We start from the raw sequence: 42250 nt of genomic DNA on the forward strand, positions 1-42250 counted from the left end.
AGCTGGTTCTCGGGGATGTCGGGGGTGTGTTCGTCGTAAGCGATCTCCAGCGGCAGGGCGAGGCCGGGGCGCCGACGGAGCTGAGCGGCGGCACGGAGTCGGCCGCGCAGCATCATCGCGGTGTCTTCTCGGCCGCTGTAGCCGGAAAGCGGGCCCGTGCGCAGGGCCCGCTCGGCGGCGCGGGAGAAGAGTGTCGCGATCGCCGGGAACAGTTCCTTCCGCACCGAGGCGTCAACGGGGTCCGGCTGCCAGCGCAGCCGTCTGTCCTGAGCGTGGGCCAGCAGGTACAGCAGCCGGTCGATCGTGATCTTCGGGGTGATGCGCAGCATGACGGTGCCGTCGTCTTGGCCGAGTCTGACGGCGCCGACGGTTCGTTTGGCCTGGACTTCCCAGCGGGCGCCGCCCCGGCGGTCCCGAGCGGGACGGATGTCGACCAGTTTCCGGGCTTCCTTCGTACTGAGAGTGTTGACCTGGGCGTCGGTGAGCGGTCGGACATGCCAGCCCGCGCCTTCCCTGACGTCGACGGGCTGAAGGGTACGTCTTCGTGTCGGCAGCCCGGCGCCCACTGGGCGGGGCGGGTGCGAGGAGGACACAAATGGCACCGTGCGTGCGCGACTTGACGCGTCGGAAGGGCGACGCGGATCCGGTACTGGCGGGCTCCCGGAGGCGACCGGAAGCGTCGTGGGCGATGGCACGCCCGGCCGGACGACCACCGTCTCCGCGACCACCGGAGCGGCCTGCGCATCGTCCCCCGCAGCAGTCACTCGTCGGCTCCCGGCGCCGCCGGGGCGCCGTTCGGCGTCGCGGCCTGCACTGTGCTGTCCGTGTCCGTGTCACCTGTCCCTGTGGACAGACCCGTCGCCTCCCGAAGCACGTCCAGACCGTACTCGGCCTCCACGTCGACGTCGTCACCCCAGTGGAGTTCCGCGAGGAGCGGGAGGATCTGGTGCTTCCAGACCCTCTCCAGTCCCTTGGGGTGGCTGTGTACGGCGGGCCGCATGAAGTAGGAGGGGCCGATCCGGAAGTCCCGGTCGTCCAGCCGGACCTGTTCGATACGGGCGTTGAGGGCGTCGAGCAGGACGGCGGCGTCGGGCAGGAGTTGCTTCTGCTTCAGCCACTCCGCCAGGAAGGAACTGACCGGCTTCCGGGCCGGGTGGAGTTCCATGAAGGAGAAGCGCCGACGCATTGCCGCGTCCATGAGGGCAATGGAGCGGTCGGTGGTGTTCATCGTGCCGATGATGACGAGATTGGGGGGCAGCCGGAAACGGTGCCCCTCGTCCGAGCCGTAGAGCAGGTGCACGAACTCCTTGCGGTATTCGAGCAAGAAGTACAGCTCGCCGAAGACTTTAGCGAGATGTCCACGGTTGATCTCGTCGATGACCAGGACGAACGTCTCACCCCTGCTGTCCTCGGCGTTCTCGGCGAGCGTCTTGAGCGGGCCGGGTACCAGGTCGAACACGATGCCCGAACCGGCGTCGGACAGGCCCCGGCCGTCAGCCGACCCGCCCGGAGAACGGCCGTGCCCGGTGCGCGAACCGGCTGCCTCTTTCTTGCCCTCCTTTCCTTCCTTCGCCGCGAGAGGAACGGCGCGCGGCCGGAAGCCCTCGAAGAAGTCCTCGTAGGAATAGGCCGGGTGGAACTGCACCAACCGGATGTTGGCCTCCCGCCCGCCGGTGAGGTGGCGGGCCAGAGCGAGGGCGGTGTACGTCTTGCCGGTGCCGGGCGGGCCGTGGAGGATCAACTGAGGCCGGTCGCGCAGCAGTTCCACGCACTCCTGGAGCCATTCGGGATCCGGCATGGTCAGCTTGTCGGCCAGCTCCTGTGTGGCGTCCGGGAGTTCGGCGTCGGCGACCGCGCCGCTCGGGGTTCGGCTGGGGTCCTCGTCGAGGAGGACTTCCAGGTCCGCGGTGAATTCGGAGATTTCCAACAGGCCGGCGTTCGGGTTACCCAGGGGGCCGGTGAGGTGCCGGGGCAGGTCGTCGAGGGTGAGTGGCTTCTTGTCGTCGAGGTTGGCCCACTCCACGGGGCGTTGCAGTACCGTCCCGTCACCGGTGGCCGTCTGCGTCACCTCGCCTTCCCCGACCTCGCCGAGGTAGATGCGGTCGCCGTCGGTCGTGATGACGATGTCGTTCGGCCGCATCCGCGAAAGGAACGCCTGGAAGGAGGCGGTGGTCTCGCTCCGGCGAGCCTGGCTCAGATCGGTGTAGTACGTGTCGACGATCTCACGGATCTCCTCCGGACCCGTCTCCGGTCCGAGGGTGGGTATGCGGTCGGCGGAGAGGGTACAAACGCCCTTGTCCCGCCAGAGGGAGCGGATCAGGGGCACCCCGGCGAGGTCCATGCCACGGATCAGCCAGGCACGGCGGGGCGGTTCGGGCTTCGTGGGTGCGGTGCCCTGTTCGGCCACCAGCTCGGTCAGCTGCTCGGTCGGCAGCCTGCGGTCGAGCTTCGCGCGCACGGCCCGGGCACCGGAGGCCGTGATGTCGTAGACACGGCTCTCCTCCAGCAGGATGCGCCACTCGTCGTACTCGCCCTCCGTCAGCTCAAGCTGCTCGGGCACCTCTCCGTCCTGCCCCAGAGCGAGATGCCAGCCGCGCATACGACCGGCCTGGATCCAGGACCGCAGCGGCTCCTCTTCCAGACCGATGGTCGCCGCGAGGTCGGCGGTCGCGACCCACTGACTGGAGTCGGGCAGCATTTCCAGCACATCCGCCGCCTGGTTGAAGGCCGCACGCTCGGTGCTCCAGTACTCGTACCGCTGGAAGGCACGCGCCAGCAGGGCGTGCCTGTCGCCCTCGTACGCGGTGAACGCCTGGCGCCCCGGGCCGGTCAGTCGCCACTTCCGGCCCGTCTTGCGGAGCCAGCCCGCCTTCACGAGGTTGATGCTGTCGTACCGCAACTTCGTCCGAGCGTTGGTGGCGAGGTCCGGGAACTCCTCGTCCCACTCCGCCTTGAGCGTGGGATCGTCCTCCTGCACCCGCTCCCACACCTCGGCGAACGACAACCCGTGCCCGGCCGGCAGCCGGTGCAGGACCCGCATGGCGGCGTGCACCGACCGCGCGCTCAACTCCGTGACAGCACTCATCACATCCCCCTCCCCGTGGGCCACGACGGACCACCCACGCGGCTCCCCGAACAGATCGACTCCAGCGCCTCCAACATAACCGCCACCACTGACAACGCCCGTCCGATGTCAATGCCGCCCCACAGGAGCGGTGCACTTCCGGACATCACCGTCGCGGGTTGGCCGGTTCCCGTCACGGCTCCTCGGCGGGCACCCGGCAGCACCTGCTTCCCGATCGCCGGGCACCACACATGCCACCCCGGCGCGAGCAGATCGACCAACCCGAGCCCCCGCCCGGCCTCGGCAGCACGCCGGGGTCCGGGTCGTGCACGTTCAGTGCGATGCCGTACGACGTCACGCACACCTCGACAACGAGCGGGACGTGGTCCCCGCAGGCCCTCACCGAGTTGCCGACCAGCTCGGACAGGACGAGCTGCGCGGAGTCGACGGCGCCGGGAGCGAGGCCCTGAGTGAGGAGTTCGGTGCGGGTCAACTCCCTTACAGCGCGCAGGTTCGAGGGTGAGGCGGAGATGTGGGCGGCGAAGCCCTGGGGGCGGGGTCGGGGGGAGAAACCGGGGGTTGTGGGGTGGGGTGGGGGGTTGAGGTGGGGTCCATGGCGTCGTCTCCCTGCAGGGCGGTTGGGACTGGTCCAGGCTCCACCCGATGCACTTCGTCCTCCCCGAGGTAGAAATATTTCCCTCCGAAAGAGAGAAGTTCTCGCGATGGTGTGCGACCACCGCATCAGCCTCGTCAGACTTCCCCCGTGCCCAACTCGCCACTTGTACCGACCGTTCGGCGCCGCCGCTTGGGTGCCAGCCTGCGGCGCTTTCGCAGCGAAGCAGGAATGACACTTGACAGCGCCGCAGGAGCCATGGGCTGGAGGGCTCCCATGCTCTCGAAGATCGAGTGCGCGACTCAGGCGATCAAGCCGGCCGAGGTGGAAGCCCTATTGCCGGTGTGCGGAGTGCAGGACGCCCAGGTGAAGGATGCGCTGAAGGCCCTGGCGCAGGATGCGGGGAAGAAGGGCTGGTGGCAGACATACAGCGCGATCGTCTCCCCCGCCTACGCCGACTGCATCTCCCTTGAGACCGACGCCGAAGCGATCTGTGCATGGTCGCCCCTGGTGGTCCCCGGGCTGCTCCAGACCACCGCCTAAGCGCGCGAGACCATCTCCGGGGTGACCAGCCGCACGCCGGAAGAAGTCACCGCGCTGGCTGAGGTACGCATGGCCAGGCAGTCCGTCCTCTCCCGTCCGGGCGGGGCTCTGGAGCTGTGGGCCATCATCCACGAGGCGGCACTCCACCAACGCTTCGCTGTGCGGCCCGCCACGATGCGTAAACAGCTCCGACGACTCCTCGACGTCTCGGAAATGCCCAACGCCACCGTTCAGTTGATGCCGCTGAACTCGACCGCGCACCCCGGCGTCGTGGGGGGGCACCCTCACTACGTTCCCCCGACCGATGCCGCCAGTGGTACTTCTAGAAAACCTCAGCGGCGCCGCGTACGTTGAGGGCGACGATGCGGCGCCCTTCGCCAAAGCCTTCGAGCGCATTCGCGCGACGGCACTTGCGGTGGAGGATTCGCTCGCGAGAATCACCGAGTTGGAGGAGCGGCACCGGAAGTGACCTACCGTAAAGCCGAGTTGTACGCCTACGACATCAGCACCGCGATATGGCGGAAGGCGTCCGCCAGCAGCGCGGAGCACGTCTGCGTCGAGGTAGCCCAACTCCCCGGCGGCGCAAGGGCCGTCCGGGACTCCGAGAACCCCGGCCGCGAGCCCCTGCGTTTCACCGCCTCGGAGTGGGCCGCCTTCCAGGACGGGATCATCGCCGGCGAGCTGTGACTGGCGTCGGATCACAGCACCGCCTCAGCTCTCAGCCCCAGAAGCCCAACTGCCCGTCCGGGTCCTCCCCTTCCGGCGCGCTCGGCTCCGGCGCTTCGGGCTGCGGCGACTGCTCACCCACAGCCTCCTCGTCTGCCTTGACGGGCAGCCTCGTCAGCGGACTCCTGCCAGGCTCGTGGCGCTGCCCCAGACCCGGCACCGGGGTCTGCTCGGGGTGCGCGTACCGCACGCCCGACTCGGCTGCCTTCGCCATCGCCCGATAGACCGTCAGGATCTCCTCCCTGGTCCGCGCGAACAGCTCCGGCTTCTTGTTGCGGAACGCCCGGAAACTGTCCAGCACGAGCGCGGCCTCCGCCTCGGACACCCCGTACAGGTGGAAGTACGCGGCGTCCAGCTCCGCCCGCATGAGGAAGCGGCGCTCGTCGTCCCAGACGAACGGGGGTCCCTCGTCGCCGAGATGGCGGGCGAAGGGGGCCAGGTCGTGGGAGGTGTAGGTGAGTTCGAGGACTCGCGGGCGGATCCAGTTGGCCAGGAGTTCACCTGCGAGCCAGGGGGTGGGAGCGCCGTACTTCGCCGGGCCGAGGATCGGGAGTTGCTCCAGATAGGCATACGTCAGGTGCGCCCCCGAGATCTTCTGCCGGGCGGCGAAGTCGAGAACGAACGCACACAGGTTGGCCAGCAGCCCCTCCAACGGCAGTGCCCGGTCGACGGGCAGCAGCAGCGGGGCCGTATGCCCCACCGCCGTCCTCGGCCCCACCGAAGCGATCACCGTCCGCTCGTCCGACGCCCGGCACACATCACGCCAGCCCATCAGCCAGTCGTACGGCCACTCTGTCTGCGGCAACGACGGGTGCTCGGCCGCCAGGCGGGCGTCGACGAGTTCCTCCCTGACCCAGTAGCGGGGTAGCGGCACGGCGTACGGGTCACGATGTGCGGGGGTGTCGAGGCGGGGCAGGGTGCCCTTGTTGATCTGGGCCTGCGTCGCGTTCTCGTACGTCGCGAAGCGGGCGTCGTAGTGGTGGAGAAACTTGCCCTCGTAGAGCGGGAGAGCACGCGCGTCCCCGCTGACGAACGTCGTCCCCGCCCGCGTCCGTTCCTCGCTGTCCAAGGTCTCAGCTGTCAGAAACAGATCCGAATCGCCAGACATGTGGAACATCGTCTTGAACCGCAACCCCCACTCATTCCGCTCACCCCCCATCCCCTTGCTCTCCCACAACACCGGCACCCGCTCGTGAATCCCCCGCAGCACCGCCAGATGCTCCGGGCTGTCACACACCGGCGAGGTCCGTGTGTTGGGGTTGATCGCCCGGAAGCCGTCCGCGTCCAGCTCGAAGGTGCGGGCGTCGAGCTGGTCGGGTCTGCGGGCCCGGAAGGCGAGCCTGGCCCGCTCCTGCTGTCGGCCCGGCCCGGAGACCGTGAACAGGCAGAAGCGGTACTGGTTGTGGACATCGGGGAACAGCTTCTCCTCGTTCTCCATATCCAGCACCGTCACCAACTCCCGCCGCTCCACCAGCTCCCCGAAGAACCGCGCCGTCGTCAGATCCGTCGCGATCCCGGTCGGCAGCACCAGCCCCGACAGCCCCTCCGGCGCCAACAGCGTCCGCGCCCGCTCCGCGAACACCGCGTACGTGTTCACATCGCCGTGCCCGGTCAACGGGAAGATCCCTGACCCCCGGAGCATCAGCGTCGTACCGGCCGCCTCACGCAGCGCGATCTGGAACTGCTCGTAGTGCTCACGATCGACGTGATCCTCACTGACCTCCAGCGCGGCGATGAGCTTCTTGCGCTCATGGGCGTTGAGGGCGTCGGCGACGGTCTCGTCGCGGGAGGCGAACCACTCCTTCTCCTGGATCTTGACGCGCTCCCAGGGCGGGTTGCCGAGGACGCAGTCGAAGCCGCCCTGCCAGCCGGTGACGGGGTTGTGGTCCTCGTCCTCGTCGTTCTCGACGCGGAACACGCGCGGGAATTCGAGGTGCCAGTGGAAGAACTGGTTACGGGAGGCGATGTTCCGCAACGCCTCCTCGCCGTCCGGAGGAAGGGCTCCCCCCTCGGCGATGTGGACAAGGGTGCTGCTGGTGAGGGCGACCGGCGCGCCCACGTACTTGGGCCAGAGAAAGGCCGCGCACCAGGCGTCCGCGACCCGCTGATGACGTCGGCGTTCCTCCGACTCCTGGACGAACTTCTTGTACCGGCGGGCCTGTTCGCGTACGGCGGCCAGGCTGCCGTCGGGCAGGTCGGCGAGTTCCTCGGCCTCCATGCGCAGGGCGACCGTACCCATGCGCAGAGGTGTGCTCCCGATGGATCCCTGCGTCCCCTGGCCTCCTGCCAGTTCCTTCTTGTTGGCGGACTTTAGCCGGGTGAGGATCTTGCTGTCGTCGCCCGCGAGCTTCTTGAACGCGCCGTCGGGAAGTCCGTCCGCGATGAGCTTCGGGGTGGTGCCGAGCAGGGCGTTGCCCGCCTTGACGCGGTCGTCGAGGTAGGCGAGGGGGCGGCCGGGTTCGAGGGATTCGAGCCAGAGGGAGACCTTGGCGATCTCCACGGCCATGGGGTTGATGTCCACGCCGTGCACGCAGTGGCGTACGACTTCGGCGAGTGCCGTCCGCACCCGCTCGGGTGCCGGTTCGGGGTCGCCTGTGTCAAGTTCCGCGTACCGGTGGGCGATGCGGCGCGCTGCCGCGACCAGGACGTGGCCGGAACCGCAGGCCGGGTCGACGAAGCGCAGGTCGAGAAGGCGGCGCGGATCTCCGGTCGCGAAACTCTCTATCACCGGGTCGAGTGCCTCGTCGAGGAGCTTCTCGATGAGGGTGACAGGTGTGTAGTAGGCGCCGGTCGTCTTGCGCTTGTTGCCCGCCAGGGTCTGGACCCAGAAGCGTTCGGGTTGGGAGCTGCGCCGGGGGCGCAGCTCCAGCAGGGACTCGTAGACGCTGCCGAGTTCGTCCGCCCCCAGGTGCCGGTAGTCGACGCGCTGCCAGCGGAGCTGCTTGTCCTGGACCCGGCACAGCAGCCGTACGGCCTCCAGGAGCGGCTCGTTGGCCAGGGCGGCGTTCCGCAGGGGCTCGGCGGCGCCGAGGCGGGTGTTGGTGGCGGGGGCGGACTCGTCGTCGGCGCGGAAGTACAGTCCGCCAAGTTCGGGCAGGGCGAGAGCGGGAGCGCCGCCGTCCGTGCCGAGGGCGTTCAGGACGCGGCACAGCGCGGGCCACAGGTCGGTGTTGCGGTCGCCCGGACGGCGGAAGGCGATGCGGCGCAGGCGGCGGGTGGAGAAGTAGTCCAGGTAGCGCTTGCGGGCATCGTTGACCGGCGGGGAGTCCGTCGGGTCGAGGAGGATGCCCCGGTCCTCGGCGACGAACAGGAAGATCAACTGGTAGACGAGGCGCAGGAGTTCGTGGTGGAACTCCTCCAACGCTTCCTGGCCGCCGCGGGCGATCGTCTTCCGCAGCTCCTCGTTGCCGACGAGGAATCCGGTGCCGAGCACGCCCAGGGCGTCGGCGACCTGGTCCCGCAGGTGGTCACGGGCGCGCAGGCCGGTCTCGACGGAGTGGGCTCGCAGCCACTCGATACGGCAGTCGGCGGGGGTGAGGGCGGGGGCCTCGGGATCGTCGGTGTCCTCGCCGAGCTTAGGCTGTGCGGGGATATCGGCGACGTCACCGGGCTCTTCTTCGTCGTCCTCCGGATTGCTCTCGGTCTCGGTCTCGGTCTCATTCTCCGCCACACCGTCGGCGGCGGTCTCCTCCGCCGGATCCGGAGACTCCGCCTCCTCGGCGTTCCGGGTACGCCGCCTCTTGCGCGGCTTGGCCACCAGCTCGAAGCGCGTGGCATGCAGCAGGGAGTACAGCAGGACGAAGTCGGCGTACTGGTCGTTGTCGAAGATCGCCTCAAGGTCGAACTCCAGGTACGCCGAGCCGACAAGCGAGGTGGAGTCCCGTACGACGCGCAGGAGTTGGCCGTTGGAGAGGACGCCCCACAGGTGGTCCGGGGAGACGTTGAGGAGTTCCTGGAGGACGGACTGGGGGGCGCGTCGATTGCCGACCTTGCGGTCGAGGGTCTTGCCCCAGGCCACGAGATGGACCGGGAGGTGGTCCTGCCAGCGGTGGCTGCTGTGCAGCCGCTCGCCCCGGGTGGGGTGTTCGACGGTGACGCCGTCGGTGTGCAGGGGGCCGTAGCCGAGTTCCGTGAAGAGGCGCAACAGCCAGGCCCTGCGGGTCAGGGTGTTGGCGGACTTCTCCCCCGGCAGCCGGGCCAGGTCGTCGCGGAAGGCCCGGTAGGCGCCGGTGAGGGCGGCCCAGGCGCGCCCGGCCGCCTCGCCGATGCGCTCGCCCCGGTACAGGCCGTAGTCGGCCGGGGCGCAGCCGGGTAGTTCACGGTCGCCGGCGGCCACCCTGGCCAGGAGGTCGGCCGTGAACAGCCGGCCCTCAATCCGTACGGCGGACGTGGTCGGCGGCAGGGGGGCGAGGGCGGAGCGGAAGTCGGTCAGGACGGGGGTCAACGGCGGGCTCCGGCGGGGAGGAAGGCGTAGACACCGAGCTCGTCGGGGGGCCCGGCGGGAGTGACGGTGATGCTACGGGCGGCGGCGGCACCGAGTTGGCGGCCCCGCTCGCCCGCGGCCTCGCGTACCCGTAGGTGCGCGTCGGTGAGCTGTTGGGCGAGCTGGTCGCCGTACTCGGTCAGATGCGCCCGCACCTCGGGCAGGCGCAGTTCACCGAGTGCGCGGCGGATGGTGTCGAGCCGGTGTTCGGGGATCACGCTGCCCTGGGGTTCGGCGGCCAGCAGTGCGGCGGTCTCCTCGTCGCTGAGCCACTCGGTGCCGCCATGGTCGTCGGGGCGCCAGCCCAGGATGCGGGTGTCCTCGGCGACGAGTTCCTTGCGCTTTCGGCTGTTCTTCAGGGGGAGGCTCAGCTTGAGGCGATAGCGGGCCAGCAGCAGGACGGTGTAGATGTCGACGGACGGGGTCCGTACCACGCTCAGGCGGCGGGCGGGCCGCTCGTCGTGTGGTATGGCCGGGTCGATGGCCGAGTCCAGCACATAGCGGGCGACGGCTCGGACCGCGGGGTCGGTGCGCACGAGTGCGTGCTCGTTCGGCGGCACCGGCAGGTCGCGGTGGAAGAGCAGCTCACGCGGGGTGGTAGAGGACGCCGTCGTCCGCCGGAGGGATTTCGCGGTACGCGTGGCCTTGACCGCGGTCCGGCGCGCAGTGCGGCCCGTGCCGGCCGCGGCGGCGGCCTGGTCCTCCGTCTCGTACACACCGAGGGCGTGCCGCAGACCGGGCGGCAGTGGGCTCGGCTGGGCGGCAAAGCCGTGGGTGTCCGGCAGGTCCCGGACCGGCGCGCGCAGTGCGGCGAGCGACTCTCGGGTGAACTCCGCGATGTCGGCGGGGACTCCGAGGACCTGTCGGAGAGCGGTCAGCTCGTCCTCGACCTCCTGGGGTCGCATGCCAGAGTGGGAGAACTTGGTGGGCACCCTCGACTCGCGCTCGGCGGCGCTGTCCCAGGCGCGGTGGAGGGTGTCACGGGCCGCGGCGATTTGCTCGTCCGCCCCGAAGTCGAACGACAGCTGGCCGGTGCCGGCGGCCTGTTCGGGGCGGCCTCGCAGCAGCAGGCTGTTGGTCAGGGCTTCGAGTACGCCTTCGCCCGCCTTCGGCACGGGCAGGGCCACCCCTGTCTGCTGGGCGATGTCACGGTGCTTGCGGATCAGGACGTCCAGGACCAGGCCGTCAATACCCGTGTCGGTCTCGTACAGGGTCACGGCCATAACCCGTTCGCTGCGCTGCCCGAAGCGGTCCACGCGACCCTCGCGCTGCTCGTGGCGCGTCGGGTTCCAGGAGAGGTCGTAGTGGAGGACCGCGCTGAAGCGCTCCTGAAGGTTGACGCCCTCGGAGAGACAGTCGGTGGCGATCAGGATCTGGCGTCCGGGACGCACGGTGAGCTGTGCGATCCGTTCCTCGCGGGCCTCGGGCGGCAGGTCGCCGGTGATGGCCTCGACATGGGCCCGGCCGCCGAGCGCGTCGTGGAGGTGGGTGCGTACGTATGCGGCCGTGGGGATGTAACGGCAGAACACGATCGGATCGTGGCCGTCGGCGATGAGGGCCTTCACCTCGTCGATCAGCAGCCGCAGTTTCGCGTCGTGCTCCGGTCCGGCCAGGGCTGCGGCGCGGAGCGCGAACTCCTTCAACTTGGGATCCGGCTTGCGGGGCCGGGGGGCCGTCTCCCCTTCCGTCTTGGGTCGTGGTCCTTCGGTCACTTCCTCCGACTCGGGAGCGGGAGCGGGCTCCGCCCTGTCGAGGAGTGTTCCCGGTACCGTATCCAGCCCCTCCGCCGCCTCCGCGTCGGATCCTTCCAGGACGGTGTCACGGGCGATGCGGTCGGCTTCCTCCGGGGTGCGGGCGGACGCGACGGCGGAACGAGTGGTGAGCGTCGCCTTGCCCGCGTCCGGGGAGGAGAGGACACAGCGCAGTAGGGCGAGCACCGACCACCAGCTCATCCGCTGCCCCAGTGCCCCGTCGGGGCGGCGGACCTGCTCCCGGGCGTAGCCGATGACATCGGTGACGAACTGGGCGTACACGGGGTCGAGGCGGTAGGGGACCTCGCGCAGCAAGCGGTCGGCGGGGAAGGGGGTGTCCTCGTCGAGGAAGTGCCGGATGTCGCGGCGACGCCGCTGCACCAAGTGCCGGGCGATACGGTCCCGGTGGGCCGGAACCGTGGGGTCCAGCTCGGCCAGGGCGGGGTCGAGCAGGCCGGTGAGCTTGGCGAAGGCGTCGCGGTCGCCGCTGTGCGGGGTCGCGGTGACCAGGATCAGGTGGCGGTCGCGGTCGGCGGACAGTTCCTTCAACAGGTCGTAACGCTGCTGCCGGCCCGATCCGGCACCGATACAGGTGTGCGCCTCGTCGACGATGAGGAGATCCGGGCAGGTGCGCAGGAACGCGTCGCGGCGCTCCCGCTGTTTGATGAAGTCGGTAGAGACGACGGTGTAGGGGTAGCGGTCGAAGATCGTCTGCTCATTCTCGATGATCGACCGTTCCAGCTTCTTCGCGGTGGACGGCAGCACCAGTTCGGCGTCAAGGCTGAACTTGTCGCGCAGCTCGCGCTGCCACTGCTCGGCCAGTGCCGGGGAGCACAGGACGGCCAGGTTCGTCGCGGAGCCCTGTTCCAGCAGCTCCTTGGCGATCAGCGCGGCCTCGACCGTCTTGCCGATGCCGACGTCGTCGCCGATGAGGAGCCGTACGGTGTCCATGCGCAGGGCAGCCATCAGCGGTACGAGCTGGTACTGGCGTGGCTGGACCGCGATCCCGGACAAGCAACGGAAGGGGCCGGCGCCGCTGGACGCGGAGACCCGCAGGGCCGTGCGCAGGAGGGAGGCGGAGGCGAAGTCGCCGATATCCTCGCTGTCGACGGGAACGAGGCGCCCCGTCTCCTCGTCCCTCGCGTAGCGCAGTTCCGGAGCGGTGAAGCGCGGGTCCGCAGTCTCCTCGGGAAAGAGCAGGGTGTCGAACTCGCTGTCCCCGTCCAGGGAGCGCGCCAGCGTGAACTCCGGGGTGCTTCCCGGCAGTACCACCCAGTCCCGGCCCCGGGCGTGGACCAGTGCGCCGGGCACGTAACCGCCGCTCATCGTGGAGTCCGTCCCGGGCCGAAGACGTTGGGATACGCGCGCACGGTGCTGTGCCACTCCTCTTCGCTGTCGTCGCTCATCTCGATCACGAGCCAGCCGCGGTTGCCCAGCCAGGTCCTGGCCTTGGTGTCACGCGACTCGTCGGGGACGCCGTGGCGGGGCAGGTCGAGGAAGACCGCCACGTCGGCGTCGGGTAGACGGTAGACGAAGTCGGGCACCACCTGTGCCGCACCGAGGCCCTCACCCGTTTCGTCGGGCAGCCGGTAGCCGTATTCGGTGAGCCACTCCACGAATCCGCCGCCTTCCGCGTGCGAGGTACGCGAGGCCAGCGCGGCGGCCTGCTCGGCCGGGCTCGCCGCTTGCGGCCGGTCCTTCACCGCCTCGCACTCGGCGAGCTGGATCAGCAGTGCTACGGCCGTCTGGCGGCGGATCATGGGGTGGGAGGGCTGGTTGTGGTAGGTGAGCAGGCAGTCGTAGCAGCCGAACTCACATACCTCTTGCGCCCCCTTGGCGTGCCCCCGGTCTCGCCACTCGCCGTCCGCCTTCTCGTAGTGGATGATCTCCAGGGCCTTGGCGGCCACCTTGGCGATCACGGCCGGATCGTCGTGCAGCAGCCGCAGCACACCGGCGCCGCCTTCCCCGCCCTCGACGAACAGCATGCGCGCCCGGTCCTCCGGGTCGGGGAGGTCCTCGCTCTGCAGTTCGGCGTCCTCCAGCTGGAAGTGCGCCTCGATGCCCCGCTCCAGGGCGTAGCGGAGGGTCACGGCCGTGTAGGGATCGACCGGGACCGCCAGGCGCAGGACGGCGATGTTCTTGGTGTCGTCCGCGTACGGAACCACCTTCTCCGTCCGGGTCGTGCGCCGGAAGGTACCGAGCGCCGCCTGTTCGGCCGAGGACTCGGCACGCTCGGCGGCCTTGCTGTCACTGAGCCAGCGTCCGGTCACGGGGTCGAGCCAGAAGCCCTCGTCGCCCCGGGTACGGCGCCCGCGCCGACCCAGGTTGATGACGTAGACGGCGGCGTCTCCGTAGGCGACCTCGGCCACATCCGAGCCACCGCTCTCCGGCCGGAAACGGGCGGTGAGTTTCCCGTGGTGGAAGCGGTAGGCGGTTTTCAGGTCGAAGGGCTCCCTGAGGCGCTCCTCCTCGTCGGAAGAGATACGGCGCCGGGGCTCGGCGTACACAGTGGTCAACTGCATCAGTCTGCGCAGCACGGGCACGAGCCGGGCCCGGCAGTGCAGGCAGTCCTCGCGCTTCTCCCGGTTGTCGTGCCAGTAGCCGCACTCACCACACACCTTGGCGTCGACCGTGGCGATGCTCCCCGGGGTCTCGCCCATGGGCACTTGCACGTTGGCGACGGTGTAGCGGCGGCCCTCGTGGTAGATGAGCGCGCCGGGACCGAACTCACCGATGGCGATGAACCGCGGCCGTTGGATGTAGGCGCCGTGCTTCTGGCCGTACCGGCTCTCGCCGGGCTCTCCAGGGACATACGCGGCCAGCGGCAGCCTCGGGAACGAGTACCCGGGCAGGAAGCCCTCGGAGGCGAAGTAGCGGTATGAGTAGAAGTCGGAGCGCACTCCGTCCGTGGCGTCCGTGTCGTTGCACAGCAGGTCCAGCTGCTGTTCCGCCTGGATACGGCGGGCCCGGGCGCGGCGGCGCTCCTGCAGCGTGACGGAGGAGTCGTTGGCGCGGCGGTCCTGTTCGTCCCGCTCGTCGTGGGCGTTGCGGTAGAGACGACGCCAGCGGTCGCACGCCTCGTCGAAGGTGCGCAGGGCGCTTCGGACCTGGTCCTCGATCCATCCCTCGTACCACCAGGAGGTGGCGGCCAGGTCATCGCGCAGTGGAGCGAGGATCCGGGTGCAGCGGGTGATGGCGTTGCGCCGGTGGGCATCGCGCTCCAGCCCCTGGCGGAGCTTGCCCGCGAGAGGCAGAGGCAGCGGACCGCCCGGCTCCCGGGGCGGAGCGGCGACATCCAGGATGTCCGTCATCCGGTGCTTCAGATTCGCCCCGGTCTCGGCCAGCCACACCGCGTGGATGTGGGAGCGCAGTAGGTCCTCGTTGGTCAGGTCGATACGCGGGGGTACCACGCTGCCCGACACCATGAGCTGGGGACGCCGGAAGTAGTACTGGTCGTGGGCGCTGCCCGTGGAGCAGTACGTGGTCACCAGCGCGGGCTGGCCCGAACGTCCGGCCCGACCCGAGCGCTGGGAGTAGTTGGCCGGGGTCGGGGGGACGTTGCGCATGGTGACAGCATTGAGTTCGGCGATGTCGACGCCGAGTTCCATCGTCGGTGAGCAGAAGAGCAGCGGGAGGTCTCCGCTACGGAACCCCTTCTCGCGCGCGATCCTGAGGTCCGTCTCGACCTGCGCGGTATGTTCCCGGGCCTCGAGGTCGCGCAGTTCCCCGGCGGCATCGCGGTACAGGTCGCGGAAGAAACGGTTGACCCTGCCACCGGCTCCGGGGTCGAAGGTCTTGCGCACCGGGTCCGGTTCCGCCGTCTCGCCGTCCCCTGGCAACCAGATCAGGGAGGAGACCTTGAGCTGGTATCCAAGAGCTCCGTCCGACCGTTCCTCGACGATCTTGAGCAGTCCGGCCGTGTGCAGTATGCGCAGCAGGTCGCGGATGACCACGTCGGCGTCCGCCTCGGCCATCCTGCCGCCGGCGAGCTGCGGAAGCGCGGCGAACGCGTCGGGTCTGCGCAGGTAACGTCCGAATCCGCCGCGGGCACTGAAGTGAACCGTCTCGGGGGAGGAGGAGCGCTTCGGCCGTGGTCCGGCGTAGGCAACCCGGGCCGGGCTGCGTGGGTCGGCCTCCGGTACCACCCAGAGACCCACCAGATGTTCCCTGCTCTGGGCGACGAGCTGTTCGTGCCCCAGCTTGGTCAGGCGCGTCTCGTTGACCGCGAGGGCCCGCCGCAGTTCGTCGAGCAGGGTCCGGGCGAGTTCCTCGCGGTGCGCGGGTTCGTCGTTCTCCAGTGCCCAGTGCGTGCCCTGCCACAGCTCGGTGTCGGCGGCGATGTCGGACAGCGAGGTGTAGTCGAATCGGAGCAGGCCGGTCTGGGACAGGTTCGGCATGGTCAGCCGCCAGCCGCGCTCAAGGTCCCCGTAGACGCGGTAGGTGAGTGCCGCGCGCAGGGCCGCCTTGGTGTCCTCCAGCTGCCCGTACTTCACCCCGGCGCCACCTTGGGCGTAGGCGGAGAGAGGCAGGTCCAGCGCCTCGGTCACGGCCTGAGGCAGCATGTCGTGGCGCAGGCCGGTCTCTCCCGCCTTCTCCAGCGCCCGGTACAGGGCTCCCCGGATCTGGGTGACCTGGACGAAGTCGTTGAAGTGGCCCGCTTGGAGGCTGGCGTCCTGCCGGTTGTCGACGAACGTCAGCAACTTCTGGGCCCGCTTCTTCAGCTCGGGCTGGCCGCGCAGCGACCGTACGACGCTGGAGGCGACGAGGGACACGGCGGAGCTGCGCCCCTCTGCGGAGAAGGTGGCGAGCTTGGCGAAGTCCCGGACGCGCAGCTGCTCGTATCCGACCCGGCAGCGCGGACAGAAGCGGAAGGGGGCGCGGATCCACCAGGCGTGCAGGCCCGTTCCGGGTGTCGTCGGCCGCCCCTGCGGGGAGAGCCAGACCTCGACCGGGAGGTCGTCCTTGCGGGCCTTCACGACGGTGCGCCGACCATTATCGTCGGTCTCGATCCAGCTGGCGGGAAGGCGGTCGAGGACGTCTTCGGGATCGCTGGGCCAGGGCCTTTCCTCGTCCACGAAGAGATAACCGTCGCCCGCCTCCGCCGGGGCCTCGGGGTCCTTGCGCGCGAAGTAGCGTTCCTGTCGGCTGTCGTAGGTGACGGCCGGGTAGTCGTGTCCGCATTCGCGGCAGAAGTGCAGGGGCACCAGCGGCTGGTCCTGATGGCCGGGTACCCGGAGCTGGTACTGGCTGGTGAGGTGACGAGGGGCCGTAACCGGTTCGAGGCTGGCGTAGACGGTGTCACCCTTGGAGAGGAACTGGTGGAGGCGGAACGCGAAGAGGGGGCGCGTCGTACCGGGAACCTTGGTCCGGGCCCCCACTTCGAGCATCGTCCGGATCGCCGCCCCGCAGTCCTTCGCTGAGGGAGCTTCCGCACCGCAGGCCGCGCGCAGTTGCCGCGCGGCCTCCGGGATCTGGATGGGGGCGCGTCGGCGCAGGCGACGCGTGGTCGCGGTGTCGGAACCGGGTTCCGGTTCCAGGCCGAAGGCGTCCTCGACCCAGATGGCGAATGGGTCGGACTTGAGCTCCTGGTACGTCGTCGGCAGCGCGTCCTGCCCGGAGACCGCCTTGCGTACGGCCGCGAGAAGAGCGGCCCGGTGCCCCTCGGGCGGAAGTGGACGGCCCGGGTCCGTCGCCCGCTCAAGCGTCTCGCCGATCACGTTGTCCGGTTCGACCGTGGTGCCGAACAGCCGGGTGGCGACGTCCGCGACCTCCTGGCGGGCCTCCTCGAAGGTCTCCGCGGTGGCCATGGTCGCCGAGGTGCCGATGCACCGCATGTCCGGGGCCTCACAGGCGTCCCGGAGTCGGCGCACCAGGACGCCCACATCGGCGCCCTGACGACCGCGGTAGGTGTGGAGTTCGTCCAGGACGAGGAAACGCAGCCCCTTCGCCGCCGCGATGAGTTCCTTGCGTTCGTCGGGGCGGGTGAGCAGGTACTCCAGCATCATGTAGTTGGTCAGCAGGATGTCCGGCTTGCTCGCCAGCACCGACTGCTTGTCCTTGAGCTTCTCCTGCCCCGTGTAGCGGGCGAAGGTGACCTTGCGGTCCGCGTCCGGTACACCGTCCTCAAGGTAGCGTTTGAGTTCCTCCATCTGGCTGTTGGCCAGCGCGTTCATGGGATAGACGATGATCGCGGAAATGGTGCCCGGCCGCGGATGTTTGAGGACCTCGTTCACGATGGGCAGCAGGTAGGACAGGCTCTTACCTGACCCGGTTCCCGTCGTGAGCACATATGAGCTGTTGGACGCCGCGATCTCGACGGCCTGTTTCTGGTGGTAGTGGAGAGTGAGGGTGACGTCCTCGCGGCCGACCACGTCCTCCACCGCTTGCTTGTCCCGGAAGTACTGGGCGCACAGTGCGGCCAGTACCGGAGGCTCGCCGTCCCGCGGCTCGGTGAGTTCCGCCACCGTGCCGCCCTTGCGGAACATCGGATTGAGCGAGATCCAGGGATCGGGCCAGCGGGTCTTGCGGTCGCGCTCCTCTTTGAGATGAGCACGGATGGCGGGGTCGCGCACCCAGACCAGCGAACGCGTGAACTCGTCGTAGTCCTCGATGAGCTGTTCATGCGCCCTGAACACGTCCACGGTGCCCCCGCCCCCTTGTCATGCCATGTGTGGAGACCCGCGCCCGCGTGCCGAACCGCTTCGTGACGGCCTCCAGCCGATCAACCCACCTACCCTAACCATGCTGTCGCCGCGACACCCGATTAGCGGTTGCTCAACCTGTTCCTCCTCGTGGGCCGCCACCCACCCGAAGACTTGACTCAATGACACAATTATCGTGTCATTAGGTGGTGCTGTATGCAACCCCTCTCCTGGACTCCGACGATCTGCGCGTCCTCGACGAAATCGAGGCCAGGCGCCGAGCCCTGCGCCACATGCTCCGGGCCACCCCCCGCTGGACCCGCCAGCTGCGCCGCAACCTCACCGCCCGCGCGATCGCCGGATCGAACACCATCGAGGGCTACGCCGCGACGGTCGACGACGTGGAAGCGCTCATGTCCGGCGAGGAGCCCCTGGAGACCGGAGAGAAGACGCGTGCCGAGCTGGAGGGCTACCAGCGCGGCATGACCTACATCCAGGCCCTCGCCGACGCCGGAGACGACTTCCGCTACGACGCCGGCCTGCTCAACGGCCTGCACTTCATGCTCCAGGGTCACCACCTCGACAAGCGCCCCGGCCGCTGGCGCGACGGACCCGTCTACGTCACCAGCCCCGACGATCCCCTGGTCCCCGCCTACACCGCTCCGGACCAGGCAGACGTCCCCGCGCTGATGTCGGAGTTCATCGACTGGCTCAACGAGGGCGACCTCGACGCCCCCGTCCATGTCCGCGCCTCCATGGCTCACCTCAACCTCGTCAAGATCCACCCATGGAAGGACGGCAACGGACGCATGTCCCGTGCCCTGTCCACCCTCGTGTTCTCCCGCGAGGCCCTGATGCCGCCAGAGTTCTCCTCCATCGAGGAGTGGCTCGGCCGGGGACAGAACACGTACGCCTACTACCAGGTCCTGGAGGACGTAGGCGGCCCGCACTGGAGCCCCGAACGGGACACCCGCCCCTGGATCCGGTTCTGCCTGACCGCCCACCACCGCCAGGCACAGCAGGCCCAACGACGCTTCGACGTGATGTCCCGCGCCTGGACCCGTCTGGTCGATTCCGTCGAAGCGACGGGCCTGGACGAGCGTGTCGTCTACGCCCTCCTACCCGCCTTCTCGGACGCGAAGGTCCGCCGCACGGTCTACCAGCAGGACGCCGACCTCAGCGACCAACAGGCCATCCGCGACATCCGCGAGCTCGTCGCCCGCGGCTGGCTCATCCCCCATGGCAAGGCCCGCGCCCGCTACTACGCCCCCGGGCCCCTCATGGACCCGGTCCGGGACGAGGTCCGCCAGTCCATGGAGCCGTACACGGATCCCTACCGGCGGGAGCGGTGACCCACCCACTCTCGATGGTTATGCCGCCAGGGTGGCCGAGGCGTTCTGCATCTCGTCGAGCCGCCGCCGCAGATCTTGCTCCTGGCCACTGATGCATTGCGCGTACGTGGCGAACAACACGGCGACACTGGTGCCGGCCCACGCGGCCACCTCAGCAGGCGGGATGCCATTGTTCAGCCACATCGTCAGTCGGGTGTGCCGAAGGTCGTATACGCGTCGTCCTGTCGGTGATGCATACACGTGGGGTGGCAGGGTTGCCCTGCGGGCGTGGTCCCACATGCGACGGTAGACGGAGCCCGCGAGAACTCCGCCATGCTCCCCAGGGAAGAGGCGGTCGCCGGGGAGCAGGCCCGCGTCCTTGATGCGTGCCCGCAGGACATGGACAAGCGCGGGAGGGCACGGGACTATGCGCGTCTCGCCTTCTGCCCTCCCCTTCAGATACCTCTGATCATGTCGGGTTCCGCTGTCAGTCCACGTGCGTCCGATCTCAGGCTCGGCGGTGTGCACCACGATCTCGGCCCACTGACTCTCCCCCGACGCAGGCATAACAAGATCTGAGAGGCGCAGCGCGACAGCCTCTTCCGGTCGTAGCCCCGTGAAGTACAGCGTGGCGAAGAACGCATGCAGTCTTCGCCCGCTCCGCGGCTGATTGCGTATCCAGTCGAGCAGCCGCGCCGCTTGCTGCGCATTGAGCAGACGGCGTCGGTCAATCGCGCCAGCCGACTGCGGAGTAAGGTTCCGCCCCTCGGGAACCGGATCGGACAGCAGGATCCCTCGCGCGATCGCATACCTCATCACCAGATGCAGAACCCGTCGATGCCGCTTCACAGATGAGACCGCCGCTCGTCTACCGTCAAGCAACGTACCCAGCACCAGCAGCACGTCCTGCACCACGAGCGGATCGGACCAGGCGTCCATGGTCGGAGTGTGCCGTCGCACCCAACCGAGTACCGAGACGATGTCCTCTGGCGCACCGCCACGGCGGTTGGTGTTGAAAGCCCAATCGCTCAGCGCAGTACGGACACGGCGAGAGGGGACACCGGGCGGATCCCGGTCCATCAGCGCGGTAGTGACGATCATCAATGTGCGCGCAGTGTTCCTCCGGTGATTCGCCGAAACTCGGGGCCACTGAGCGTCCGCGAACTGCACGGCGAAGTCATACCACCCAACCGCGGAAGCTCTCGGCTCATGCCGCTCCGGCAAGCCAGTCGAAACGTTGAACGGCTCGCCGGCGTGCGTCGCGGTCACCAGCTCTGCTCGGAAACCGTCGGCCAGCGCGAACGTCTGGAACGACTTGCGATGACGTTTCCCGGCGACGGACCAGCGCACCCCATAGGACTCGCGAAGCCGCCCGGCCCCTCTCTCGATTTGCCAGACCCTGACGTCGAAGGTGGTGTCCATCGTCTGCACCTCGATCCGGCCCCGCCTACAGTGCCCGCCTCACGAAGGCCGACGCTTCCGGGCTACTACGAGCTCTACCCCCATGATCCCACCAGCAGCGGGCGTCACTGGAGTCCCACTCGCCGACGCCTCACCCCGACCCCAATCAGTCAGCGTGACCGAGCAAGATCGTCCCACATGCGTCCCCCAAAACAGCTGACGATGCGTCACCGCATCACAAAAGCACAGGTCAGAAGGATGGAGGTACAGTTAGACTGAGTCTCTTCTAAGCGCTTGGCCGCAGGTTCGAGTCCTGCCGGGGGCGCAAACAACCTCTCACCTGCGGATACGCGTGAGGGGCTCTTTCATGTCCGGATGCACATCGCTCTGCGAGCAGGCGCCTTCGCCTACCCACGTCGCGGGCACAGACAGACCCTGCGGCGTGGCGACAACGCTTCTCGCCGGCGAATCCGCATTCGAAGCACGACGTAGCACCAGGTAGCACACCATCGCTATCGTGGGCATCGTGACGCGAAGCCCGAGATCGCTCAGCGCGATCTGCGCACCCGCTCCAAAGAGATCATGGAGGCCGTCCAGGGAGGACAGGCGTTCACCGTCACCCGCGACGGGCACCGTGTCGGCGAGCTGGTCCCGCTCCGCCGCCGACGCCGTTTCGTTCTCCGCGCCGAGTTCGCGGCCATGTCCCGCACCGCCCCTGACATCTCGCTGGACGCCTTCGGCGACGACCAGGACTCCGTCATCGAGCAGGAGTTGGACGACCCGTATGCCCGTTGAGTACGAGCAAGGCCTGCTCGGTACCAACATCATGATCTTGCGTAAGTGGGTCGACGCCGACGAGCCGCCCGCCGAGATGGCCATCAGCACCATCACCCTCGCGGAACTCTCCGCAGGCCCCCACCAGGTACGCGGCAGCGACGAGCAGAGCGAATACGACGAACATGCCGAGCGGGCTCGCCGCATGACGTCCTGCAACGCGCCGAGAACGCGTTCGACCCCATCCCCTTCGACGTGGAGGCGGCCCGCCCCTACGGCAGAATCTGCGCCGCCGTCGTCTCCACAGGCCGCAAGCCCCGTCGCCGCGTGGCCGAGCTGATGATCGCCGCCATCGCGGCCGCCGATGAACTACCCCTCTTCACCACCAACCCCGACGACTTCAAGGGCCTCGACGACTTGATCACCATTGTGCCCGTGACGCGGCCCGAGATCCTGCACGACCGGTAGCGCAGCATCCGCACCGCCCTGGGCCGACGGCCGGGGTGGTTCCGCGCCCGGTGGCGGGCACCTGCGCGAAGATGGCACCGGATTCCCGATGGCCACCACGATTTCCGGGTGATCACGGGCAGGCTCGATCCGCACCTGGCCCGCTACCCCGACGACGAATGGGCCCAGTTCGCCACCGCCCAACTCACCGGCTTGCGCGCCACCCCTCGCCCAGCTCTCCAAATGGCCCCTGCCCACCGCCGATCACCTCCTGCCGAGCCCGCGATGCCCGCTGCCTCCCGTCGCCGCCGCTACCCGTCCGAGACCTCCATCGCCGAATGGGCCCTTCTCGAACCCCTGCTGTCCATCCCGGCCTGCCGGGCCAAGGCCGGCGGGCACACGGAGAAGTGGCCGGCTGGAAATCGTCGACGGCATCCGCCACATCATCGACAACGGCGCGAAGTGGTGGGCCCTGCCTGCGGACTTCCCGCCCTGGGAGACGGTTTACGGCTTCTTCTGTAGGTGGAACCGGGACGGGGGCGTCACCCACATCCGTGGCCGGCTCCGCCGCCGGATCCGTACCGGCAAGGGCCGCTGCCCGCACCCGGTGACGCTGATCGTGGATTCCCAGTCCGTCAAGGGCGCCTCCACGGTCGGCCGCAACAGCCGCGGCTACGACGCCGCGAAGAAAATCAACGGCCGCAAGCGACTTATCACCGTGGACACGCTCGGCCTGCCCGTGATGATCACAGTGACGGCCGCCGACATCCAGGACCGCGACGCCGCCCGCGACGTCTTCTGGCGCCTGCGCCTCACCCAGCCGCAGACCACCCAGGTCTGGGCCGCCCACGGCTGCGCCGGCGACCTCGTGGACTGGGCCCGCGAACGCCTCTGGCTGAGCCTGCGCATCGTCTCCCGGCCCAAGGGCACGAAGGGCTTCGTCGTGCTGCCCCGTCGTTGGAAAGCCGAGCGCACGATCGGCTGTGCATGAACGCCCGCCGCAACGCACCCGACTACGAACGTCTGCCTCAGCGCTCCGAAGCCCACCTCAACCGGGCACTCATCACCATGATGACCCGGCGCCGGACCCGCAAGGGCCCCTGCGCTGCCTGGACGAAGTAACCCAGGGCGAACCCCGGGTCCAACTCCTAAACCACTGCGACCAGCGCCAGTGCCTCGTTCAAGTGGTGCTCGGCGATTCGCTGCATGAACTCTCGGTCGGGGAAGTCTCCCTCCAGCAACCGGAGGGGACCCGCCGTCAGCGACAGTCGCTGAGTGAGCGTATAGAGCGCGAGCCGGTTCTCGTCGAGGCCCTCCACCGCCAACCGCCGATAGTGGCCATCGGGATGGCGGAGCTTGAGGAAGACGTGCTCCCACTCGACGTCGAAGTACATCAGATCCTCGATGTCGATCAGAACGGGGTTACCGTCCCGGTCCACCAGCACGTGGTCCAGCCCGAGCTCGCCGTGGACGACCGAGTACTCGGCACGCGGCCGAACCGATGCCGCGAGCTCTCGCAGTCGCTCCTCCAACCGGTCGCGGGCGTCCGCGATCCTCCGGTCACGCGAAGCCGCCTCGGCCAGGCAGCCCATTGCGAAGTCGAAGGCGGCGTTCTCGCACGACACCGCCCGCGACGTTCCGCCTTCGTCTATCAGAGCGACCTTGCCGAAAGACGGCGCCCGGTGACTGCGCATCGCCGCCAGGGCATCGGAAAGACGCGCCATCGTCGGCTCCGCCGCGAGTGGGTCGCGGTTCAACAAGTCCATCAGGTCCTCGCCGGGAAAGTCCTCCACAATCGCGAGGTCAGCCGGGTAGTGGACGCGCTCGCGATCGACCAGATGGACCTCGGGAACCCGCAGACCCAGCGTGTCCAGACGCACGTGGGCAGCCTCGAACAGGTCGAGCCCGACGCCAGGCGAGAACGGGTCCGTGAGGTCGCCGTCCCCCTCGGCCGTCGGCCAGTAGTTTTCCGACTCCTCCCACAGATAAGCGATAGCTGTCGCAGCGTCGTCCATCGTCAGCCGGTACACGCCCTTCCTGCTGCCGCCCGCGAGCCGCTCGACCGACTCCAGCCGCCGCCCGCCCCCCCCCCCAGCGCAGCCCCTGCCGCCCCCGCCAACTGGTCTCGCGTAACTTCACGGGGTGCCACGTCCACAACCCACCTATCCAGTCCGACAACCGGGGCACCTTACGCGAGCCGCCGCTCAATGCCGAACGTTTTGTTCCGGAGCCACAGCCCTCGACCTACCTTCAAGAACACCCATTCACCTTCGACTGTGCCGAACCTGAGCGTCTCGCTCGTTTCTGGTGCGAGGTCCTGGGGCACGTCGTACCGCCGTCTCCGGAGGGATTTGCCACGTGGGACGATTTCGAGCGCTCGCTGCTACCTGAGCAGCAGGACGCATGCTTGCCTGCGTCGACCCCTCAGGCGTGGGCCCGGCCGTTCTGACCTTCTACCGTGAAGCCTGGTGCCCGTACTGCGACATCGCCCTGCCTGCGCTCCAGCACCACCACGCAGAGATCGCCGCGCGCGGCGCGCGCGCCTGGTCGCCGTGTCTCCACAGATCCCCGACGAGTCCTCGTCTCTCGCCGAGAAACACCAACTCGCCTTCGACGTGCTGAGTGACCTCGGCTCCGCACCGCAAAGCAGTACGGTCTCGCCTTCGACCTGCCCGACGACCTGACCGCCGTCCACAACAAGCTCGGCTTCGGTCTCCAGCGTGTCAACGGCGGCCACCCGCACACCCTGCCGCTGCGCACGACCTACGTCATCGACCACTCCTGCACCACCCGCTGGGCGTTGGTCGACACCGACTACACCGCCCGCGCCGACCGCTGGTCACACGCTTCCCGGTGCGGCACCGGTTAGTGGACGGCAACCGGGTGTGCTCGATCATCGACGGGGAGATGGACCTGACGCCCGGCCCTCATAGCTGCCGGTGCGGCGCAGTTGCGGGCTGATGCGCACCGGTTCGGCTTCGGCCCAGGGGAGCGCGGCGGGTACAGGGTCGGCCGTGCGGGGCGCCTGAGGCTGTGGCGACCCGAAGACTGTGCGTCAGGGTGCCGCCCCAGCAGCGAACATTCCGACGCATTCGCCACGGTTCGCCACCCCTTCCGCGCCGGAGAAATATCCACAAGTATCAACATGCCGGGTTCGACCACCCTGGCTGTAAAGGGGAGTTGCGTCCAGCCCAGCGCAGGCAATCCGATCCCGGAGGGACACCATGCACTCAGTCACGCGTAAGGCCATGGAATGGCTGGCAGCCGCCGCGACCGACCCGCGCGCCTGCAAGCGGCAGTTGCACGGCGGGACCGGTGTCGCAGTGCTGGCCTGCGGGCGGTTCTGGGACGTACTGAGCGTGCCGGAGGAACTCGGCATGTCGGCCCTCGACGCCCTGCTGCGTATTCCGAAGCCGCCCGGACCCGCGCTCGCGGACACCGCCGCCCGCCGGGTCGCCTTCTTCCTGCCGCCGGACTCCGACGGCCGCTGGATCGGCTCTGGCATCCGCTATGCGGGCAGAGGCTCGTGGATCGCGGTGCCGGCGCCGCATCGGGCCGAGGGGCGGCTGCGCTGGCTGGTCCCGCCCGACGGCACCGGTGCGCTGTTCGTGCCCGCAGCAGTGGAACTGGGCGTACAGGTGGCCCTCGGAAACATGGCCGCGCAGGCCGGCACAAGGCGACGATGCCCGACGTGCGCCACGTCCATCCCAGGATCCACCCTCCGCAACAATGGCCGGACCCACTGACAGCGCACACCACACCGAGGACACCTCGTCACACGCGCGAGCGCACCACCGTGCGGTGTCGTCAGCACGTGATCGCCGGCTCGGCCCGGCGCCACAGAGGCACCTCGACGGCCCGTTCCCACCGAGCTGGGCCCCCACGGGCGCCCTGGTGACTCTCTACGGCGCCTGCCGGTCCTCGTTCCCCGGAGGAGACGCCCGGTGGTGACGGTGCAATCCACGCCATTGGAACGCAAACACGCACCCGCACGCGCACGGGAGGCCTTATCCCCGTGCGTGCCATACGCTCATCCGACGAGACCGTGCCGTACGCCCCACCAGTACGGCGGATCCGCGTGGCCCGTACCGCTGTTCGTCGCCGCGTCGATCTTCCCGGTCATCGCCGTCGTCCGTGAGACCGTCCTCGCCGACGAGCGCCGCACCATCGCCCACCGAGCTGAACGCCGCCTGCTGCGAACGCTGGTGAACCAGCCTCGCCACCGAACACGACCCGACCTGTCCCAACCAGCACCGGAGCAACGCGGCATGAGCGACGGCCGAATACTCGGCACCGCTCGAAGGGAACCTCACGGTCCCCAGCCTGACGGGCACTCACCCACATGGCTCTACCGGTGTCGGCGACTCGACAGCGTTCGCACCTGAAACGTCGGTTCGATGCCCTGGCGCGCGTGCATCTCCCCATCCGGGGGAAGGCACCGGTGAATACTGAGGTCATGCTCCAAGTTCTCGATCCCTCTACTGCCGCATCACCAAGCGGGCGGGCACCCGAGTTTCGCCTACTATTCGTGTGCACCGGCAACCTCTATCGCTCCCCCCTCGCCGAGTGTCTGCTCAGGCAGCGGCTGCACGAGGCTCGGCAAGTGATTCGGCTGAGCAGTGCGGGCACCGGGGCGGCCCCGGGTACGCCCATGCCGACCATGGCGGCGTCCCTCCTCCGCGAGCGCGGCGCGGATCCCTCCGGGACGAGTTCCCGCCGGCTGACGAAGGAGTTGGTCGAGAACTCGGATCTGGTGTTGGGGGCCGCGACGGAGCATCGTGAGGCCGCTGTGCGGCTCTCTCCCGTATGGGCGTTGGCCCGCTCTTTCACCCTCTGCGAGTTCGCCCGGCTGGTGCGCGCCGAGGACGCGGCGGGCGTGGGGGATCCGGCCGCACGGTTCGTTTCTCTCGTCCGGGGCGCGGCCGCTCGGCGCGGTGCCGCGCCGGCGCACCCCGTTGATGACGACATCGACGACCCTCTTGGCGCCCCTCCCCAAGAGCTGCGGGAGTGCCTGGCACTGATCGAGGATGTAGTGGATCGGATCGCCGCGGCTGTGCGGACCCGATGATGCCCTCCCGCGCTCCTCGGGCTCCTCGCGCTCCTCGGGCTCCGAGCAGTACGGGGCGGACCCGCACCGTCCTCAGAGATCCGGCCGGTGCATGCGCGACGCCGGAGAATCCCGGTCCGTCATCGTACAAACCGATTCCGTGTCAGCAAGGCGAGAATTCATTGCCGAGATCCGCAATCGGTGCCGGGGCCTGGTTCGTCGATGCGGCCGTGTCAGGGTGATCTGGCGTACGAGTTGCTGAAAACATGCCAGAGACGCGCAACTCGGCAAAGCGGTTGCAGCGGCGTCGGTGAAGCTTCCGCCTGCCTGGACGACACACAGGACTGCCGCCACGGAGGAGAACAGCACTACCACCAGCCAGGAGTGGGCGGCACGACATCGGTGCAGCTCGGCACGCAGGATCGACAGAGCCGCCACGAGCCAGGGGCCGTAGACCAGCAGCGGCCACCAGGAAACGGCACCGCCCCGCATGTGAAAACCGGCGACTTGCCGCAATGGCTCATAGATGGCCATGCCGCCGAACACGCTCACCACCGATGTGATTACCGCGGCCAACGCGGCGATCAGGTAGCTGAGGGCGCGCAGACCGCTGAGGCGCCTGCGTTCACGCAGCTTCCGATGCCTCCGGGGAACGGCCGTCAGTGGCGGCAGTTCGGCCGTGATGTCCTGCAGGTTGCTCAGGGGACCGCCCGGCGGCGGGTTGGTTGCCGACACCTCGTCGGGGACCGGGTGTGCGGTGGAGCAACGCTCGCCCGCCAAGGCATCCTGGAGCATGTAGGCGAGTTCCTCGGCTGGATCCCATGCCGGATCCGGCGGCACCAGGGGTGCATGGAAACCTTCGGCCGAGCCCCGGTGCCGCCCGGTAGCCCCCATGCCGAACTGGTCGAGGTGATCGGTGTAATACCCCGAGTGGTCGATACGCTCGTCGTTCATGGCAGCTTGATCATTCGGCCCGAGGAGGGGTGCCCTGAACCTGCAAGGTGCCCCACCGTTGGACGAGATCGGCTTCCAGCCGCGCCACGGTATCCAGAAAACACTGCAGCAGCGGCTCGGTGACCTGCAGTGCGACGGGCAGTCCCTCTTTACTGAGGGTACCGTTGGCGCCGGGCGCGGAGAGTGCCGAGGACGGGGTGTAGATGTAAGGCCCCATCGTCACCACACGCCCCCCAGTCAGGCCCCTCCGGTCCTCGCGAGAGGTGAGCAGCCCGAAATTCATTACCCTGGTCATATCCCGACTAACGCCGCCCCTTTCCCTTGGATGCGCGGCAAACGGGTGACGGAATGCATGGATAAGTATCTTATCTAGAGGCCATTCCAACATGTACCACTGCTACGCGAAAACCATATTATGACCACTATCCTTCAGTCATTCCTGGCGGGTTCGAGCAGGTGCAGGGAAGTCACCGATGCCAGCGGCACCCGGCTCCTGGTGCAGTGGATGTGTGTTCCGTTCCAGCACTTCGATCATGCGGCGACGCCGACGCAGTTCAAGGGCGTCGACACGCCACGTCTGGCCAAGCGGATGTGACCCCATGAGGGATCCCATGACGCAGACAGAAGCACAAACGAGCAATACCCAAAGGGCGGTGTCCAACACGGCTGTTTTCCTTCGTCGTTCTGATGGCTGCGCCCCGAATCTCCGCAAGCGGTGTCGCGTACGAGGAATTCGCTGCATACGAATAACGGGGACATGCATGCGAGGTGACGGAAGAGATACGAAACGCCCCGCAGGGACTACTGAGCTTTAATTCGGGTTGTCGTCCGCGTGATGGACAGTCCGGTACCGGCGAGGCGTCTGTCGAAGGGGTCGGGACGGCATTTAATCGTTCTCAGGCCGTGCCGGATGGTCTGGATGAGGTGCTCGAGGGTGGTGAAGGCGGCGTTGGACAGCCAGCCGCCGCACAGCAGGGACCAGGCGCCCTCGACCGGAGTTGGCATCGGGTGAGTAGGCGGGCAGCCGGTAGCCGATCAGCATGTGCCGGTCGGCGGTGAACTGCCGTAGCCCGTAGGTCAGATGGACGTCGAGGGTTGATGTCCCAGACGAGCGCGACCGGACCGCCGGACTGCTGGTGGGCGGTGATGAACAGGTCGCGGTAGTCGCTCCGCGAAGCTCTTGTGGTCCATCGAGAAAGGCTGTCGTCGCGGGGCGGCCGGCAGACCAGCCGGAAGCGCTCACCGCTCTTGTTGCGGGCCGGCGCGGCGATCAAGATGCGGCGGCGTCATCGACCCGCTCAGTCAGGATATCCGTGATGGAGTGACGGAGCGTCACCTTGTTCGCAGGGTCTGCAATGTGTGACGACTTGCTCGCCATTGAGGTCTTCTCGGCAACGTGACAGTTGCGGTGTGCGACAGGGTGCGGGTGCCCGCTCGCGGCCTGGTTCTGCGGTGTCAGGGTGCGCAGGGCGCAGAACTCGTTGCCCTCGGGGCCTGCCATGACCACCCAGTCTCGGGCTGAGCTCTGGCCCACATCCGCCTTGGTGGCGCCGAGGCCGAGCAATCTGGTCACCTCGTCCTCGGTGCTGCCGTCGATCGGGTTGACGTCGAGGCGAAGCCGGTTCTTCACGGTCTTGACCTCGGGCACCTGGATGAGCAGCAGGGTGGGCGACATCCGGCCGACCTGAAGCTCCTCGACGGTAGGCGTACAGGAGCCGCGAGCCCCTCCGGATCGTGGCAGTCAACGGCCAACTCGGTGAACCTAGTCGTCGTGACTCTCCCCTGGTAGGAACAGGTCTGCGAAGAGCTGGTCCCGGCAGGTCACCAACAGCCACGCCCGGTCCTCCACGGACCGCCCAACATGCTGAGGACCCACTCGACCAGGGCGCGGGGCAGGCCGAGTGCAGCGGGACAGGAAACCAACTCAGCTCCTGTGCCTGGGGGTTGGGACTGCGCCTACGGTCCGGTCATCGCGTTTCAGCACGGAACCGGACGCGCACAGACGGCGACGGCCGCCAACCGGTGCCTGACACTGCGCCGTGGAGCGGGGCAGTGTCAGGTTCGTTGTTGTCGGCCGTCGCACAGGTACTACCGCGGGTTTCGCAGCCACACGAGGGGCTCGCTGGTCAGCCGCGCTTCATCCGCCGGGTGATGACGAGCGCCCCGCCACCGAGCAGGAGCAGTCCGGCAGCCCCGCCCATCAGGAGGGCCGAGCGTTCCCCACCGGTGTTGGCGAGGTGCGGCTTGCCGTGGTGGTCGTGCCCCGGCTTGCCGCCGTGGTGGTCACCGCCGGGCCTACCGCCGGGGTCACCGCCCGGCCTGCCGCCGTGGCCACCGTCAGGCCTGCCGCCGCCCGGGTCGGGGTCGGAATCGCCGTCGGTCACGGTGATCTCGGCCCTGAGAGTGAGGTCCGGGTCCTCCGCCCTGAGCAGGAAGAGGTGCTCGCCCGCTCTGGTCCTCTCAGGAATAGTGACAGTCCCCTCCACCGTGCCGGTTGCGTCGGCAATGAAGTGACCAAGAACAACGATCCTGGATGCAAGGTCTGCTTCCACGTCCTGATTCGCCTGGAAGCCCGTCCCTGTGAAGTCGACTTCGTCTCCGGCCTCGACGACGGTGGAGCTCAGGGTAAGGCTCGGGTGCGGGGGCGGATAAGGCTGGGCAAAGGCGGACTGCGCCCCCAGCACTGGTGCAGCGGTCAGTACAGCGGAGGCTGCTGTGGCCGCCAGGGCTGCACGCCATTTCGATGACGTCGTCATCGCATTTCACGCTCCTCTGGTGGGATCAGGCCGACGCCATGGCGCGACCCACGAGTACGGTATCTGCATATATGGCACCTAAAAGCGCCTAATAACGACTGTTAGTGGATAAGAGGCCATCTGGAGCACGAAGATCACCGGATTGACGTCAGGTCAGCCGGAAAGCGCCAAGGCCCGTAAGACACCTGCCGACGCGCCGGGTTGCTCGCTTCGCGCTCCCGGAAGGGCCGCCGGATGCCCTGCCCGTACCCCAACGACTCGGCGGCCAGGCCGAATGCGAGCTGTCCGGCAGGACTCTCCTACCTGGAGGAGCAGAAGGTGTCGTGGTAGCGCAGGACGGCATCGCAGGGCGGCCGCCGGGCCAGCGCGATCTGGCGTACCAATTGCTGAAAACCGGTCATCGCCCCGATCGCGGGGAGTGCGGCGGCGGAGATACCGGGGAGGGTCCGCGGCACCCGGTCGATGCACAGCGCCACGGCAACGGCGGAGAAGAACAACACGACGCACCACGAGTGCGCGGCGCGCTGCCGGTGCAGAGCGGACTGCAGGATCGACAGGGAGGCGACCATCCAGGGCCCGTACACCAGCAGCGGCCACCAGCTGTTCGCACCGAAGCATTGAGCGCTCACGGTCACCACCACCTCGCGCAACGGGTCGTAGGCGACGATGCCGCTGAACACACTGGCCATGGCGGCGATGACGGTCGCTACCGCGGCGATCAGGAAGCCGACGATCCGCAACAGCGGCAGCAGCTCTTTGCCACCACAGATCTGGCGGTGCCCCGAAGGGCATGTGCGCAAGGACGTCTGCTGCAGCTTCTCGTGGACGTGACCGCTGGGAGGGGCGCCGGGAAACCGTCCGTCACACATGACAGCTCCGCCGGATCCGCGTCCCGTGCACGGCGGAGGGCTCGGCGGCGTCCGAGCCGGGCTGCGTGGTCGTCATACACCCCACAACGAACTCGGCCGTGACCCAGGTGCGCGGCATCCGAGTGACAGGAGCATCGCGCACCCCGCGGAACGCTGACGCTCTCGCACCGTCGCAGGAAGCAGGCCGCAGAGCCACACGGCTGACAGATGGTCAGAAAATCCCGCATCGCCGAACGTCGGGACGTCGCCACCCCTCACACACCTGCAAAGCTCTAGGAACCACAGCGAGCTGGACATTCGGAGCATAACGGCCAGTCTGGCTCGTCACTCCGACGCATTCGAGAAAGGTCCGGGATGCCCAAAACCATTGGGGTGACCCTCCTCGCGCTGGCCCTCGCGGCCGGTACGCCGAGCGCAGTCGCCCACTCGGCCGCAGCAGAGATCCCGCCCGCAGCCACGGCGTCCGACAGGGCCGGCGCAATCGCCGGCCGGTACATCGTCATGCTCAAGGAAACCGGCACCGACAGACAGGAAGACATGGACGAAGCCGTGACGGCGGCGACCGAGCACGCCTCCGACATGGGCGCCTTCGTACACCATGTCTATCGCCATGCCCTCCACGGCTATGCGGCGTCGATGACTGCGAGCACCGCGGCCGCGCTCGCCGACGACCCGCAGGTGCAGTCGGTGCAGCAGGATCGACTGGTCCGAGCCACGGACCAGTCGACCCCGACCGGCGTCAACCGGGTCGACGCCGACCTCAGCCCGACCGCGGCCATCAACGGTGTGGACAAGCGGGTAAACGCGGATGTTGCAGTCATCGACACCGGGATCAGCCCGAACCATCCGGATCTCAATGTGAACCGGTCCGGCGGTGTGAACTGCTGGATGCCCTACCTACCGCCCACCGACCAGAACGGTCACGGCACGCATGTGGCGGGCACCATCGGCGCCCTGGACAACGGAATCGGGGTCGTCGGGGTGGCACCTGGTGCACGGCTGTGGCCGGTGCAGGTGCTCAGCCCTCTCGGCACGGGCTCCACCTCGTCCGTCCTGTGCGGCATCGACTACGTCACCCAGCACGCCGACCAGATCGACGTGGCCAACATGAGCCTGGGCGGTGCCGGCACCGACGACGGCAACTGCGGCAGGACCAACGGCGACCCCATGCACCAGGCCATCTGCAACTCGGTCGCCAAGGGCGTCACGTACGCCGTTGCGGCCGGCAACGCCCACGCCGACGCCAAGGACACCGTGCCGGCCGCATACAACGAAGTGATCACCGTCAGCGCACTGGCGGACTTCGACGGGAAACCCGGCGGCCTGGCCCAGCCGACCTGCCGCGCCGACCAGGACGACAGCTTCGCCGACTTCTCCAACTACGGCCCTGACGTCGACCTGATCGCACCGGGCGTGTGCATCCAGTCGACCTACTTCAACGGCGGCTATGCCACCATGTCCGGCACTTCTATGGCCGCGCCGCACGTTGCGGGCGGCGCGGCGCTGTACCGGGCCACTCACCCCACCGCATCGCCCTCGACCGTCAAGGCGGCCCTGCAGAACGCGGGCAGCCTCAACTGGTCCTGGCCGTCGCAGGACGGAGACGCCGTCAAGGAGCGCCTCCTCAGGGTCTCCCCGTTCTGACCCGTTCTGACCAGCCGTCAACCCGACGACGCAGCTCGGCAGCGCACCTCGGCACGACCGAGGTGCGCTGCCGCATGTCAGACCCGCGGCCCCCGGCTCATTTCTCGCCCGCGAGGTCCGTCACGGCGACCTCCTTCTGATGGGCCGACAAACGAGGCGAGGGCAGTTCGCCGTACGACCCGTAGGCGTCGTAGCGGTCGCCCTTCGGGGGCGCGGCCATGTTGAAGACAGTGCCGAGGACGCGGCCGCCCACCCGTTCCAGCGCCTGGGCGGCGGTGCGGACCTGGTCACGGCTGGTCTTGGCGGCCCGGACGACGAGCAGCGTCCCCTGGGCCAGCGGGGCGAGGCCAATGGTGTCGGCGACCGGCAGCAGCGGAGCCGTGTCGACGATGACCACCTCGTAGGTGCTCGCGAGCTCACTCAGGACCTCGCTCATACGCTCCGAGGCGAGCAGCTCCGTGGGATTCGGCGGTACGGCGCCACTGGCGAGCACCGAGAGCTGGCCGCCGGCCTGCTGCATCACTTCCTGGACGCGGGCCTGCCCGATAAGCACCGTGGTCAGTCCGGCATCCTGGACGAGGCCGAAGGTCTTGGCCACACACGGGCGGCGCAGGTCGGCGTCCACCAGACAGGTCGAGACGCCCGCCTCAACGAGGGCGAGGGCCAGGTTCACCGAGGTGTTGGTCTTGCCCTCGCCGGGCAACGAACTGGTCACCACGATGATCCGGGGCCGGTCGTCGACCTGGGCGAACTGCAGATTGGTGCGCAGCTTGCGGAAGGCCTCGGTGCGCTGGGAGTGAGCTGCGGTGGTGATGAGTGGTTGTGCGGGGGCGTTCTTGTCGTACGGAATGGCTCCGAGGCCCGGCAGACCGGTGATCTCGCCGAGCGCCTCGACGGTCTTGAGGGTGGTGTCGAGGGTCTCGCGCAGGACGACGAGTCCGGCACCGAGCAGCAGCCCGGCGAAGACTCCCACGGCCAGGTTGAGCAGGGGGCGCGGTGAGACGGGTTCGGAGGGTGCGACCGCCTGCTGGGTGACGCCCATGGAGACGGGCGAGACGGGGCCGGGGGCGCCCCGTTCGATCGCCGCCAGCTGCTTCGGGTCCGTCGGCCTGGGCGTCTCCAGCCGCTCCACGACGGCGCTGAAACACGCCGCGACGGCGTTGGCCACACTCGCGGCACGCTTGGGGTCGGTGTCCCGGACGGTGATATTGATGAGGACTGTGTTGAGCGGGGCCTCGGCGGTGATCCGGGATGCCAGCTCCTCCGGTGTGGTGCGCAGCTTCAGCTCTCGCACCACGGGCCCCGTCACCTGTCGGGTCGGCACGATGGCGGCGTAGGACTGCACGCGCGCCTGCGAGAAAGTCTGTCCCTGGCTCAGCTGAGTGGTGTCCTCACCGGAACGCGTGGCAACGAAGAGTTGCGTCCTGGCCTCGTAGACGGCGGTGCTGCATGCGGTGACGACGACCGCAGCGCCGATCGCGAGGGCCAGGCAGACCACGACGGTCAACCAGCGTCTGGCAAGAGCCTTCAGGAATCCGTGGAGATCCAAGCTGCACCCCTTATAAGACCGAGGAAAACACCCAAAGGGTGGGTTTGTACCCTATGTACACGGGTGAACATAGGTGCTCGAACGTCTCAATACGGGGAGCCACCCCCATGTCGGTCCGGCAAACAGCCCTGGAGGCAGACACTCGGTCCGTGCCACGCCTGTCAGGGTCGGTGTTGCCGCCCTCGCGGAGCGCACGCACACCATCCGACGTCCTCCGGCTCTCACCGCCTGGTTCGAACTCGGCCGAGGAGAGTGGAGAAAATGACGGCATTGCCGAGACTGCGGACTGCTCGGGCAGCAGCGATGGTGGCGCTGCTCATCTGCTGCTGTCCTGCACGGCGCAGGACTCAACGGAAGGCCGCACGCCTGGTCCGGCCATCGAGAACCACGACGACGGCGCCCCGGCGCGCGAGAGTCGGCATCCGCGGACGGTGTCGACCGGTTGAGGGTCAAAGTGCTTGAGGTCCAGCCGCACGATCCGCAGGCCTTCACCCAGGGGCTGGAGATGGCCGGTGACACGCTGTACGAAGGCACTGGCCCGGCCGGGCGGTCGTCGGTGCGGGCAGGCCCACCCGGCCGTCGGCCCACGACCCGTGTGGACATGCCCGCACCGTTGTTCGGCGAGGGGAGCACCGTCCTGGGCCGGACCCTCTGGCCGCTGAACTGGCGGAACAGAATCGCCATCGAGCGGTCCAGAAACAGGCTGGTGACGAGCGACGGTTCGTCCCGGCTGACGTTCCGACATCCGAAGTCGCTCGCGAAGACCGGCGACATCGGTGTCACCGAGAACGGCGACCGGTGGCGAAGCTGAACGAACTTGAATGCGCCGGCGACGCCGTGTACGCCAACGTCCTGTTCACCGAACGGCAAGTTCTGGGCCCAAGATGTTCCGCGTGGTGTTCGGTCCCGCGACGGGCTCACCCGGCAGGGGCCCGAAGGGGTGACTTCCTGCAACACCGGTCTGCTCGCAGCCGGACACTCCGTTCGTCCGTGTATCCATGTCTCGGCCAAAGGCTTGTTCCACAGCACACCTGACTCGGACTCAACCGAGAAGCGTGGAGAACATGACGACGTTGAGAAGTGGAGGGACATGACGGAGCGACAAGTGCCCGCCGTTCCAGAGCATCCCGGTCCTTCCCAGGGGTTCTTCCTCCTGCGCGGATCCGGTCGGCGTCGTTCGCTCAGGAACGCGCTGTTGGCCTCCGCCACGCTGTGCGTGGCCGGAGCGGCCTGGATCGGGGTCACCGGGCTGATCGCCCGCTCCGAGTTGCTGAACGCGGAGCGAGAGATTTCGGCGCTCAAGCAATCCGTCACGGGCTCGTCGGAGAGCGCCGCCCCGGTGGACCCGGAGAAGGCGACGCAGAGCGCAGCGGCGCATGCCGCCCGGGCACATCAACTCACCACCGGGCCCGCCTGGTTCATGGCTTCGCACGTGCCCTATCTGGGCCGGCCCGTCGCCACGGTTCGTGGCATCGCCCAGGCCGCCGACCGGCTGACCGGTGACGCCCTGCTGCCGCTGGCGGAACTTGTGGCGCAGCCGACCGACGATGACCGCCACACCGGACTACTGGCCATGCTGTCCGCGCTCCGGAGCGGCGCCCCCGCTCTTGAGCAGGCCGCACGGGCTGCCACCGACACTCGCACTCTCGCTGACGGCCTGCCTCGTGCCCCATGGGTACCGGCCATCGATCGCGCGCGTGCCCAGCTGGTTTCCCAGCTCCGGCGTACGGCTCCCGCCATGGCGGACATGGCTGTGGCGAGCCGCGTGCTTCCCTCCATGCTCGGAGCGGATGGGCCACGGCGCTATATCGTCGTGTTCCAGAACACCGCCGAAGCCAGGGGCACAGGAGGCCTCCCCGGAGCGTTCGCCGTGCTGACAGCCGCTCAGGGACAGTTGAAGTTCGAGAGCTTCGGCACCGACACCATGCTGGCAAATGTGCGCCCCGCCGTCGACCTGGGAGCCGAGTACCGCGCTCAGTACGGCGCCATGGACCCCACCGGCACCTGGGCCAACTCGAATGTCAGTCCTCATTTCCCCTACGCGGCGCGCATCTGGACGGCCGTGTGGAGCAAGTACAGCGGACAGCCGGTGGACGGTGCGGCCGCCGTGGATCCCAGCGCTCTGGCGAGGCTTCTGCAGGCGACGGGCCCTGGCCGACTGTCCGACGGAACGGCACTCACGGCCGACAACGTACTGGACCTCACCGAGCGCACCGGTTATGCCCGCTTCGCCGACAGCCGGGAGCGCAAGGCGTTCCTCCTCGGTGTCGCCCGAGCCGCCGCCACCACGTTCACAGGTGCCCTGAGCACCCCTGAGCATCTGCCCGCACTACTCAAGGCGGCCTACGACATCACGCAACAAGGACGCCTGAAAGTGTGGAGCGCCGAGCCTCGCGAACAAGGCCTGCTGCAGAAACACCCCCTGGCCGGAGCCTTGCCGGCTCAGCCCGGACCGATCGCGGGCGTGGTGGTCAACAACGCGGCGGGCGGCAAGCTCGACTACTACCTGGAGCGGAAGCTGCACTGGATTGCCGGAAGCTGCACTCCGCGCGGACGAAAGGTCACCGCGCGCGTCACACTCGACAACCGGGCCCCCGCGTCAGGGCTCCCCCCTTATGTCACCCAGCGCGTCGACAAGCCGCCGTACCTCACACGCCCGGGGGACAACCGCTTGCTCGTCTCCTACTACGCCAGCTCGGGCGCACGCCTGGCCGGCGCCACCCTGGACGGTCGGACAGTCACCGTGGCCAGCAGCGTCGAACGCGGCCACGCCGTCTACACGCTGGATGTGGAACTGCCCGCGCAGAGCAGCCGTACGCTGACGCTCCACCTCCTGGAACCGATCAGCAACCGCACCCCCGTGCTGGTGGACCAGCCGCTGGTCACGCCGACGCGCGCCCGCCTGGAGGCCGTGCCCGTCTGCGACTAGACGCAACGAACTTCCCACGACCGGGCGCCCGGCCTCGACCGGAACAGCCCCTCAGCCGCGGCGCTCATTCGAATTCCGAAAAGCGAGGTCACCGTCCATGCGTCTCCGCGTCATAAGAGTCATCGCCAGGATGAACATCGGTGGCCCGGCCCTCCAGGTCTCCGCCCTGATGCGCGGCCTGGACACCGAACGTTTCGACCACCGGCTGTTCGCCGGCTCCGTGGGGCCGGACGAAGCGGACTACCTCGAAAAGTCGGCCACCGATGTCGCGGTGTCCCGTGTGCCCTTCCTGGGGCGAGCGGTGCGGCCCGCTGATGACGTCAGGGCTCTGCGGGAACTCGTCGCGGAAATGCGGAAATTCCGTCCGCACATCGTTCACACGCACACGGCCAAAGCCGGGGCGCTCGGGCGTGTCGCGGCGACCGCCGCACGCGTCCCCGCCCGGGTGCACACGTTTCACGGGCATCTGCTGCACGGCTACTTCTCACCGCGGAAGACCAGACTGGTCGTGCACGCCGAGCGACGGCTGGCACGGGGCACCGACCGGCTGGTGGCGGTCGGCGAACGAGTGCGCGACGAACTCCTCGCCGCCGGAATCGGCCGCACGGAGCAGTACGCGGTGGTACCGCCCGGCACACTGCTCCCCGGACCGCCGGAGCGTTCCGAGGCCCGGCGGCTGCTGGGGCTCCCCCAGGACGCCCCGGTGGTGGCCTATGTCGGCCGGGTGACACAGATCAAGCGGCCGGACCGCTTCCTGGCCGTCGCGCAGGAGGTACGCCGCGCGATCCCCGAGGCCCACTTCCTGATGTGCGGGGAAGGCGACCTGGGATCCGCCCTGCAGCAGAACCCCGGCCTGGACGGTGCTCTTCACCGCCTGGGCTGGCGCACCGACGTGGAGACCGTGTACGCGGCGGCGGACGTTGTCCTGCTCACCTCCGACAACGAGGGGATGCCGGTCAGCCTCATCGAGGCGGGCCAGGCGGGGGTGCCCGTGGTGGCCATCGACGTGGGCAGCGTGGCGGAGGTCGTACGGGACGGGGAGACCGGGCTGCTGTGCGGCCCGCACGCCCCGGATCTGGCCCGCCACACCGTGCGTCTCCTCCGTGACCCAGGCCTGCGCCACGACATGGGCGAGCGCGCCCGCTCCTGGACCATCCGCCGTTTCGGCGCGGATCGCCTGGTCGACGACACCCACCGCCTGTACGCCTCCATCGCCGTGGCGCATGGCTGGTGGCCGCCTACTCCGACAGAGGGTGAAGGGAAATGAACGTAGTAGTCACCGGCGGAGCCGGATTCATCGGGGCGAACCTGTGCCGTGAACTCTCCGCCCGTCCCAGCGTCGGGCGGATCACCGCCCTGGACGATCTCAGCACCGGCAGCGCGGCCAATCTCAAGGGCGTCGACGCGGAACTGGTGGAAGGCAGCATCCTCGACACCGATCTGCTGGACGACGTGGTCTCCGCTGCGGACGCCGTGGTGCACCTGGCCGCGCGCCCGTCCGTCCCCCGCTCCCTCGCTGACCCCTTCGCCAGCCACGAGGTCAACGCCACCGGCACCGTACGAGTGCTGGAGGCGTGCCGCCGCCGAGGCACTCATCTGGTCGCCGCTTCCTCGTCGTCCGTTTACGGAGCGGTCCCCACGCTGCCCAAGCACGAGGACCTGCCGACCCGCCCTCTTAGTCCCTACGCCGCAAGCAAGCTCGCCACGGAGGCGTACGTACTCGCGCACGGAGCCAGCTTCGGCCTCCCCGTGCTCGCGCTGCGCTTCTTCAACGTGTACGGACCGCTCCAGCCCGCGGGCCACGCCTATGCCGCGGTCGTCCCCGCGTTCATCCACGCCATGCTGCGCGGAGCACCGGTGACCGTCCACAGCGACGGTCTGCAGACGCGTGACTTCACCTATGTCGGCACCGTTGTCCGGGTCCTGGCTGACGCCGTGCTCCGCCAGGTCACCTGCGCGGGTCCCGTGAACCTGGCCTTCGGCACCCGGGTCTCCATCCGCGAGCTCGTCGGGCGTCTCGCCACGGCGGTGGGAGGCCCGCCGCCCGCCGTGGAACACCTGGCAGCCCGCCCCGGAGACGTCCGTGACTCCCAGGCCGCCGACGGCGTGCTGCGTGGGCTCTTCCCTGATGTCACCCCGGTGCCGCTGGACCACGGGCTGGCGGAGACGGTGCGGTGGTTCCGCGGGCTTCCGGAGTACTCGGCACAGCCAGCCGGGGAACCGGCCGGCGCCGGTGTGCTCTGACCCCGGCAAGCGCACGCCGGCCAGGGGAATCGACGATGCTGCACGGCCACATCCGGAGGGAGAGCGACGAGGTCCTGTGAAGGAGACCCAGCGACAGCAACTCGCCGGGCCGAAGGGGAAGCGGCAGCCGTGGCAGAGGCATCTGCGGACCTTCGGCTCGCTCACGGCCGCCGGTCAGATCGAGTCGGCCCTGTCGTTCGCCACCACCGCCGCGCTGGTCAGAACGGGCGGCGGCGCAGGGGCGGGAGAGGTGCTGTTCGCCCAGGCGGTGGCATCAATCTGGTTCCTGCTGTGGGATCCGCGCTTCGAGGACGCGCAGCAGAGGTTCGTCCCTGCCGAGCAACTCCGCGGCCGCGGCCGCGGGACTCGGTTGTACCTCAGGCTTGTCCGGCTGGATGTCGCGGCCGGGGTGCTCGCCACCCTTGTCGGTGTGGCCGCGGCGGTGGTCGCAGACGCGATCGGATGGATTTCCACGCATCAACTGTGGCTTCTCCTGCCGGCCGTGCTGGCCGCCGGAGCGGCGACGCCCTCCGGCAGTGCCTCGGCGGGTTACGCACTCGCCGACCGGCTTTCCAGACTCGGCATGAGCCGTCTGGTCCTTGCCGTCTTCGGCTGTGTGGTGACACTGGCAGGTCTGCTGGCCGCAGGCCCCGTCGGCTACCTCGCAGCGACGGTGGTCTCGGCGCTCGTCTCCACGGTCGTTCTCACCACCGGGGCCTGTCGGCGGGTGCGCGAAGCATGCGGCCCACCCGCCGCCCGCCCGGTCCACATGCCGACCGGCCTGGTGCCCTTCCTGTTGAAGAGTTCAGCGACAGGATCCGTCTCCGTGGCATCGGACAGCGGCGTCTCGGTACTGGCCGGGCTGCTGGGCGGGCCGGCGCTCGTGACGTACCTGAAGGTCGCCGTAGCGCCGAGCCGTCTCTTCACGAGTTTCGTCAGTCCCGTGACGGCCCAGCTCTACCCACGCCTGGCCCGGGCCGGGGCCCAGGGACGCCGTACGGCGGTGATGCGCGACGTCCTGCGCACCAGTGCGCTCACCGCAGCCGCCGGAGCAGTCACGGTGATGGCCGCGTCCGAATCCATCGGTGCGCTCATCGGCCTCGTGTACGGACCGGAGTTCAAAGTTCTGTCGACGGCGGCGCTGGTGCTGCTGGTGGGAGCCGCGCTGCGCGGCACGGTGGTCTGGAGCAAGGTGCTGCCGTCGGCCCTGGGGTTCCCGGGGGTCCGGCTGGCCTTTCTGACCGTCGAGGGCGTGTGCCAGCTCGGGCTCCTGGCCGGCGTCACTCAGGTCTGGAGCAGTGCGGAACGCATGGTACTGGCCTTCGCGTGGGGGTCGCTGGGCCTGTTGCTCCTGAGCACGGCCGCCTGGTTCGTTCTGCTGCGGCTCCTCACCCGACACCTGTCGGATGCGACAACTGCACCCTTCTCGGGTCTCCTCAAGACACCGCGTGGCACTTTGCGACAGGGGAGCTGAAGGCGCCACGCACGGCGCCGGCTGCGGCCGGGGCTTCGGGGGTCCGCCGGATGGGATCGCCGACCGGCTGTTCCAACGCCACGCGGGCCCACGTCCCGTAGCTGGCGCGCTCTCGCGGCCGGTCCGGGCCGAGGCCCATTCCCGTGTAGGCGAAGAACCGAACCGTCAGCATCGATCCGGCGTAGAGAGTCATCTCGACCAGCGACATGGCGAGCACTCCGACCGCGAACAGTAGGGGAGTCGCACGTCAGGGGGCCAGTCGGCGCAGGAGCTCTCCCAAGAACAGCAGCAGGCGAACTTGTACTCGGTGCCCGCCCGCAAGGTCCGCCACCGTCAGCCCGTGGAGGTCCGGGCGAGCGGCCTCCACCATCACTCTGCCCTCCGCCGTTCCAGACGCCGAGGGCCGCACACCGCTGGCCAGCCATTCCGCGGCCGAGCAGAAATGGCACAGCTCCCATCATCCAGTCGATCAAGGTCTCACAGGCTTCAAGTGGGCGAAGAGGCCCCGGATGGGATCGCTTGTACTTCTGCATGGCCCACCGCATCGGACAGTGATTGATCCGCTTGAGGCTCTTGACCAGCTCGGACGGGTAGAACCGCCCGCAGTAGCCGATCCAGCCCCGCACGACCGGGTTGATCTCCCTTGCGAGGTCTGCCAAAGACGATCCACTCCGCAGGTGCAGCCGCCAGGACCGGATCCGGGGCCCGGATAGTTTGGCGGCCTCGTCGCTGATGGCCTGGTTGAAGTACGAGCCACACCTCCCTCGCGGTGCTTGGCCGCTTGGAGTTCTCCCTCCCGCCTCCGGGCTGGCTGCCCGGCGGCCGTATCGGAGTCAACAGCGGTTCGCTCACGCTCGCCTTTCGGACCCACACCTGACGCGATCAAGTCACGCCTTTCCCTCACCACGACCGGCGCTTAGACCGTGTCCTACGTGGTGAGGCGGACGTTGACCCGGTATGGGGCGGGGAACGTGGAGCTGGATCGTGCCGGACGGGTTGTGGGAGATCGC

27 protein-coding genes and 6 pseudogenes (1 of these 33 only partly in view) are annotated in these 42250 nt (G+C 68.6%); 18 read left to right on the plus strand and 15 right to left on the minus strand.

Features of this window, described 5'->3' with window-relative positions; translation table 11 throughout:
• From ACI2L1_RS09275 to ACI2L1_RS09285, 3 genes are all read right to left on the minus strand, one after another.
• Nucleotides 1-593, minus strand: the start of a protein-coding gene (locus tag ACI2L1_RS09275) for an McrC family protein (RefSeq protein ID WP_404738682.1). The gene continues 730 nt to the left of window position 1, outside the view; the window shows 593 of its 1323 coding nt (coding positions 1-593); its start codon is at nucleotides 591-593; the stop codon falls past the left edge of the window.
• A 167-nt stretch (nucleotides 594-760) separates the two neighbouring features.
• Nucleotides 761-3085, minus strand: coding sequence for an McrB family protein (locus tag ACI2L1_RS09280; protein WP_404738683.1), 2325 nt, complete (start codon nucleotides 3083-3085; stop codon nucleotides 761-763).
• Nucleotides 3086-3257: 172 nt separating this feature from the next.
• A complete protein-coding gene (locus tag ACI2L1_RS09285) occupies nucleotides 3258-3557 on the minus strand; it encodes a hypothetical protein (RefSeq protein ID WP_404738684.1) in 300 nt (99 codons plus the stop codon).
• A 351-nt stretch (nucleotides 3558-3908) separates the two neighbouring features.
• Between ACI2L1_RS09285 and ACI2L1_RS09290 the strand changes: the two are divergent.
• The 3 genes and pseudogenes from ACI2L1_RS09290 to ACI2L1_RS09300 all read left to right on the plus strand — a co-directional run bounded on the left by ACI2L1_RS09290 (nucleotide 3909) and on the right by ACI2L1_RS09300 (nucleotide 4907).
• Nucleotides 3909-4574 (plus strand): annotated as a pseudogene (locus ACI2L1_RS09290) (DUF5753 domain-containing protein).
• Nucleotides 4525-4689: a hypothetical protein gene (locus ACI2L1_RS09295; protein ID WP_404738685.1), complete on the plus strand. Its 165-nt coding sequence runs from the start codon at nucleotides 4525-4527 to the stop codon at nucleotides 4687-4689. The pseudogene ACI2L1_RS09290 and the gene ACI2L1_RS09295 overlap by 50 nt, the downstream one beginning before the upstream one ends.
• A complete protein-coding gene (locus ACI2L1_RS09300; protein ID WP_404738686.1) occupies nucleotides 4686-4907 on the plus strand; it encodes a DUF397 domain-containing protein in 222 nt (73 codons plus the stop codon). Before ACI2L1_RS09295 ends, ACI2L1_RS09300 begins: the two co-directional genes overlap by 4 nt.
• Nucleotides 4908-4938: 31 nt before the next feature.
• Here the strand turns inward: ACI2L1_RS09300 and ACI2L1_RS09305 are convergent, their stop codons facing one another.
• From ACI2L1_RS09305 to ACI2L1_RS09315, 3 genes are read right to left on the minus strand one after another with little or no spacing between them, the layout of a single operon-like run.
• Complete coding sequence (locus ACI2L1_RS09305) at nucleotides 4939-9390, minus strand: Eco57I restriction-modification methylase domain-containing protein (protein WP_404738687.1); 4452 nt, start codon at nucleotides 9388-9390, stop codon at nucleotides 4939-4941.
• Complete coding sequence (locus ACI2L1_RS09310; protein WP_404738688.1) at nucleotides 9387-12506, minus strand: helicase-related protein; 3120 nt, start codon at nucleotides 12504-12506, stop codon at nucleotides 9387-9389. The genes ACI2L1_RS09305 and ACI2L1_RS09310 overlap by 4 nt, the downstream gene beginning before the upstream one ends.
• On the minus strand, nucleotides 12503-17821 hold the full coding sequence (locus ACI2L1_RS09315; protein WP_404738689.1) for a DEAD/DEAH box helicase: 5319 nt from the start codon (nucleotides 17819-17821) through the stop codon (nucleotides 12503-12505). Before ACI2L1_RS09315 ends, ACI2L1_RS09310 begins: the two co-directional genes overlap by 4 nt.
• Before the next feature lie 206 nt (nucleotides 17822-18027).
• On the opposite strand from ACI2L1_RS09315, the gene ACI2L1_RS09320 reads away from it, so the two are divergent.
• Nucleotides 18028-19173, plus strand: a complete 1146-nt coding sequence (locus ACI2L1_RS09320; protein ID WP_404738690.1) for a Fic family protein — start codon at nucleotides 18028-18030, stop codon at nucleotides 19171-19173.
• An 18-nt stretch (nucleotides 19174-19191) separates the two neighbouring features.
• Here the strand turns inward: ACI2L1_RS09320 and ACI2L1_RS09325 are convergent, their stop codons facing one another.
• Complete coding sequence (locus ACI2L1_RS09325; RefSeq protein WP_404738691.1) at nucleotides 19192-20574, minus strand: tyrosine-type recombinase/integrase; 1383 nt, start codon at nucleotides 20572-20574, stop codon at nucleotides 19192-19194.
• A 561-nt stretch (nucleotides 20575-21135) separates the two neighbouring features.
• Here ACI2L1_RS09325 and ACI2L1_RS09330 point away from each other — a divergent pair.
• From ACI2L1_RS09330 to ACI2L1_RS09345, 4 genes and pseudogenes are all read left to right on the plus strand, one after another.
• A complete protein-coding gene (locus ACI2L1_RS09330; protein WP_404738692.1) occupies nucleotides 21136-21348 on the plus strand; it encodes a prevent-host-death protein in 213 nt (70 codons plus the stop codon).
• Nucleotides 21338-21795 (plus strand): annotated as a pseudogene (locus tag ACI2L1_RS09335) (type II toxin-antitoxin system VapC family toxin). The gene ACI2L1_RS09330 and the pseudogene ACI2L1_RS09335 overlap by 11 nt, the downstream one beginning before the upstream one ends.
• Nucleotides 21796-22189: 394 nt before the next feature.
• The gene (locus ACI2L1_RS09340) at nucleotides 22190-22765 is read left to right on the plus strand and encodes an IS5 family transposase (RefSeq protein WP_404738719.1); all 576 of its coding nucleotides are present in this window, start codon (nucleotides 22190-22192) and stop codon (nucleotides 22763-22765) included.
• Entirely contained in the window at nucleotides 22762-22896 is a 135-nt protein-coding gene (locus ACI2L1_RS09345) for a hypothetical protein (protein ID WP_404738693.1), read from the plus strand. Before ACI2L1_RS09340 ends, ACI2L1_RS09345 begins: the two co-directional genes overlap by 4 nt.
• Before the next feature lie 26 nt (nucleotides 22897-22922).
• Here the strand turns inward: ACI2L1_RS09345 and ACI2L1_RS09350 are convergent, their stop codons facing one another.
• Entirely contained in the window at nucleotides 22923-23804 is an 882-nt protein-coding gene (locus tag ACI2L1_RS09350; RefSeq protein ID WP_404738694.1) for a phosphotransferase family protein, read from the minus strand.
• Nucleotides 23805-24037: 233 nt separating this feature from the next.
• On the opposite strand from ACI2L1_RS09350, the pseudogene ACI2L1_RS09355 reads away from it, so the two are divergent.
• The 4 genes and pseudogenes from ACI2L1_RS09355 to ACI2L1_RS09370 all read left to right on the plus strand — a co-directional run.
• Nucleotides 24038-24213 (plus strand): annotated as a pseudogene (locus ACI2L1_RS09355) (VOC family protein); the annotation flags it as partial.
• On the plus strand, nucleotides 24205-24396 hold the full coding sequence (locus ACI2L1_RS09360; protein ID WP_404738720.1) for a redoxin domain-containing protein: 192 nt from the start codon (nucleotides 24205-24207) through the stop codon (nucleotides 24394-24396). The pseudogene ACI2L1_RS09355 and the gene ACI2L1_RS09360, both read left to right, overlap by 9 nt.
• Before the next feature lie 602 nt (nucleotides 24397-24998).
• A complete protein-coding gene (locus ACI2L1_RS09365; protein ID WP_404738695.1) occupies nucleotides 24999-25520 on the plus strand; it encodes a hypothetical protein in 522 nt (173 codons plus the stop codon).
• Between the two features lie 782 nt (nucleotides 25521-26302).
• The gene (locus ACI2L1_RS09370; RefSeq protein ID WP_404738696.1) at nucleotides 26303-26842 is read left to right on the plus strand and encodes a low molecular weight phosphatase family protein; all 540 of its coding nucleotides are present in this window, start codon (nucleotides 26303-26305) and stop codon (nucleotides 26840-26842) included.
• Nucleotides 26843-26914: 72 nt separating this feature from the next.
• Here the strand turns inward: ACI2L1_RS09370 and ACI2L1_RS09375 are convergent, their stop codons facing one another.
• From ACI2L1_RS09375 to ACI2L1_RS09395, 5 genes and pseudogenes are all read right to left on the minus strand, one after another.
• Nucleotides 26915-27775, minus strand: coding sequence for a DUF2637 domain-containing protein (locus ACI2L1_RS09375; RefSeq protein ID WP_404738697.1), 861 nt, complete (start codon nucleotides 27773-27775; stop codon nucleotides 26915-26917).
• Nucleotides 27776-27785: 10 nt separating this feature from the next.
• Nucleotides 27786-28058: a hypothetical protein gene (locus tag ACI2L1_RS09380; protein WP_404738698.1), complete on the minus strand. Its 273-nt coding sequence runs from the start codon at nucleotides 28056-28058 to the stop codon at nucleotides 27786-27788.
• Between the two features lie 1167 nt (nucleotides 28059-29225).
• Nucleotides 29226-29527, minus strand: a pseudogene (locus ACI2L1_RS09385) (VOC family protein); the annotation flags it as partial.
• 374 nt (nucleotides 29528-29901) lie between these two features.
• Nucleotides 29902-30261, minus strand: a complete 360-nt coding sequence (locus ACI2L1_RS09390) for an LPXTG cell wall anchor domain-containing protein (protein ID WP_404738699.1) — start codon at nucleotides 30259-30261, stop codon at nucleotides 29902-29904.
• 569 nt (nucleotides 30262-30830) lie between these two features.
• Nucleotides 30831-31400 carry a hypothetical protein gene (locus tag ACI2L1_RS09395; protein ID WP_404738700.1) on the minus strand — a complete coding sequence of 190 codons (570 nt, stop codon included), beginning with the start codon at nucleotides 31398-31400 and terminating at the stop codon, nucleotides 30831-30833.
• A 354-nt stretch (nucleotides 31401-31754) separates the two neighbouring features.
• On the opposite strand from ACI2L1_RS09395, the gene ACI2L1_RS09400 reads away from it, so the two are divergent.
• Nucleotides 31755-33044 (plus strand): S8 family peptidase, encoded by a 1290-nt coding sequence (locus tag ACI2L1_RS09400; protein WP_404738701.1) that lies wholly within the window; start codon nucleotides 31755-31757, stop codon nucleotides 33042-33044.
• Between the two features lie 97 nt (nucleotides 33045-33141).
• On the opposite strand, the gene ACI2L1_RS09405 is transcribed toward ACI2L1_RS09400, so the two are convergent.
• Nucleotides 33142-34593, minus strand: coding sequence for a polysaccharide biosynthesis tyrosine autokinase (locus ACI2L1_RS09405; protein WP_404738702.1), 1452 nt, complete (start codon nucleotides 34591-34593; stop codon nucleotides 33142-33144).
• A 454-nt stretch (nucleotides 34594-35047) separates the two neighbouring features.
• Here ACI2L1_RS09405 and ACI2L1_RS09410 point away from each other — a divergent pair.
• From ACI2L1_RS09410 to ACI2L1_RS09430, 5 genes and pseudogenes are all read left to right on the plus strand, one after another.
• Nucleotides 35048-35628, plus strand: a pseudogene (locus tag ACI2L1_RS09410) (glutaminyl-peptide cyclotransferase).
• A gap of 55 nt (nucleotides 35629-35683) precedes the next feature.
• Nucleotides 35684-37522: a DUF4012 domain-containing protein gene (locus tag ACI2L1_RS09415; protein ID WP_404738703.1), complete on the plus strand. Its 1839-nt coding sequence runs from the start codon at nucleotides 35684-35686 to the stop codon at nucleotides 37520-37522.
• Between the two features lie 97 nt (nucleotides 37523-37619).
• A complete protein-coding gene (locus ACI2L1_RS09420; protein WP_404738704.1) occupies nucleotides 37620-38789 on the plus strand; it encodes a glycosyltransferase in 1170 nt (389 codons plus the stop codon).
• Nucleotides 38786-39766 (plus strand): NAD-dependent epimerase/dehydratase family protein, encoded by a 981-nt coding sequence (locus ACI2L1_RS09425; protein WP_404738705.1) that lies wholly within the window; start codon nucleotides 38786-38788, stop codon nucleotides 39764-39766. The genes ACI2L1_RS09420 and ACI2L1_RS09425 overlap by 4 nt, the downstream gene beginning before the upstream one ends.
• A 76-nt stretch (nucleotides 39767-39842) precedes the next feature.
• A complete protein-coding gene (locus ACI2L1_RS09430) occupies nucleotides 39843-41240 on the plus strand; it encodes a lipopolysaccharide biosynthesis protein (protein ID WP_404738706.1) in 1398 nt (465 codons plus the stop codon).
• A 527-nt stretch (nucleotides 41241-41767) separates the two neighbouring features.
• Here the strand turns inward: ACI2L1_RS09430 and ACI2L1_RS09435 are convergent.
• Nucleotides 41768-41974 (minus strand): annotated as a pseudogene (locus ACI2L1_RS09435) (group II intron maturase-specific domain-containing protein); the annotation flags it as partial.
• Nucleotides 41975-42250 lie beyond the last annotated feature (276 nt).

This window comes from Streptomyces sp. NPDC019531 (assembly GCF_044903305.1).
Classification (GTDB): Bacteria; Actinomycetota; Actinomycetes; order Streptomycetales; family Streptomycetaceae; genus Streptomyces.

What these genes read in the sequence shown, in the direction of transcription:
- ACI2L1_RS09400 (WP_404738701.1), top strand. Translation starts at nt 31,755, where the DNA reads ATGCCCAAAACCATTGGGGTGACCCTCCTCGCGCTGGCCCTCGCGGCC.
- ACI2L1_RS09395 (WP_404738700.1), bottom strand. Translation starts at nt 31,400, where the DNA reads ATGTGTGACGGACGGTTTCCCGGCGCCCCTCCCAGCGGTCACGTCCAC.
- ACI2L1_RS09375 (WP_404738697.1), bottom strand. Translation starts at nt 27,775, where the DNA reads ATGAACGACGAGCGTATCGACCACTCGGGGTATTACACCGATCACCTC.
- ACI2L1_RS09420 (WP_404738704.1), top strand. Translation starts at nt 37,620, where the DNA reads ATGCGTCTCCGCGTCATAAGAGTCATCGCCAGGATGAACATCGGTGGC.
- ACI2L1_RS09425 (WP_404738705.1), top strand. Translation starts at nt 38,786, where the DNA reads ATGAACGTAGTAGTCACCGGCGGAGCCGGATTCATCGGGGCGAACCTG.
- ACI2L1_RS09295 (WP_404738685.1), top strand. Translation starts at nt 4,525, where the DNA reads ATGCCGCCAGTGGTACTTCTAGAAAACCTCAGCGGCGCCGCGTACGTT.
- ACI2L1_RS09330 (WP_404738692.1), top strand. Translation starts at nt 21,136, where the DNA reads ATGGAGGCCGTCCAGGGAGGACAGGCGTTCACCGTCACCCGCGACGGG.
- ACI2L1_RS09380 (WP_404738698.1), bottom strand. Translation starts at nt 28,058, where the DNA reads ATGAATTTCGGGCTGCTCACCTCTCGCGAGGACCGGAGGGGCCTGACT.
- ACI2L1_RS09280 (WP_404738683.1), bottom strand. Translation starts at nt 3,085, where the DNA reads ATGAGTGCTGTCACGGAGTTGAGCGCGCGGTCGGTGCACGCCGCCATG.
- ACI2L1_RS09365 (WP_404738695.1), top strand. Translation starts at nt 24,999, where the DNA reads ATGCACTCAGTCACGCGTAAGGCCATGGAATGGCTGGCAGCCGCCGCG.
- ACI2L1_RS09345 (WP_404738693.1), top strand. Translation starts at nt 22,762, where the DNA reads ATGAACGCCCGCCGCAACGCACCCGACTACGAACGTCTGCCTCAGCGC.
- ACI2L1_RS09325 (WP_404738691.1), bottom strand. Translation starts at nt 20,574, where the DNA reads ATGGACACCACCTTCGACGTCAGGGTCTGGCAAATCGAGAGAGGGGCC.
- ACI2L1_RS09415 (WP_404738703.1), top strand. Translation starts at nt 35,684, where the DNA reads ATGACGGAGCGACAAGTGCCCGCCGTTCCAGAGCATCCCGGTCCTTCC.
- ACI2L1_RS09310 (WP_404738688.1), bottom strand. Translation starts at nt 12,506, where the DNA reads ATGAGCGGCGGTTACGTGCCCGGCGCACTGGTCCACGCCCGGGGCCGG.